The 57,671-nt window shown below is 72.3% G+C and carries 51 protein-coding genes and 1 riboswitch (2 of these 52 only partly in view); of the genes, 19 read left to right on the top strand and 32 right to left on the bottom strand.

Going from position 1 to position 57,671, the window contains the following annotated elements:
* On the bottom strand, positions 1–446 hold the beginning of the coding sequence (locus tag ABTY59_RS13170) for a TraR/DksA family transcriptional regulator (protein WP_352019009.1). 475 nt of this gene lie to the left of the window's left edge; 446 of the gene's 921 nt are visible here — the first part of the coding sequence; its start codon is at positions 444–446; the stop codon falls past the left edge of the window.
* 543 nt (positions 447–989) lie between these two features.
* Between ABTY59_RS13170 and ileS the strand changes: the two genes are divergently transcribed.
* On the top strand, positions 990–4,124 hold the full coding sequence (ileS, locus tag ABTY59_RS13165; RefSeq protein WP_352019008.1) for an isoleucine--tRNA ligase: 3,135 nt from the start codon (positions 990–992) through the stop codon (positions 4,122–4,124).
* A 465-nt stretch (positions 4,125–4,589) separates the two neighbouring features.
* Here the strand turns inward: ileS and ABTY59_RS13160 are convergent, their stop codons facing one another.
* The 16 genes from ABTY59_RS13160 to rsmH all read right to left on the bottom strand — a co-directional run bounded on the left by ABTY59_RS13160 (position 4,590) and on the right by rsmH (position 22,319).
* Entirely contained in the window at positions 4,590–5,696 is a 1,107-nt protein-coding gene (locus ABTY59_RS13160; RefSeq protein ID WP_352019007.1) for a DivIVA domain-containing protein, read from the bottom strand.
* Positions 5,697–5,763: 67 nt separating this feature from the next.
* The gene (locus ABTY59_RS13155) at positions 5,764–6,054 is read right to left on the bottom strand and encodes a YggT family protein (protein WP_017238790.1); all 291 of its coding nucleotides are present in this window, start codon (positions 6,052–6,054) and stop codon (positions 5,764–5,766) included.
* 80 nt (positions 6,055–6,134) lie between these two features.
* Positions 6,135–6,755, bottom strand: a complete 621-nt coding sequence (locus ABTY59_RS13150; protein ID WP_352019006.1) for a cell division protein SepF — start codon at positions 6,753–6,755, stop codon at positions 6,135–6,137.
* Positions 6,756–6,877: 122 nt separating this feature from the next.
* Complete coding sequence (locus ABTY59_RS13145) at positions 6,878–7,597, bottom strand: YggS family pyridoxal phosphate-dependent enzyme (RefSeq protein WP_352019005.1); 720 nt, start codon at positions 7,595–7,597, stop codon at positions 6,878–6,880.
* Positions 7,598–7,605: 8 nt separating this feature from the next.
* The gene (pgeF, locus tag ABTY59_RS13140; protein ID WP_352019004.1) at positions 7,606–8,334 is read right to left on the bottom strand and encodes a peptidoglycan editing factor PgeF; all 729 of its coding nucleotides are present in this window, start codon (positions 8,332–8,334) and stop codon (positions 7,606–7,608) included.
* Complete coding sequence (gene ftsZ / locus ABTY59_RS13135) at positions 8,331–9,545, bottom strand: cell division protein FtsZ (RefSeq protein ID WP_352019003.1); 1,215 nt, start codon at positions 9,543–9,545, stop codon at positions 8,331–8,333. The genes pgeF and ftsZ overlap by 4 nt, the downstream gene beginning before the upstream one ends.
* A gap of 278 nt (positions 9,546–9,823) precedes the next feature.
* Positions 9,824–10,501 carry a cell division protein FtsQ/DivIB gene (locus ABTY59_RS13130; RefSeq protein WP_403540197.1) on the bottom strand — a complete coding sequence of 226 codons (678 nt, stop codon included), beginning with the start codon at positions 10,499–10,501 and terminating at the stop codon, positions 9,824–9,826.
* 153 nt (positions 10,502–10,654) lie between these two features.
* Positions 10,655–11,749: an undecaprenyldiphospho-muramoylpentapeptide beta-N-acetylglucosaminyltransferase gene (gene murG / locus ABTY59_RS13125; RefSeq protein WP_352019001.1), complete on the bottom strand. Its 1,095-nt coding sequence runs from the start codon at positions 11,747–11,749 to the stop codon at positions 10,655–10,657.
* Between the two features lie 6 nt (positions 11,750–11,755).
* Entirely contained in the window at positions 11,756–13,096 is a 1,341-nt protein-coding gene (gene ftsW, locus ABTY59_RS13120) for a putative lipid II flippase FtsW (RefSeq protein ID WP_352019000.1), read from the bottom strand.
* Positions 13,097–13,151: 55 nt separating this feature from the next.
* A complete protein-coding gene (gene murD / locus ABTY59_RS13115; protein ID WP_352018999.1) occupies positions 13,152–14,591 on the bottom strand; it encodes a UDP-N-acetylmuramoyl-L-alanine--D-glutamate ligase in 1,440 nt (479 codons plus the stop codon).
* A complete protein-coding gene (gene mraY, locus ABTY59_RS13110) occupies positions 14,573–15,643 on the bottom strand; it encodes a phospho-N-acetylmuramoyl-pentapeptide-transferase (RefSeq protein ID WP_189802264.1) in 1,071 nt (356 codons plus the stop codon). The genes murD and mraY overlap by 19 nt, the downstream gene beginning before the upstream one ends.
* A complete protein-coding gene (locus tag ABTY59_RS13105; RefSeq protein WP_352018998.1) occupies positions 15,640–17,064 on the bottom strand; it encodes a UDP-N-acetylmuramoyl-tripeptide--D-alanyl-D-alanine ligase in 1,425 nt (474 codons plus the stop codon). The genes mraY and ABTY59_RS13105 overlap by 4 nt, the downstream gene beginning before the upstream one ends.
* Before the next feature lie 4 nt (positions 17,065–17,068).
* Positions 17,069–18,742 carry a UDP-N-acetylmuramoyl-L-alanyl-D-glutamate--2,6-diaminopimelate ligase gene (locus ABTY59_RS13100; protein ID WP_352018997.1) on the bottom strand — a complete coding sequence of 558 codons (1,674 nt, stop codon included), beginning with the start codon at positions 18,740–18,742 and terminating at the stop codon, positions 17,069–17,071.
* A gap of 16 nt (positions 18,743–18,758) precedes the next feature.
* Complete coding sequence (locus ABTY59_RS13095; RefSeq protein WP_352018996.1) at positions 18,759–20,741, bottom strand: peptidoglycan D,D-transpeptidase FtsI family protein; 1,983 nt, start codon at positions 20,739–20,741, stop codon at positions 18,759–18,761.
* Positions 20,742–20,748: 7 nt separating this feature from the next.
* Positions 20,749–21,366 carry a cell division protein FtsL gene (gene ftsL, locus ABTY59_RS13090; protein ID WP_403540207.1) on the bottom strand — a complete coding sequence of 206 codons (618 nt, stop codon included), beginning with the start codon at positions 21,364–21,366 and terminating at the stop codon, positions 20,749–20,751.
* Positions 21,363–22,319 carry a 16S rRNA (cytosine(1402)-N(4))-methyltransferase RsmH gene (rsmH, locus tag ABTY59_RS13085; RefSeq protein WP_352018995.1) on the bottom strand — a complete coding sequence of 319 codons (957 nt, stop codon included), beginning with the start codon at positions 22,317–22,319 and terminating at the stop codon, positions 21,363–21,365. Before rsmH ends, ftsL begins: the two co-directional genes overlap by 4 nt.
* Before the next feature lie 429 nt (positions 22,320–22,748).
* Between rsmH and ABTY59_RS13080 the strand changes: the two genes are divergently transcribed.
* From ABTY59_RS13080 to ABTY59_RS13070, 3 genes are read left to right on the top strand one after another with little or no spacing between them, the layout of a single operon-like run.
* Positions 22,749–23,768: an AAA family ATPase gene (locus ABTY59_RS13080; protein ID WP_352018994.1), complete on the top strand. Its 1,020-nt coding sequence runs from the start codon at positions 22,749–22,751 to the stop codon at positions 23,766–23,768.
* Complete coding sequence (locus ABTY59_RS13075) at positions 23,768–25,123, top strand: DUF58 domain-containing protein (RefSeq protein ID WP_352018993.1); 1,356 nt, start codon at positions 23,768–23,770, stop codon at positions 25,121–25,123. Before ABTY59_RS13080 ends, ABTY59_RS13075 begins: the two co-directional genes overlap by 1 nt.
* On the top strand, positions 25,120–27,501 hold the full coding sequence (locus ABTY59_RS13070; RefSeq protein ID WP_352018992.1) for a transglutaminase TgpA family protein: 2,382 nt from the start codon (positions 25,120–25,122) through the stop codon (positions 27,499–27,501). Before ABTY59_RS13075 ends, ABTY59_RS13070 begins: the two co-directional genes overlap by 4 nt.
* 226 nt (positions 27,502–27,727) lie before the next feature.
* Here the strand turns inward: ABTY59_RS13070 and ABTY59_RS13065 are convergent, their stop codons facing one another.
* The 3 genes from ABTY59_RS13065 to ABTY59_RS13055 form a co-directional block, all read right to left on the bottom strand.
* Complete coding sequence (locus tag ABTY59_RS13065) at positions 27,728–28,117, bottom strand: SCO2097 family morphological protein (RefSeq protein WP_351180624.1); 390 nt, start codon at positions 28,115–28,117, stop codon at positions 27,728–27,730.
* A gap of 269 nt (positions 28,118–28,386) precedes the next feature.
* Positions 28,387–29,175 (bottom strand): class I SAM-dependent methyltransferase, encoded by a 789-nt coding sequence (locus ABTY59_RS13060; protein WP_352018991.1) that lies wholly within the window; start codon positions 29,173–29,175, stop codon positions 28,387–28,389.
* Between the two features lie 67 nt (positions 29,176–29,242).
* Positions 29,243–29,761, bottom strand: a complete 519-nt coding sequence (locus ABTY59_RS13055; protein ID WP_352018990.1) for an SAV_6107 family HEPN domain-containing protein — start codon at positions 29,759–29,761, stop codon at positions 29,243–29,245.
* Positions 29,762–29,923: 162 nt separating this feature from the next.
* Between ABTY59_RS13055 and ABTY59_RS13050 the strand changes: the two genes are divergently transcribed.
* From ABTY59_RS13050 to ABTY59_RS13030, 5 genes are all read left to right on the top strand, one after another.
* A complete protein-coding gene (locus ABTY59_RS13050; RefSeq protein ID WP_352018989.1) occupies positions 29,924–30,850 on the top strand; it encodes an ATP-binding cassette domain-containing protein in 927 nt (308 codons plus the stop codon).
* Positions 30,822–32,921 (top strand): YhgE/Pip family protein, encoded by a 2,100-nt coding sequence (locus tag ABTY59_RS13045; protein WP_352018988.1) that lies wholly within the window; start codon positions 30,822–30,824, stop codon positions 32,919–32,921. The genes ABTY59_RS13050 and ABTY59_RS13045 overlap by 29 nt, the downstream gene beginning before the upstream one ends.
* A 19-nt stretch (positions 32,922–32,940) precedes the next feature.
* A complete protein-coding gene (locus ABTY59_RS13040; protein WP_352018987.1) occupies positions 32,941–33,549 on the top strand; it encodes a TetR/AcrR family transcriptional regulator in 609 nt (202 codons plus the stop codon).
* Positions 33,550–33,827: 278 nt separating this feature from the next.
* Positions 33,828–34,475, top strand: a complete 648-nt coding sequence (locus tag ABTY59_RS13035; protein WP_352018986.1) for a DUF4126 domain-containing protein — start codon at positions 33,828–33,830, stop codon at positions 34,473–34,475.
* Between the two features lie 54 nt (positions 34,476–34,529).
* Positions 34,530–35,939 (top strand): phytoene desaturase family protein, encoded by a 1,410-nt coding sequence (locus ABTY59_RS13030; protein WP_352018985.1) that lies wholly within the window; start codon positions 34,530–34,532, stop codon positions 35,937–35,939.
* 7 nt (positions 35,940–35,946) lie between these two features.
* On the opposite strand, the gene ABTY59_RS13025 is transcribed toward ABTY59_RS13030, so the two are convergent.
* The 5 genes from ABTY59_RS13025 to ABTY59_RS13005 all read right to left on the bottom strand — a co-directional run bounded on the left by ABTY59_RS13025 (position 35,947) and on the right by ABTY59_RS13005 (position 40,228).
* Positions 35,947–36,810 (bottom strand): hypothetical protein, encoded by an 864-nt coding sequence (locus ABTY59_RS13025; RefSeq protein WP_352018984.1) that lies wholly within the window; start codon positions 36,808–36,810, stop codon positions 35,947–35,949.
* Between the two features lie 54 nt (positions 36,811–36,864).
* Entirely contained in the window at positions 36,865–37,782 is a 918-nt protein-coding gene (metF, locus tag ABTY59_RS13020) for a methylenetetrahydrofolate reductase [NAD(P)H] (RefSeq protein WP_352018983.1), read from the bottom strand.
* Between the two features lie 96 nt (positions 37,783–37,878).
* Positions 37,879–38,532, bottom strand: coding sequence for a thiamine phosphate synthase (thiE, locus tag ABTY59_RS13015; protein ID WP_352018982.1), 654 nt, complete (start codon positions 38,530–38,532; stop codon positions 37,879–37,881).
* Between the two features lie 114 nt (positions 38,533–38,646).
* A complete protein-coding gene (locus ABTY59_RS13010) occupies positions 38,647–39,012 on the bottom strand; it encodes an Rv2175c family DNA-binding protein (RefSeq protein ID WP_352018981.1) in 366 nt (121 codons plus the stop codon).
* 43 nt (positions 39,013–39,055) lie between these two features.
* Complete coding sequence (locus ABTY59_RS13005) at positions 39,056–40,228, bottom strand: NAD(P)/FAD-dependent oxidoreductase (RefSeq protein WP_403540290.1); 1,173 nt, start codon at positions 40,226–40,228, stop codon at positions 39,056–39,058.
* A 133-nt stretch (positions 40,229–40,361) separates the two neighbouring features.
* Positions 40,362–40,475: riboswitch (TPP riboswitch) on the top strand.
* Between ABTY59_RS13005 and thiO the strand changes: the two genes are divergently transcribed.
* The 6 genes from thiO (at position 40,473) to ABTY59_RS12975 (ending at position 46,145) form a co-directional block, all read left to right on the top strand.
* A complete protein-coding gene (gene thiO, locus ABTY59_RS13000) occupies positions 40,473–41,627 on the top strand; it encodes a glycine oxidase ThiO (protein ID WP_352018979.1) in 1,155 nt (384 codons plus the stop codon). Its footprint overlaps the riboswitch before it by 3 nt.
* Positions 41,624–41,824, top strand: a complete 201-nt coding sequence (thiS, locus tag ABTY59_RS12995; protein ID WP_352018978.1) for a sulfur carrier protein ThiS — start codon at positions 41,624–41,626, stop codon at positions 41,822–41,824. Before thiO ends, thiS begins: the two co-directional genes overlap by 4 nt.
* Positions 41,825–41,829: 5 nt before the next feature.
* On the top strand, positions 41,830–42,624 hold the full coding sequence (locus ABTY59_RS12990; RefSeq protein ID WP_352018977.1) for a thiazole synthase: 795 nt from the start codon (positions 41,830–41,832) through the stop codon (positions 42,622–42,624).
* 149 nt (positions 42,625–42,773) lie between these two features.
* Positions 42,774–44,660, top strand: a complete 1,887-nt coding sequence (pknB, locus tag ABTY59_RS12985) for a Stk1 family PASTA domain-containing Ser/Thr kinase (protein ID WP_352018976.1) — start codon at positions 42,774–42,776, stop codon at positions 44,658–44,660.
* 6 nt (positions 44,661–44,666) lie between these two features.
* Positions 44,667–45,527, top strand: coding sequence for a deoxyribonuclease IV (locus ABTY59_RS12980; protein ID WP_352018975.1), 861 nt, complete (start codon positions 44,667–44,669; stop codon positions 45,525–45,527).
* 84 nt (positions 45,528–45,611) lie between these two features.
* A complete protein-coding gene (locus tag ABTY59_RS12975) occupies positions 45,612–46,145 on the top strand; it encodes a DUF4396 domain-containing protein (RefSeq protein WP_352018974.1) in 534 nt (177 codons plus the stop codon).
* 30 nt (positions 46,146–46,175) lie between these two features.
* Here the strand turns inward: ABTY59_RS12975 and ABTY59_RS12970 are convergent, their stop codons facing one another.
* Positions 46,176–46,832, bottom strand: coding sequence for a sulfite oxidase-like oxidoreductase (locus tag ABTY59_RS12970; protein ID WP_352018973.1), 657 nt, complete (start codon positions 46,830–46,832; stop codon positions 46,176–46,178).
* Positions 46,833–47,010: 178 nt separating this feature from the next.
* Here ABTY59_RS12970 and bfr point away from each other — a divergent pair, with 178 nt between their 5' ends.
* A complete protein-coding gene (gene bfr / locus ABTY59_RS12965) occupies positions 47,011–47,487 on the top strand; it encodes a bacterioferritin (RefSeq protein ID WP_030314454.1) in 477 nt (158 codons plus the stop codon).
* 16 nt (positions 47,488–47,503) lie between these two features.
* Here bfr and ABTY59_RS12960 read toward each other — a convergent pair whose 3' ends face one another.
* Both ABTY59_RS12960 and ABTY59_RS12955 read right to left on the bottom strand, forming a co-directional pair.
* Positions 47,504–47,752: a (2Fe-2S)-binding protein gene (locus tag ABTY59_RS12960; RefSeq protein WP_352018972.1), complete on the bottom strand. Its 249-nt coding sequence runs from the start codon at positions 47,750–47,752 to the stop codon at positions 47,504–47,506.
* Between the two features lie 122 nt (positions 47,753–47,874).
* A complete protein-coding gene (locus ABTY59_RS12955) occupies positions 47,875–49,227 on the bottom strand; it encodes a class II 3-deoxy-7-phosphoheptulonate synthase (RefSeq protein WP_403540243.1) in 1,353 nt (450 codons plus the stop codon).
* A 155-nt stretch (positions 49,228–49,382) separates the two neighbouring features.
* Between ABTY59_RS12955 and ABTY59_RS12950 the strand changes: the two genes are divergently transcribed.
* The 3 genes from ABTY59_RS12950 to ABTY59_RS12940 all read left to right on the top strand — a co-directional run bounded on the left by ABTY59_RS12950 (position 49,383) and on the right by ABTY59_RS12940 (position 54,318).
* On the top strand, positions 49,383–52,190 hold the full coding sequence (locus ABTY59_RS12950; protein WP_352018970.1) for an N-acetylmuramoyl-L-alanine amidase: 2,808 nt from the start codon (positions 49,383–49,385) through the stop codon (positions 52,188–52,190).
* Between the two features lie 92 nt (positions 52,191–52,282).
* Positions 52,283–52,342 (top strand): trp operon leader peptide, encoded by a 60-nt coding sequence (locus ABTY59_RS12945; protein ID WP_352019211.1) that lies wholly within the window; start codon positions 52,283–52,285, stop codon positions 52,340–52,342.
* Positions 52,343–52,449: 107 nt separating this feature from the next.
* A complete protein-coding gene (locus ABTY59_RS12940) occupies positions 52,450–54,318 on the top strand; it encodes an anthranilate synthase family protein (protein WP_352018969.1) in 1,869 nt (622 codons plus the stop codon).
* Here ABTY59_RS12940 and ABTY59_RS12935 read toward each other — a convergent pair.
* The 4 genes from ABTY59_RS12935 to ABTY59_RS12920 all read right to left on the bottom strand — a co-directional run.
* A complete protein-coding gene (locus ABTY59_RS12935; RefSeq protein ID WP_352018968.1) occupies positions 54,315–55,313 on the bottom strand; it encodes a 2-hydroxyacid dehydrogenase in 999 nt (332 codons plus the stop codon). The genes ABTY59_RS12940 and ABTY59_RS12935 overlap by 4 nt on opposite strands.
* Positions 55,314–55,384: 71 nt before the next feature.
* Positions 55,385–56,032 carry a response regulator gene (locus ABTY59_RS12930; protein ID WP_352019210.1) on the bottom strand — a complete coding sequence of 216 codons (648 nt, stop codon included), beginning with the start codon at positions 56,030–56,032 and terminating at the stop codon, positions 55,385–55,387.
* A 20-nt stretch (positions 56,033–56,052) separates the two neighbouring features.
* A complete protein-coding gene (gene macS / locus ABTY59_RS12925) occupies positions 56,053–57,264 on the bottom strand; it encodes a MacS family sensor histidine kinase (protein ID WP_352018967.1) in 1,212 nt (403 codons plus the stop codon).
* A 35-nt stretch (positions 57,265–57,299) separates the two neighbouring features.
* Positions 57,300–57,671 carry the final stretch of a lysophospholipid acyltransferase family protein gene (locus ABTY59_RS12920; protein ID WP_352018966.1) on the bottom strand. It continues 375 nt past the right edge of the window, so the window shows 372 of its 747 coding nt (coding positions 376–747); its start codon lies beyond the right edge, outside the window — the gene reads right to left on this strand; its stop codon occupies positions 57,300–57,302.

Raw genomic sequence — 57,671 nt, 5'->3', positions numbered from 1 at the left:
GCTCCTGTCTGCTTCTTCGCGGCGGGCGCCTTCCTGGCGGCCGCTTTCCTCGCCACGGCCTTCTTGGCGGGCGTCTTCGGGGTGGAGGCCGCGTCGGCGGAGGCCGCGGCCTCCTCGGCGGACGCCTTCTCGGCGGGCGCCTTCTTCGCGGCCGTCTTCGCGGCCGTCTTCCTCGCGGCCGCCTTCGTGGCCGGGGCCTTGTCCGTGACCGACTTCTTCCCGGCCGGGGCCTTCTCCGCGACCGCCTTCGCACCGGCCGGGACCTTCTTCGCGACCGACTTCCTCGCGACCGGCGTCTTCGCGGCGGACGTCTTCGCGTCCGACGTCCCGGCGACCGGCTTCCCGTCGACCGCCGAACCCTTTCCGGCCACGTCCTCGGCGACCCCGGTCGCACCGGCGGAGCCGGCGACCGAGGTCCTCTTCGCGGCGGTCTTCTTCGCCACCATGTCGCGGCCCCTTCACATTTTGTGATCTTGCTCGCGAATCGTGCTGGGACGATAAATCGGCCCAAGGCCCGCGGCAACGGGGCACGCCGCCGTTCCCACCCGCCCCCGCTCCCCGCGGGGCGGGCCTGCCTCCGTTGTGCCCAGGTCCCCGCCCGGTTATCCGTCCCGCCCCTCCCCCACATGGCCGCACGCGAAGTCGGGCACGGCCCGTGTGGCCATTCGGGTCAAGCGAAAACCGGTCTGCCGCCGCCCCCGGAGGCCCGTACACTGGCGGGAGCGAAAGGCTTGGATGGGGACGAGTAGCGTCGCAAGCAGCCATGAGCGACCCGGGGACGGTGAGAGCCCGGGGGCGAGCCCGATGTGAAGCATCACCCCGGAGCCGTCGGAAGAAAGCCGCACGACAGGGCGGTGACTAGAACCGGCGTCGCGACCCCAATGAGGGGGCTCAGGGCGTCCGTGCCCGGGGCCAAGGAGGGTGGTACCGCGGGAGCAGTGCTCTCGTCCCTCCGGACGGAACGAGGCACATCCGCCGGAGGAAGATCGATGTCTTCGCAGTACCGCCAGGTACCCGCCCAGGTAGACCTGTCCGCGCTCGAGCACGCCGTGCTCGACTTCTGGCGCGACAACAAGGTCTTCGCCAAGACCCTGGAGCAGTCCGAGGGCCGCCCCGAGTGGGTGTTCTACGAGGGCCCGCCGACCGCCAACGGCATGCCCGGCGCCCACCACATCGAGGCCCGCGTCTTCAAGGACGTGTTCCCCCGCTTCCGGACCATGCGCGGCTACCACGTCGCCCGCAAGGCCGGCTGGGACTGCCACGGCCTGCCGGTCGAGCTCGCCGTCGAGAAGGAGCTCGGCTTCTCCGGCAAGAAGGACATCGAGGCCTACGGCATCGCCGAGTTCAACGAGAAGTGCCGCGAGTCCGTGACCCGGCACACCGACGCCTTCGCGGAGCTCACGACCCGCATGGGCTACTGGGTCGACCTCGACGACGCGTACCGGACCATGGACCCCTCGTACATCGAGTCGGTCTGGTGGTCGCTCAAGCAGATCTTCGAGAAGGACCTGCTGGTCCAGGACCACCGCGTCGCCCCCTGGTGCCCCCGCTGCGGCACCGGCCTCTCCGACCACGAGCTGGCCCAGGGCTACGAGACGGTCGTCGACCCCTCCGTGTACGTGCGCTTCCCGCTCACGTCCGGCCCGCTCGCGGGCAAGGCGGCGCTCCTGGTCTGGACGACGACGCCCTGGACCCTGGTGTCCAACACGGCCGTCGCCGCGCACCCCGAGGTGACCTACGTGGTCGCCACGGACGGCGACGAGCGCGTCGTCGTCGCCCAGCCGCTGGTCGAGAAGGCCCTCGGCGAGGGCTGGGTCACCACGGGCGAGTCCTTCACGGGCGCGGAGATGGAGCGCTGGACCTACCAGCGCCCCTTCGAGCTGATCGACTTCCCCGGGCCGGCGCACTACGTCGTCAACGCCGAGTACGTCACGACCGAGGACGGCACGGGTCTGGTCCACCAGTCCCCCGCCTTCGGCGAGGACGACCTCAAGGTCTGCAAGGCGTACGGCCTGCCGGTCGTGAACCCGGTCCGCCCCGACGGCACCTTCGAGGAGGACGTCCCGCTGGTCGGCGGCGTCTTCTTCAAGAAGGCCGACGAGGCGCTCACCGCCGACCTGGACGCGCGCGGCCTGCTCTTCAAGCACATCGCGTACGAGCACAGCTACCCGCACTGCTGGCGCTGCCACACGGCCCTGCTCTACTACGCGCAGCCGTCCTGGTACATCCGCACGACCGCGGTCAAGGACCGGATGCTCGCGGAGAACGAGCGGACCAACTGGTTCCCCGAGTCGGTCAAGCACGGCCGCTTCGGCGACTGGCTGACGAACAACGTCGACTGGGCGCTCTCCCGGAACCGCTACTGGGGCACCCCGCTGCCGATCTGGCGCTGCGAGGACGACCACCTGACGTGCGTGGGCTCGCGCGCGGAGCTGACCGAGCTCACGGGCACCGACCAGTCGGAGCTCGACCCGCACCGCCCGTTCATCGACGCGGTCACCTTCCCGTGCCCGACCTGCGCCAAGACCGCCACCCGCGTGCCGGAGGTCATCGACGCCTGGTACGACTCGGGTTCGATGCCGTTCGCGCAGTACGGCTACCCGTACCGGAACAAGGAACTGTTCGAGTCCCGGTACCCGGCGCAGTTCATCAGCGAGGCCATCGACCAGACCCGCGGCTGGTTCTACACGCTGATGGCCGTCGGCACGCTGGTCTTCGACAAGTCGTCCTACGAGAACGTGGTCTGCCTGGGCCACATCCTCGCCGAGGACGGCCGCAAGATGTCCAAGCACCTGGGCAACATCCTCCAGCCGATCCCGCTGATGGACCAGCACGGCGCCGACGCCGTCCGCTGGTTCATGGCGGCCGGCGGCTCCCCGTGGGCGGCGCGCCGCGTCGGCCACGGCACCATCCAGGAGGTCGTGCGCAAGACCCTCCTCACGTACTGGAACACGGTCGCCTTCCAGGCGCTGTACGCCCGCACCTCCGGCTGGGCGCCGAGCGCCGCCGACCCGGCGCCGGCCGACCGCACGGTCCTCGACCGCTGGCTGCTGTCCGAGCTGAACACGCTGGTCGCCGAGACGACCGAGGCGATGGAGTCGTACGACACCCAGCGCACCGGCAAGCTGATCTCGGCCTTCGTCGACGACCTCTCCAACTGGTACGTGCGCCGCTCGCGCCGCCGCTTCTGGCAGGGCGACGCCTCCGCGCTGCGCACGCTCCACGACGTCATCGAGACGGTCACCCGGCTGATGGCCCCGCTGACCCCGTTCATCACCGAGCGGGTCTGGCAGGACCTCGTGGTGCCGGTGACGCCGGACGCCCCGGAGTCGGTCCACCTCGCCACCTGGCCGGAGGCGGACGCCGCGCTGATCGACGGCACCCTGTCCGAGCAGATGCTCCTGGTCCGCCGGCTCGTCGAGCTGGGCCGGGCGACGCGCGCCGAGTCGGGCGTGAAGACCCGCCAGCCGCTGTCCCGCGCCCTGGTCGCGGCGACGGGCTTCGCGGCCCTGTCGCCGGAGCTCCAGGCGCAGATCACGGAGGAGCTGAACGTTTCGTCGCTCGCCTCCCTGTCGGAGGTCGGCGGTTCGCTCGTCGACACCACCGCCAAGGCGAACTTCCGCGCGCTGGGCAAGCGCTTCGGCAAGGGCGTCCAGGACGTGGCGAAGGCGGTGGCCGCGGCCGACGCGGCGGCGCTCTCCCTGGCCCTCCGCTCCGGCGAGGCGACGCTCTCCGTGAACGGCGAGGCGGTCACCGTCACCCCGGAGGAGATCATCATCACGGAGACCCCCCGTGAAGGGTGGTCGGTCGCCTCCGACGCGGGCGCGACGGTCGCCCTGGACCTGGAGATCACCCCGGAGCTGCGGCGCGCGGGCCTGGCCCGTGACGCGATCCGGCTGATCCAGGAGGCCCGCAAGAACAGCGGTCTGGACGTCGCGGACCGCATCGCGCTGCGGTGGACCTCCGCGTCCCCGGAGACGGTGGAGGCGCTGACGGCGCACGCCGGGCTGATCGCGGACGAGGTCCTGGCGACGGACTACGCGCAGGGCGAGGCCGACGACGCGTACGGCACGCCGTTCGAGGACGAGGGCCTGACCCTCACGTTCCGCCTCCGCAAGGCGTAGCCCCCTTCGGAAGGGCCCGGCACCGGATCCCGGCGCCGGGCCCTTCCGCCGTTGCGCGCCCGCGCCCGCCGCCGTGTGGGCAATCGTCCCGCATGGGGGTCCCCCCTGGACGAAGTCCTGGGGGGAGGGACGGGTGGGCACACGGGACGGCGCCCTCTCGCGGCGCCTCCGCCTTCCGCGCCTTGACCCGTACCACAAGCGACGGTGCACACGGGTGCGGGTCCAGGATCGGCAGCCTCTGGCGCCGGCAGGGCGCCGTCCGTTGTGCCCACCCTCCCCCGAGCTCTCGGCTTCGCTCAAGCAGGGGGGACCCCCATCGCCCCGGCGGAACGCCTGCCCACAACGGGCGGAACGCGGGCCCGCACGGCGGGAGGCGGGGCACGCCGAAGGGCCGTTCCCCCGGAGGGGAACGGCCCTTCAAGACTGCCGACGGCTACGCGTTCAACACGCGTTGAACCCGCCGCGTCAGTTGTCGTCCTCGTCGATCAGGAAGCCCCGCATCGGCGCCGGCGCCTGCTGCATCGGCTGGGGTGCCTGCGGACGGACCGGAGCCATCGGCTGGGTCATCGCCGGGGACATCTGCTGCTGGCCGCCGTAGGACGGGGCACCGCCCATGGACGGCGCACCACCCATCGCGCCGTTGCCGCCGTAGGACGGCGCGCTCGCGCCCGCCGAGGCCATCGACGGGGCCGGCGGCAGCGAGGCCGTGGCCGGGGTGCGCGGCGGAGCCAGCGAGTCGTCCGCCTGGGTCTCCAGCTGACGCAGCTGGGACTCCAGGTAGGACTTCAGACGCGTGCGGTACTCGCGCTCGAAGCCGCGCAGGTCCTCGACCTTGCGCTCCAGCGTGGCGCGGGCGGACTCCAGGGAGCCCATCGCGACGCGGTGCTTCTCCTGCGCGTCCCGCTCCAGAGCGTCCGCCTTGGCGCGGGCGTCCCGCTCCAGGCCCTCGGCGCGGGAGCGCGCCTCGCCGACGATCTTGTTGGCCTCGGAGCGCGCCTCGGCGATCGCCTGGTCGGCGGTCTGCTGGGCGAGCGAGAGGACGCGCGCGGCGCTGTCGCCACCGGGGCCCTGCTGCGGCTGCTGCATCTGCGGCTGCATCTGCTGCTGCGGGTGACCCATGGGGCCGCCCTGCATCGGGCCGGGACCCATCGGGCCGCCCTGCATGGGGCCGCCCTGCATCGGGCCGGGGCCCATGGGCCCGCCCTGCATGGGGCCGCCCTGCATGGGGCCGGCGGGAAGCGCGGGGGCGCCGGACGGAAGCTGCGGCGGACCCATCTGCGGCTGCTGCTGCTGGGCCGGCGGTCCGGATATGGCGGCGGGCACGGGCGCGCCGGGACCGACGGGACGATCCTGCGGCTCCGGGGGCTTGCGCATGCCCTGCTGCTGGTTCTGCGCGGCGGCACGCGTCGCGGCGGCCAGCTTGGCGCGCAGGTCCTCGTTCTCGCGGAGCAGGCGGGTCAGTTCGGCTTCGACCTCGTCGAGGAAGGCATCGACCTCGTCCTCGTCATAGCCTTCTCGAAGGCGGACGGTCGTGAACTGCTTGTTCCGCACGTCCTCGGGGGTCAGCGGCATCTCTTCTTCACCTCTACGTAGTCGTCGGCAGTCGGCAAGACCGTATCGTCCACTCGTTCCTCCACCATCACCTCGCGAAGCTGCTCACGATGGAGATCAGGATGTAGACGATGATCATCAGAACGAAGAAGGACAGGTCGAGTGCCACGCCCCCGAGACGCAACGGCGGGATGAGTCGCCGCAGAAGCTTGAGCGGTGGATCGGTGACAGTGTAGGTGGCCTCAAGGACGACCACCATCGCCTTACCGGGTTGCCATGAACGGGCGAACTGGAAGACGTAGTCCATGACAAGCCGGACGATCAGGAGGACGAGGAAGCACATCAGCACGATGTAGACCACCTGTAGTGCGACGCCCATCCCGCGTTTCCCTCTCCCCTGGCTTTCGTGCTCTCGCTTGTCCGGCCGCTTCGCGACCGGTCCGTCCGGTTCTCGTGTTCTCAGCTCTGGTTGAAGAATCCGCCCTCTGCGATCCGGGCCTTGTCCTCCGCCGTGACATCGACGTTAGCAGGCGACAACAGGAACACCTTCTGCGTCACGCGCTCAATGCTGCCATGGAGCCCGAAGACGAGTCCGGCGGCAAAGTCGACAAGTCGCTTCGCATCCGTGTCGTCCATCTCCGTGAGGTTCATGATCACCGGGGTGCCCTCACGGAAGTGTTCCCCGATGGTACGGGCCTCGTTGTAGGTCCGCGGGTGCAGCGTGGTGATGCGGTACGGCTCCCGCTCGGACACGACCTTGGGCATGATCACCGGTGCGTTCTTCTCCAGGCTCGGACGTTCGGGTGTGATGGATGCCACGGGGGCAATTCGGGCCGGACGTCCGCTTTCGGCGAGTACCGGGACAGAATGGGCAAGGGGCTCCCGGGGCGCCGGGGGCTGCACCACTCGCACCGGCTCCTCGCGCTCCACCTGACGCGGGGGGGTGTGGCGCCGGTCGCGCTCGGGCTCCGGCTCCAGCTCGGGTTCGAAGTCGTCGTCGGGGTCGAAGCCCCGGCCGTCGTACCCATCGTCCTCCACGAGGCCGAGGTAGACCGCCATCTTGCGCATCGCGCCGGCCATTCTCTGAGTCCTCCGCTCTGTGGTGGATCGGCCTTGTCACCAAGTGCCGGCGATCCACGGGCCACCCCGCCGTTCTGCGGAATGACCATATTTTCTGCTGTGGTCCGACTTGCTTCGCGACGTTACCCGAGCTTCGGGCGGACACCGAGTACCGCCGTACCGACGCGTACGTGTGTCGCCCCGGCAGCGACGGCCTCCTCGAGGTCCGCACTCATCCCTGCTGACACCATGTTCGCAGCCGGACGGGTCGCGCGCAGGGCAGTCGACAAATCCATCAGCCGGTCGAAGGCGGCGCGTTGCCGTCCGGCGTACTCCCCGGCGAGCGGGGCGACCGTCATCAGGCCGGCGGTCCGCAGTCCGGGAGCGGCGTCCACCGCCGCGGCCAACTCCTCGATCCCGTCCGGCGCCACGCCGCCGCGCTCGCCCCGCTCGCCGGACTCCGCGTCGAGCGCGACCTGGATGAGGCAGCCGAGCTCGCGGCCCTCCTTCTCCGCGGCGGCCGACAGGGCGGAAACGAGCTTCAAGCGGTCGACAGACTGCACCACATCGGCATAACCCACCACGGATCTGACCTTGTTGGTCTGCAACTGGCCCACGAAGTGCCAGGTCAGATCGAGGTCGGCACAGGCGGCCGCCTTCGGGGCGGCGTCCTGGTCCCGGTTCTCGGCGACGTGCCGCACCCCGAGCTCGTGCAGGAGTCTGACGTCGCTCGCGGGATAGGTCTTGGTGACCACGATCAGGGTCACCTCCTCCCGCTCGCGCCCGGCGGCGGCGCACGCGGCGGCGATGCGCTCCTCCACCCGGGCCAGGTTCGCGGCGAGTTCCGACTTGCGGTCCGTCATGTCTCTTCTCAGTCCAACCAGACATATCCCGCGAGTCGCCCCGTGGTGCGATCGCGGCGGTACGAGTAGTGGTCGCGCGATTCCAGGGTGCAGACCCCGGCGTCCCCGACGTCCGTGACCCCGAGCCGCTCCAACTGTGCGCGCACTCCGGCGGCGACGTCGACGGCGGGGGTTCCCCAGGAGGTCTCGGCGTGGGCGGCCGGTTCGACGGCGGCGACCTCGGCGCGCATCGCCCCGGGCACCTCGTAGCACCGGCCGCAGACGGCGGGGCCGGTGCGGGCGACGATCCGGGCGGGGTCGGCGCCGAGCTTCACCATCGCCCCGACGGCGGCCGGGACGACCCCGGCGACCATGCCGGGCCGTCCCGCGTGGGCGGCCGAGACGACGCGGGCGACCGGGTCGGCGAGGAGGACGGGGACGCAGTCCGCGGTGAGGACGGCGAGGGCGAGTCCCGGCCGGGCGGTGACGACCGCGTCGACGGACGGGACCACCGCGTCACCCCAGGGGCCGTCGACCTCGGCGACGTCGGCCCCGTGGACCTGGTTCATCCAGACCACGTGCGCCGGGTCGAGCCCGAGGGCCCCGGCGGCCGAAGCCCTGTTGGCGAGGACGGCCGCGGGGTCGTCCCCGACCGCTCCGCCGAGGTTGAGCTCCTCGTACGGAACGGCGCTCACCCCGCCCCACCGGTCGGTGAAGGCGAAGTGGGCGCCGTTCGCGTCGAAGCGCTGCCCTATCACTTCAGGAAGTCCGGGACGTCCAGCTCCTCGGCCTGGCTGTCCGCGTACGGACGGGCCGGCGGGACGACCGGCGGTGCGGGCGTCAGCGGGGTCTCGTTGACGGCCGGGGCGGGCTCGACCGGGGCCGGGGCCTGCTCCTCGCGCGGGGCGACGGTGCCGAGGCCACCCAGCGGGCGGGGGGTCTCGGTGACGCGGGGGGCCGGGGCCGGCTCCTCGCGCTTGGCCGAGACCGAGCCGATGATGTTGTCCCGGCGGGCCGGCGGCTGACCGCCGTCGAAGCCGGCCGCGATGACGGTGACCCGGACCTCGTCGCCGAGGGCGTCGTCGATGACGGCACCGAAGATGATGTTGGCCTCGGGGTGGGCCGCCTCGCTGACCAGCTGCGCGGCCTCGTTGATCTCGAAGAGACCGAGGTCGCTGCCGCCGGAGATGGAGAGCAGCACGCCGCGGGCGCCGTCGATGGAGGCCTCCAGGAGCGGCGAGGAGATCGCCATCTCGGCCGCCGCGACCGCGCGGTCGTCGCCGCGGGCGGAGCCGATGCCCATGAGCGCCGAACCGGCCTCGGACATGACCGACTTGACGTCGGCGAAGTCGAGGTTGATCAGACCCGGGGTGGTGATGAGGTCGGTGATGCCCTGGACACCGCTCAGGAGGACCTGGTCGGCCGACTTGAAGGCGTCGAGCACGGAGACCTGGCGGTCCGAGATCGACAGCAGTCGGTCGTTCGGGATGACGATGAGGGTGTCAACCTCTTCGCGGAGCTCGGCGATGCCGTCCTCCGCCTGGTTGGCCCGACGGCGGCCCTCGAAGGTGAACGGCCGGGTGACCACACCGATCGTCAGGGCGCCGAGCGAGCGCGCGATGTTGGCGACGACGGGTGCGCCGCCGGTGCCGGTGCCGCCGCCTTCGCCGGCGGTGACGAAGACCATGTCGGCCCCCTTGAGGACCTCCTCGATCTCCTCACGGTGGTCCTCTGCCGCCTTGCGACCGACGGCCGGGTTGGCCCCGGCCCCGAGGCCGCGGGTGAGTTCACGGCCGACGTCGAGCTTGACGTCGGCGTCGCTCATCAACAGCGCTTGCGCGTCGGTGTTGATCGCGATGAACTCGACGCCCTTGAGACCGACCTCGATCATTCGGTTGATGGCATTGACACCACCGCCGCCGACACCGATGACCTTGATGACTGCGAGGTAGTTCTGCGGTGCTGCCACGTCGAAGGCCTCTCGCCTCGAGTTACGTGTCGTCGCTGCGCGGTTGGTCGCGCCGCTCCGACGGATGCCGATTGGGACGGTCCGAAACGCCGACCCGAACCCTAACGTTGAAGTTTAGGGTTACCAGTGTCTCTGTTCGCTGGACTCTTCCGAACAGGACACTAAGTCGACAAGTGGCGCACGTTCAACGAACACGCCGAACCTCCCGTTTTTCTTTTCACCCTATGTGATCACCCGTAGCGCTGGCCAACCAGGGTGCTGGCCAGCGGAGATGCCCGTCAACTTCCCGACGAGGCGGGGGCCGTGGGGGCACTTACGTCGAAGTGCCCCGCTTTGGGAGTGGCCTTCATGAGGGCGGTCAGCACCCGGGCCTTGACGGGGCCGTGCTCACCGCTGCCCCAGAAGACCGTTCGGCCCCTGGTCAGCTCCAGAGTGACGGAGTCGTACGAGGTGATGCGCACGACACGAGTGTCCCGGGCGATTTCCTCCGGGAGTTCACCCCTGACGCGCACCGCCTCCCGGAGCAGCCGGTCCGCGCCGAAGCGGCGGAGGCTCGGCGAGGAGGCGCTGTCGAGGACGAGCCGGGGGACGCCGCGGGGGGCGGTGTCGACCGTGGCGAACCGCAGCCCCGTGGAGTCCACTTCGATGAACTTTCCGCCCTTTTCGACGAGGAGAACGGGCTTCCGTTCCGTCACTTTCAGCCCGATTCCGTGCGGCCATGACCGCACGACGTCGACGGACTCGATCCGCGGCAGCCGCTGCCGCAGCCGGGCCTCGATCGCGTCGATGTCGACGGTGACGAGCGGGGCGCCCATCGGGACGGCGGCGACGGCCTCGACCTCGGTCCGGGTCAGGACCTGGGTGCCGGAAGTCTTCACACGTTCCACACGGAACCAGGTCGAGCCGTAGAGCGCCCAGACCCCGCCGGCCACGAGCACGACGAGAAGGATCGCCACGAGGAGGAGCCGGGGCGCCGGTACCCGGAACCGACGGTTCCGGGTACCGGCGCCGGACGACCGCTCCGACGACCCCTTCGGCTTTCTGGTACCGCTCTTCTCCGCGGTCGTCGGTCCGGCTGCCACCCGGCGCCTCCTGCCTTCAGTCCCCCGCTACGCCTGCCGGCGGGCGGCGATCGCCTCGTACACCATGCCGACGAGAAGGTCGTCGGCGTCCCGGCGGCCGAACTCGGCGGCGGAGCGGGACATCTCGTACAACCGGTGCGGATCGGCCAGTACGGGCAGGACGTTGCCCTGCACCCACTGCGGCGTCAGCTCCGCGTCGTCGACGAGGAGTCCGCCTCCGGCCTTGACCACCGGCTGGGCGTTGAGCCGCTGTTCGCCGTTGCCGATGGGCAGCGGGACGTACGCGGCGGGCAGCCCGACGGCGGACAGCTCGGCGACGGTCATCGCGCCCGCGCGGCAGAGCATCATGTCCGCCGCGGCGTACGCGAGGTCCATCCGGTCCACGTACGGTACCGGCACATAGGGCGGCATACCCGGCATGTTGTCGACACGCGGCATCTCGTTCTTCGGGCCGACCGCGTGCAGGATCTGGATGCCCGAGCGCTGGAGGACCGGGGCGATCTGCTGGACCACCTCGTTGAGCCGCCGGGCGCCCTGGGAGCCGCCCGAGACGAGCAGCGTCGGCAGGTTCGGGTCCAGGCCGAAGGCGGCGCGCGCCTCGGGCCGCACCCGCGCCCGGTCGAGGGTCGCGATCGTGTGCCGCAGCGGGATGCCGATGTAACGGGCGTTGCGGAGCTTGCTGTCCGGGGTGGCGACGGCGACCCCGGCCGCGTACCGCGAACCGATCTTGTTGGCCAGGCCGGGCCGCGCGTTGGCCTCGTGGACCACGATGGGCACCCCGAGGCGCTTGGCCGCCAGATAGCCGGGCAGGGCCACGTAGCCGCCGAAGCCGACCACGCAGTCCGCCTTGGTGCGCTCCAGGACCTGCTCGGCCGCCTTGATCGTGCCGCGCAGCCGCCCGGGGACGGTGATCAGCTCGGGGGTGGGCTTGCGGGGCAGCGGCACGGCGGGGATGAGCGCCAACTCGTAGCCCCGCTCGGGCACGAGACGGGTCTCCAGACCCTTCTCCGTGCCGAGCGCCGTGATCCCCACGCTGGGGTCCTGCCTGCGCAGGGCGTCCGCGAGGGCGAGCGCGGGCTCGATGTGGCCGGCGGTCCCCCCACCGGCGAGTACGACATGCACCGAAATTCACCGCTCTCCGGACGGGCGCTTCTTGACGCGCCGTCGCATCGACTTCCATCTCTTCCCGACCCGCTTGCCCCAACCGGGGCGGCGCATGGCCAGGGCCGCTTTCGCGGCGGGTTCCTGTCGCGCGAAGGCGATGAGGAGCCCGACGGCGAACATGGTCGGCAGCAGGGCCGACCCTCCGTAGGAGAACAGCGGGAGCGGGACACCGGCGATCGGCAGCAGACCGAGCACCGCACCGATGTTGATCACGGCCTGAGCCGTGATCCAGGTGGTCACACCTCCCGCGGCGAACCTCACGAAGGGGTCCTCCGTGCCTCCGGCCACGCGGATACCCGCATAGCCTAGAGCCGCGAACAGGGCGAGTACCGACAGCGTCCCCGCGAGACCCAGTTCCTCACCGGTGACCGCGAAGATGAAGTCGGTGTGCGCCTCGGGCAGTTGGCCCCATTTCTCGACGCTCGCACCGAGTCCGGAACCGAACCATCCGCCCGAGGCCAGAGCATAGATTCCGTGCGCGGCCTGCAGACAGGGGGCTCCCTCGCCGCCGGGGTCGGTCGCGCCGATGCAGTCGAAGCGCTTCATCCGGTTCGCGCTGGTCTTGATCAGCAGCACGCCGATCGCACCGGCCACCGCGAGCACCCCGACGAAGAGCCGGGTGGGCGCGCCGGCCGTCCACAGCAGGCCGAAGAGGATGGCCGCGAGGATGATCGAGGTGCCCATGTCCCCGCCGAGCATGATCAGTCCGAGCAGCATGAAGGCACCCGGGACCAGCGGCACCAGCATGTGCTTCCACTGGGTCAGCAGGCGCATGTCCTGTTTGCGGGCGAGCAGGTCGGCCCCCCACAGGATGAGCGCCAGCTTGCCGAACTCGCTGGGCTGGAGCTGGAAGGGACCGCCGAGGGAGATCCAGTTCTGGTTGCCGTTGACCGCGTGCCCTATCCCGGGGATCTGCACGAGGACCATCAGGAAGACCGCGCCGACCAGGATCGGGTAGGCGAGCGCCCGGTGCAGCTTGATCGGCATCCGGGAGGCGACCAGGAGCAGTCCGGTGCCGATCAGCGCGGCGATGAACTGCTTCCGGAAGAAGTAGGAGGGCACCAGGTCGTAGCGGAGCGCCGTGATCATCGAGGCGGAGTAGACCATCACCAGGCCGAGCGTGGTGATGAGCAGCCCCGCGCCGATGATCACGTAGTACGCCGTGAGGGGCCGGTCCCAGGCCTTGCGGACGCGCTCGAACGCCCCCCGCACGCCTCCCCCGCGCACCCGCCGCGGGGTCGCGGAGGCCCGCCCTCCACCGCGTGCGGCGGAAGGCCGGCGCGTCCCGGCGATCTTGCTCGGCATGGTCGCTGTCCCCTCCAGTCGTGCCCGGTCCTGCCGGACCCTCCCGCTGGTCGGGTCAGGCGTCCCCGGTGGCGGCGAGGGCGCGGACGGCGTCCGCGAAGGCCTCGCCCCGCTTGTTGTAGTTGGTGAACATGTCCATCGAGGCGCAGGCCGGGGCGAGCAGGACCGTGTCCCCCGGGCGGGCGAGCCGGGCCGCCTCGCGGACCGCCTCGGACATCGCCCCAGTGTCGGTCCGGTCGAGGTCCACCACCGGTACCTCCGGGGCGTGTCGCGCCAGGGCTTCGCGGATCAGGGCGCGGTCGGCGCCGATCAGGACGGCTCCGCGCAGCCGCTTCGCGGACCGCTGGACGAGCTCGTCGAAGGTCGCACCCTTGGCGAGGCCGCCGGCGATCCAGACGATCGGGTCGTAGGCGGCCAACGAGGCCTCGGCGGCGTGGGTGTTGGTGGCCTTGGAGTCGTCGACGTACGTGACTCCCTGGACCTCCTCGACCAGTTCGATGCGGTGCGGGTCGGGCCTGAAGGCCTTGAGGCCGTCCCGCACGGCCTTGGCCTCGACACCGAAGGCGCGCGCGAGGGCGGCCGCGGCGAGGGCGTTGGCGATGTTGTGCGGGGCCGGGGGCTGGACGTCGGAGACCTCGGCCAGCTCCTGGGCGTTCTTCTGCCGGTTCTCGACGAAGGCCCGGTCGACGAGGATGCCCTCGACGACGCCGAGCTGGGAGGGGCCGGGGGTGCCGAGGGTGAAGCCGATGGCCCGGCAGCCCTCTTCCACGTCGGCCTCGCGCACCAGGTCCTCGGTGACCTTGTCGGCCACGTTGTAGACGCAGGCGACCTGGTTGCCCTCGTAGATCCGGCCCTTGTCGGCGGCGTACGCCTCCATGGAGCCGTGCCAGTCGAGGTGGTCGGGCGCCAGGTTGAGCACGGCGGCCGAGTGGGCGCGGACGGACGGCGCCCAGTGCAGCTGGTAGCTGGAGAGCTCGACGGCGAGCACGTCGTACGTCTCCTCGCCGAGGACGGCGTCGAGGAGCGAGACGCCGATGTTCCCGACGGCGGCGGTCCGCAGACCGGCCGCCTCCAGGATGGAGGCGAGCATCCGCACGGTCGTGGTCTTGCCGTTGGTGCCGGTGACGGCGAGCCAGGGGGCGGCGTCCGGGCCGCGGAGCCGCCAGGCCAGCTCGACGTCGCCCCAGACCTCCACGCCCGCCTCCGCGGCGGCCGTGAAGAGGGGCTTGTCGGGGCGCCAGCCGGGGGTGGTGACGATCAGCTCGGTGCCGGCCGGCAGCGTCGCCCCGTCGCCGAGGCGCACGGTGATGCCCTGCGCCTCCAGCTCGGCGGCCTGGGCCCGGGAGCGCTCGTCGTCGCCGTCGTTGACGACGGTCACGAGCGCGCCGCGGGCGTGCAGGACGCGGGCGGCCGGGATCCCGGAGACCCCGAGCCCCGCGACGGTGACCTTCTTGCCGTTCCAGTCGAGCTGTTCTGTCACTTTTCCGATGCCCATCCCGCGTAGAAGAGGCCCAGGCCCACGATCACGCACATGCCCTGGATGATCCAGAACCGGACGACGACCAGGACCTCGGACCACCCCTTGAGTTCGAAGTGGTGCTGGAGGGGTGCCATCCGGAAGACGCGCTTGCCGGTCATCTTGAACGAACCGACCTGGATGACCACGGACATCGTGATCAGGACGAACAGGCCGCCGAGCAGCGCCAGCAGGAGCTCCGTACGGGAGCAGATGGCGAGACCGGCGAGGGCGCCGCCGAGGGCGAGCGAGCCGGTGTCACCCATGAAGATCTTGGCGGGCGAGGTGTTCCACCAGAGGAAGCCGAAGCAAGCGCCCATGAGCGCGGAGGCCACGACCGCGAGGTCGAGCGGATCGCGGACCTCGAAACAGGCGTTGGGGTTGGTCAGCGTCACCGCGTTGGCACAGGACTCCTGGAACTGCCAGAGCCCGATGAAGGTGTACGCGCCGAAGACCATCACCGAGGCGCCGGTGGCCAGGCCGTCCAGACCGTCCGTCAGGTTCACGCCGTTGGACATGGCCAGGATCATGAAGAGCGCCCAGACCACGAAGAGCACCGGGCCGATGGCCCAGCCGAAGTCCGTGATGAAGGAGAGCTTCGTGGAGGCGGGGGTGAGCCCGCGCAGGTCCGCGAACTGCAGCGAGAGCACGGCGAAGGCGATGCCGACGATCAGCTGCCCGGCCATCTTCGCCTTGGCGCGCAGACCGAGCGACCGCTGCTTGACGATCTTGATGTAGTCGTCGAGGAAGCCCACCAGGCCCATGCCGGCCATCAAGAACAGCACCAGGACGCCCGAGTACGTCGGGTCCTCGCCGGTGATGACCTTGGCCAGCGCGTACGCGATGAGCGTGGCCAGGATGAAGGAGATGCCGCCCATGGTGGGCGTGCCCTTCTTCCCGGCGTGACCGCGCGGGCCGTCGTCACGGATGAACTGCCCGTACCCCTTGCGGGCAAGGAGCTTGATCAGCAGCGGCGTGCCGATCAGGGTCAGGAAGAGCCCGATGGCCCCCGCGAAGAGGATCTGCCTCATCGGCCGGTGACCTCGCCCTCGGTGTCGAGGAGCGCCAGCGCGACCTTTTCGAGACCGACCGACCTGGAAGCCTTCACAAGGACGACGTCCCCCGGGCGCAGCTCACTGCGCAACAGGTCGACAGCCGCCTGCGCGTCGGACACGTGCACCGACTCCTCACCCCACGAACCCTCGTTATATGCGCCCAGTTGCAGCCAGGAAGCTTCCCTCTCCCCGACCGCCACGAGCTTGCTGACGTTGAGCCGGACGGCGAGCCGTCCGACCGCGTCGTGCTCGACGAGCGATGCGTCACCGAGCTCGGCCATCTTGCCGAGCACCGCCCACGTACGAGCCCCTCGGGCCTGTGCGGCCCTGCCCATGGCCGCGAGCGCGCGCAGGGCGGCTCGCATGGACTCGGGGTTCGCGTTGTAGGCGTCGTTGACGATCGTCACGCCGTCCGGACGCTCGGTGACCTCCATGCGCCAGCGCGACAGGGTGCCCGCCTCGGAGAGCGCGGTGGCGATCTCCTCGACTGGCATGCCCAGCTCGTGCGCGACGGCGGCCGCTGCGAGCGCGTTCGACACGTGGTGCTCACCGTACAGGCGCAAGGTCACGTCACTGCACCCGGTGGGTGTGTGAAGCAGGAAAGAAGGCTGTCCGGTCGCTGTGAGGCGTACGTTCTCGGCCCGTACGGCCGCTTCGTCCGCTTCGCCGAACAGGGTCACGCGGGCCTTGGTGCGGCTCGCCATCGCACGGACGAGCGGGTCGTCGGCGTTGAGGACCGCGACGCCGCCCTCCTCGGCGGACGGCAGGGCCTCGACGAGTTCGCCCTTCGCCTGGGCGATCTGCTCCCGGCCGCCGAACTCGCCGATGTGGGCGGTGCCCACGTTGAGGACGAGGCCGATACGGGGCGGGGTGAGGCCCGTGAGGTAGCGGATGTGTCCGATGCCGCGGGCGCCCATCTCCAGGACCAGGTGCCGGGTCTCGTCGCTCGCGCGGAGCGCCGTGAGCGGCAGGCCGATCTCGTTGTTGAGCGAGCCGGGCGTCCACACCGTGGGCGCGTGCCGGTCGAGGACCTGGGCGATCAGGTCCTTGGTGGAGGTCTTTCCGGCCGAGCCGGTGAGGGCGACGACATCGGTGCCGAGCCGCTCCACGACCGCGCGGGCGAGGGCCCCGAGCGCGGCCTGGACGTCGTCGACGACGAGGGCGGGGACGCCGACGGGGCGGGCGGCGAGCACGGCCACCGCTCCCGCCTGGACGGCGCGCTCCGCGTAGTCGTGTCCGTCGACGTGCTCACCGGCGAAGGCCGCGAAGAGGCTGCCGGCCCGCACCTCGCGGGAGTCGATGACGACGGGCCCGGTGATCCGGGCGGCCGGATCCGGTATGTCGTGCGCCTGCCCGCCGACGATTTCGGCGATCTCGGCGAGGGAGAGGGCGATCACTGCTTCATCCCTGACTGTTCTCGTGACGGTGTGCGTCCTGCTGGCTCTGCTGGCTGAGAATCGCCTCGCGCAGGACCTGACGGTCGTCGAAGGGGCGTACGACCCCGGCGATCTCCTGGCCCTGCTCGTGGCCCTTGCCGGCGACCAGGACGGTGTCGCCGGGCCGCGCGCGGGCGATCGCGGCGGCGATCGCGGCCGCCCGGTCGGGTTCGACCAGGACGTCGCCGCGCTCCCCCGCCGGCACCTCCGCGGCACCGGCGAGCATGGCACTGAGGATCACCAGGGGGTCCTCGGAGCGGGGGTTGTCGGAGGTCAGGACCGCGGTGTCGGCGAGCCGGGCGGCGGCGGCGCCCATCGGGCCGCGCTTGGTGGTGTCCCGGTCGCCGCCGCAGCCGATGACCACGTGCAGCCTGCCCTCGGTGACCTCGCGCAGGGAGCGCAGGACCGACTCGACGGCGTCCGTCTTGTGGGCGTAGTCGACGACCGCGAGGTACGGCTGGCCGGCGTCGACCCGCTCCAGGCGGCCCGGGACGCCGGGCACGGCGGCGACGCCCTCGGCGGCGGCCTTCGGGTCGAGGCCGGCGGCGGCGAGGGTGGCGATCGCGGCGAGGGTGTTGGCGACGTTGAACGGGCCGGGCAGCGGGGCGGTGGCGGAGATCCGGGCGCCCTCGGGGCCGATGGCCGTGAACGTGGAGTCGTGGGAGCCGAGCACGAGGTCCTCGGCGCGCCAGTCGGCCTCGGGGCGGCCCTCGGCGGAGAAGGTGACGACCGGCACGGTCGCCTCCGCGGCGAGCCTGCGGCCGTAGGCGTCGTCGAGGTTGACCACGCCCAGGCGGCTGCGCTGGGGCGTGAAGAGCCCGGCCTTGGCCTGGAAGTAGTCCTCCATGTCGGAGTGGAACTCCATGTGCTCCGGGCTGAGGTTGTTGAAGACGGCGACGTCGAAGACGCAGCCGTCGACCCGGCCGAGCACGAGGGCGTGGCTGGAGACCTCCATGGCGACGGCCTCGACGCCCCGCTCGCGCATGACGGCGAAGAGCGCCTGGAGGTCGGTGGCCTCGGGGGTGGTGCGCTCGGACTTGATGCGTTCGTCGCCGATCCGCATCTCGACGGTGCCGACGAGGCCGGTCCTGCGTCCGGAGCCGCGCAGGCCGCCCTCCACCAGGTACGCGGTGGTGGTCTTGCCGGAGGTGCCGGTGATGCCGATCTGGAGGAGGTCCTCGCCGGGGCGGCCGTAGATCCTGGCGGCGAGTTCGCCCATCCGGCCGCGCGGGTTCTCCACGACCAGGACCGGGAGGCCGGTCGCGGCGGCGCGCTCGGCGCCCGTCGGGTCGGTGAGGATCGCGGCGGCGCCGAGTCCGGCGGCCTGGGCGACGAAGTCGGCGCCGTGGGTGCGGGCGCCGGGCAGGGCCGCGTACAGGTCTCCGGGGCGCACGGCTCGCGAGTCGTGCGTGATGCCCGAGATCTCGGCGGCCCGGGGGATGTCGGTCCCGAGCTGCGCGGCCAGGTCGCCCAGGGGTGTCGGGCGGGCCTGCTCCGGCCGGGGTGGGGCGTTTCGGTACTGATCAGCGTGTGGCACGGCGGTGAGCGTACCGGGCGCACCCTGTGCGGGGCCAAAAGAGCCCGGGGCCTCGCCGGAGTTCGATTTCCGGTTCCCGGAATGTGGGGTGATCGTTGTCACTGGTGCTCCCGGAGTGTCACGGGGTGGGTTCGAAGGTGACCGGCAGTCGGGCGGGTGCGCTGCCCGTGGGCGCGACGTGGAGGGTCTTGAGGGCGAACTCCATGACCTTCTTGTAGATGGGTCCGCAGATCTGGCCGCCGAAGTAGCTGCCCTTGGTGGGGTTCTGGATGGCGCAGTAGACGGTGATCTGCGGGTCGTCGGCGGGGGCGAAGCCGGCGAAGGAGGCGGTGTACCCCTTGTAGACGCCGAGCTCGGGGTCGACGCGGTTGGCGGTGCCGGTCTTGCCCGCGACGCGGTAGCCGGGGATGGCGGCCTTGTTGCCCGTGCCCTCCCGGTCCTTGACGACGGACTCCAGCATCCGGGCGAGGGTCGTGGCCGTCTTCTCGCTGATCACCCGGGACTCCTTGGGTGCGGCGGTCGCGGTGAAGCGCCCGTCGGGCCCCTTGGTGCCGCGCACGAGGGTCGGTTCGATCCGTACGCCTCCGTTGGCGATGGTCGAGTACACGGAGGCGGCCTGCATGGCGCTGACGGAGAGGCCCTGGCCGAAGGGGATCGTGTACTGCTGCGAGGTGGACCAGTCCTGGGGTCTGGCGAGGATGCCGGGGGTCTCGCCGGGGAAGTTCAGCCCGGTGGGGCTGCCGATGCCGAACTTGCGCAGATAGGCGTGGAGGACCCGGTTGGCCTCGGCCTGGGTCTCGCCGAGCCGGCCGGTGGCGAGGATGGTGCCGATGTTGCTGGACTTGGCGAGGACGCCGTTGAGGGTCAGGTACCAGGTGATGTGGTCGATGTCGTCCTGGAAGAGCCGGTCGCCGCGGTGGAGCCGGTTCGGGACCGTGACGTGGGTGTCGGGGGCCGCCTTGCCCTCCTCCAGGACGGCGGCCATGGACATGACCTTGCTGGTGGAGCCGGGCTCGTAGGCGTCCTGGAGGGCCGCGTTGCCCATGGCGGCGGCGTTGGCGGCGGAGAGGTCGTTGGGATCGAAGCCGGGGGCGTTGGCCATGGCGAGGACCTCGCCGGTCCTCGTGTTCTGCACGACGACGTAGCCGCGGTCGGCCTTGGACTTCTTCACCTGCTCGGTGATGGCCTGCTGGGCGGCCCACTGGATGTCCCGGTCGATGGTCAGCTCGATGTCGGAGCCGGGGACGGCGGGGGTGCCCTGGGAGCCCGCGGTGGGCACCTGGCGGCCGCCGGACTGGGTGAAGCGGATCTTGCCGTCCTTGCCGGCGAGCTCCGGGTCGAGCATGGACTCCACGCCGCCGGCGCCGCGGCCCTCGGCGTTGACGTAGCCGAGTATCCCGGCGGCCAGCTCGCCGTTCGGGTACACGCGCTTGGTGCTGGGCTCGCTGAGGATGCCGCCGAGGAGGTTGATCCCGTTGCCGCCGACGGCCTGGGCCTTCTGCCCGTAGACCCGCTTGAGGTCCTTGATCTGGTTCCAGACCTGCGGGGTCTGCTTGCGGGCGAGCAGGGTGTAGCGGGACTTGGGGGTGCGGAGCTTCTTCGCCAGCTCGGCGGGCTCCTTGCCGAGGATCGGGGCGAGGAGCGCGGCCGCCTGCTCGGGGGCGTCGGCGACCTTCGACTCCTCGCGGGTGAAGAGCTTGGGGTCGGCGGTGATGTCGTACGCGTCGACGCTGGACGCGAGCGCGATGCCGTTGCGGTCGGTGATCTCGCCCCGCTCGGCGGAGAGCGTGTACTCCTGGAAGCGGTACTTGTCGGCCTTGGCCGCGTACGCGCTGGCGTCGACCGCCTGGACCTGGAGCAGCCGGACCACGAAGACCAGCATGACGAGGGTCAGGCCGAGGGAGATCAGGCGCAGCCGCGGCCGGGGGCTGCCGAGCCGGATGGTGCGGGGCTGCCGGGCCGGGGGCCGCTTCCCCGCCGGGCGGGGCGCCGGGCGGGACGGGCGGGCTCCGGACGTACGGGCTCCGGCCGAGGCGGGTCGGGGTCGCGCGGGCCGCGCGGGCCCGGGGACACGACGGCGCGGGGGCTCCTTGGAGGGCACTGCTCGGTCACCTGCCGGTCTGTGAGGGGTCCCGGACGTCCGACACCGGCGCCGACTGCGCCTGGCCGATGCCGGTGGGGCCCGGACTGGTGGGGGCTGAGCCGGTCGGGCCGGCGCCGGTGAGCGGGGCGTCGGGCGTGCCTGCGGGTTTCGTCGACGAGCTGGTCCGCGTGGCCCCGCTCCCGGGGGTACCGGTGTGCTGCGGCGGCTTCGGGGTGCCCGCCGGCTTCGGTTGGGGCCTCGGGGGCGGCTTCGGGGCGACCGCGACCGAGGGCTCGCCCAGGACCTTGCCGTCCGGGCCGAGGAAGGCGGGGCTGCCGCCCGGGACCAGGCCGAGTTCACGGGCCCGCCGCTCCAGGGCGTCGGGGGCCGCGTAGTCGTCGACGTCCCGCTGGAGCGCCTGCTCCTCGTCGGTGAGTTCGGTGGTCTTGTCCTTGAGCTCGTTCAGTTTGAAGGAGCCCTGGTTGAGCGCCGAGTTCAGCAGGAGCAGGGTGATGAGCCCGCCGCCGAGCAGGACGACGACGAGCAGGACGAAGGGGGTGCGGGCGGCCGAGCTGGGCCCCGACGGCATGAGCCGTCCGAGCCGCGCGGCCCGCCCTTTGAGGGGCCCCTTCGCCGTGCTCACAGGACGTCTTCCCGGATGCGCTCGACGCCCCGGAGCCGGGCGGGGGCGGCGCGCCGGTTCTCGGCGACCTCCTCCTCGGTGGGCAGTTCGGCGCCCCGGGTGAGCAGCTTGAGCCGGGGCTGGTACTTCTCGGGGACCACCGGGAGCCCGGGCGGGGCGGTGGTCGCCGCGCCGGCCGCGAAGACGCCCTTGACGATCCGGTCCTCCAGGGACTGGTACGAGAGGACGACGACCCGGCCGCCGACGGCGAGGGCCTTCACGGCCGCCGGGATGGCGTTCTCGACGCTGTCGAGTTCGCGGTTGACCTCGATGCGCAGGGCCTGGAAGGTGCGCTTGGCCGGGTTGCCGCCGGTGCGCTTGGCGGCCTGCGGCAGGGCGTCGCGGATGAGCTCGACGAGCCGGGCGCTGTTGGTGAAGGGCTCCTTGTCGCGCTCGCGCACGATCGCGGAGACGATCCGCTTGGCCTGCTTCTCCTCGCCGTACGCGCGCAGGATCCGGACCAGCTCGCCCGGCGGGTAGGTGTTGAGGACCTCGGCCGCGCTGATGCCGGTCGTCTGGTCCATGCGCATGTCGAGCGGGGCGTCCTGCGCGTAGGCGAAGCCGCGGTCGGCCTCGTCCAGCTGCATGGAGGAGACGCCCAGGTCGAAGAGGACGCCGTCCACCCGGGGGATGCCGAGCCGGTCGAGGACCTCGGTCAGCTCGTCGTACACGGCGTGGACGAGGGTGGCCCGGTCCCCGTACGGGGCGAGCCGCTCGCCGGAGAGCCGCAGGGCCTCCTTGTCGCGGTCGAGGGCGACGAGCCGCGCCTCGGGGAACCGCTGGAGCAGGGCCTCGCTGTGGCCGCCGAGGCCCAGGGTGCAGTCGACGACGACCGCTCCGGGGTGCTGCAGGGCGGGGGCCAACATGTCCAGGCACCGCTGGAGCATCACCGGGACGTGTCGGTCGTTGCTCAAAGCGCCCTCTCAGATCCGGCGCGGAGGCACGTACCGCGGGAGGAGGCCGAGCCGTAGGTACCGCCGCACACACGGGGGAGAAACCGCGGAAATATCGCTCGTTGTCTCCGTGAACTCCGCGTCACTTTAGTCCACGGGACCCGCCGGTCAATCAACCGACTGGCGCGCCGCGTGACCCGGAGAGCGTCACCTGTGGTTCAGCTCACAACACGGCTCGTCGAGGTCCTTCGTCCCTCCTCGCGGTGGGCCGGAAAGAGGCGAGGCCCTTGCCGTCGGAACCGTGCCGGCGGGCCCGCTGCGCGAGATCGACCCGGCACAATCCGTCAAACCCAGGCATTTCCCCCGCACTTGTCCGCGCGCAAGTGACAGGCCCGGCCGTGGTGACAACAATGCTCGGACGACAGTTCCGAAAGGCCGAGGAGGGCCGGGGTGACGACCTATGACGATCGAGCGAGCCTCGCTGATCTGACCACCACTGTGGACCGCGTCCGCAGATCGGTGGAGAGTGTGATCGAGGGCAAGCCCGAGGTCGTACGGCTTTCGCTGACCGTGCTGCTCGCCGAGGGGCACCTCCTCATCGAGGATGTCCCCGGCGTCGGCAAGACCATGCTGGCCAAGACACTGGCCCGGTCCATCGACTGCTCGGTGCGCCGCATCCAGTTCACTCCCGACCTGCTGCCCTCGGACGTCACCGGCGTGTCGATCTTCGATCAGCAGCGCCGGGAGTTCGAGTTCAAGCCGGGCGCGATCTTCGCCCAGATCGTGATCGGCGACGAGATCAACCGCGCCTCGCCGAAGACCCAGTCCGCGCTCCTGGAGTCCATGGAGGAGCGCCAGGTCACGGTCGACGGCCAGACGTACGAGCTGCCCAGCCCGTTCATGGTCGTGGCCACCCAGAACCCGGTCGAGATGGAGGGCACCTACCCGCTGCCCGAGGCCCAGCGCGACCGCTTCATGGCCCGGGTCTCCATGGGCTACCCGAGCGCCGAGGCCGAGCTCCAGATGCTCGACGTGCACGGCGCGGTCTCCCCGCTGGACGACCTCCAGCCGGCCGCCCACGCCCACGACATCCTCAAGCTGATCGACGCGGTGCGCGGGGTCCACATCGCCGACGCCGTCCGGCGCTACGCCGTCGACATCGTCGCCGCCACCCGCACCCACCCCGACCTGCGGCTGGGCGCCTCCCCCCGGGCCACCCTGCACCTGGTGCGGGCCGCCAGGGCCTCGGCGGCGCTCAGCGGCCGCGAGTACGTCCTGCCCGACGACCTCCAGGCCCTCGCCGCCCCGGTCCTCGCCCACCGCCTGCTGCCGACGGCGCAGGCCCAGCTGAACCGCCGCACCGCCGAGCAGGTCGTCCAGGACATCCTGCAGCGCACCCCCGTCCCGGCCACGGCCCCGCCCGCCGGACCGCTCTACGGCCAGCAGCAGCCCGGCGCCCGGCGGCTGTGATGAGTGGCGCCGCCGTGCCGGACGGACAGCGGGGCGACGAGGACGACCGCGGCGGGCTGCGGGCCGCCTTCGGCGGGCTCACCACCCGCGGCCGCTCCTTCCTCGCCGCGGGGGTGGCGGCCGCCGCCTGCGCGTACGTCCTCGGCCAGGCCGACCTGCTGCGCGTCGGGCTGCTGCTCGCCGCGCTCCCGCTGATCTGCGTCCTCGTGCTGCACCGGACCCGCTACCGGGTCGCCGCCTCCCGCCGGCTCACCCCCCAGCGGGTGGAGACCGGCACCGAGGCACGGGTCCAGCTGCGGATGGAGAACGTCTCCAAGCTGCCCACCGGCCTCCTGATGCTCCAGGACCACGTGCCGTACATGCTGGGCCCCCGCCCCCGCTTCGTCCTCGACCGGGTCGAGGCCGGCGGTCGGCGCGAGGTGTCCTACCGGGTCCGCTCCGACCTGCGCGGCCGCTTCCCGCTGGGCCCCCTCCAGCTGCGGCTCAACGACCCCTTCGGGATGTGCGAGCTGACCCGCTCCTTCAGCGCGTACGACAACCTCACCGTCGTGCCCAGGACCGAGGCGCTCCCGCCGGTGAAGCTCTTCGGCGAGGCCTCGGGATACGGCGACGGGCAGTCGCGCTCCCTGGCGCTCGCCGGCGACGACGACGTCATCCCGCGCACCTACCGCCACGGCGACGACCTGCGCCGGGTCCACTGGCGCTCCACCGCCCGCTACGGCGAGCTGATGGTCCGTCGCGAGGAACTGCCCCAGCGGGCCCGCTGCACCGTCCTCCTCGACACCCGCCGGATCGCCTTCCAGGGCGGCGGCCCCGACTCCGCCTTCGAATGGGCGGTCTCCGGTGCCGCCTCCGCGCTCGTCCACATGCTGGAGCGCGGCTACGCGGTCCGGCTGCTCACCGACACCGGCAGCGCGATCCCCGGCGAGGGCGCCGAGGGCTTCGCCGGCTCGGCCCAGGACTCGGCCGAGGCGGCCGGTCTGATGATGGACACCCTCGCGGTCGTCGACCACTCCGAGGGCGCCGGGCTCTCCCGTGCCTCCGACGTCCTGCGCGGCGGCGGCGACGGACTGCTCGTCGCCTTCCTCGGCGACCTCGACGAGGAGCAGGCGGCCCTCACCGCACGGATGCGCGGCCGGAACGGCGCGGCGATCGCCTTCGTCCTGGACTCCGGCACCTGGCTCACCGGCGGCGCGGTCAGCGGAGCCGTCGAGGACCGCGTGCGACAGCTGCGCGAGGCCGGCTGGACGGCCCTCGCCGTCCCGCCCGGCGCCTCGCTCGCCGACCTGTGGCAGCAGGCGGCCGGACTCCGCACGGAGACCGCCGCCGCCGACACCTACGGAGGATGGTCATGAGCGGCCGCGCACGGCTGACGCTCGCTTCCTGGGGCGCCACCCTGATGGCCGCCGGGGCGCTGCTCCCGCTGGTGAAGCCGGCGACCTGGATCTTCACGGCCGCCTTCGTCCTCGCCCTGGTGAGCGGGGCGGGCACGCTGGCCCGGCGGGTGCCGCTGGCCCGGCCGCTGACGCTCCTCGCCCAGACCGTCACCGCGCTGCTCGCGCTGACCCTGTTCTTCGCCCGCGAGCAGGCCTTCCTGTGGCTCGTCCCTGGCCCCGAGGCGTTCACGCACGCCGTCGAGCTGTTCCGGGCGGGCGCCGAGGACGTCGGCCGGTACGCGATCCCCGCGCCCGACACCGCGGGCATCCGGCTCATGCTGGTCGGCGGCGTCGTCGCGATCGGGCTCCTGGTGGACGCCCTCGCGGTCACCTTCCGCAAGGCCGCCCCGGCCGGCCTGCCGCTGCTCGCCCTGTACTCGGTGGCCGCCGGACTCTCCGGGGGCGGAGCGGGCTGGCTCTGGTTCCTCCTCGCGGCCTCCGGCTATCTGCTGCTGCTCCTCGCCGAGGGCCGTGACCGGCTCGCCCAGTGGGGGCGGGTCTTCGGCGGTGCCCAGCGCTCCGGCCGGCCCGGGTCCACCGTCGCGGGCGGCGGCCCCGCCTTCGCGCCCGCCCGCACCGGCCGCCGGATCGGCGCCGTCGCCATGGGCGTCGCGCTCGTGGTGCCGTTCGCGCTGCCGGGCTTCTCCGGCGGGCTCTTCGGCGGGAACGGCGAGGGCGGCGGGGGCGCGGGCAAGGGCGGCACGATCTCCGCCGTGAACCCGCTGGTCTCCCTCCAGAACAACCTGCGCCAGCCGGAGGACCGGGAGGTCCTGCGCTACCGGACCAACGCCCGCGGCACCGACATGTACCTGCGGCTCGTCGCGCTCGACCAGTTCGACGGCACCTCGTGGAAGTCCTCGGTCCGCCCGATCGAGGACGTGCCCAAGCAGCTGCCCTGGCCGGACGGCCTCTCCCAGAGCGTCCAGATCACCGAGGTGACCAGCAACTTCGTCGCCTCCGAGGCGTACGAGCAGAAGTGGCTGCCCATGCCGTACCCGGCCGGCCGGGTCGACATCGACGGACGCTGGCGGTACGAGCCGGCGGGCCGGATGCTCGTCGGCGACGACAAGCAGACCACCAAGGGCGCCCGCTACACGGTCGCCAGTCTGGACGTGCGGCCCACGGCCGAGCAGCTGGCCGGCGCCGGACCCGCCCCGGAGAAGCTGCGCCGCGAGTACACCAAGGTGCCCCCGTCGCTGCCGGCCGACGTACGGGCCACGGCCCTGAGCGTCACCAAGGGCGCGGGGAGCGACTACGAGCGTGCGGTGAAGCTCCAGGACTGGTTCGCCCGGGACGGCGGCTTCCGCTACGACGTCGAGGTCGAGTCCGGCACCGGCGTGCAGGCGATCTCCCGCTTCCTGAAGGACAAGGAGGGCTTCTGCGTCCACTTCTCCTTCTCCATGGCGGCGATGGCCCGCTCCCTCGGCATCCCCGCCCGGGTGGCCGTGGGCTTCATGCCCGGCAAGACGCAGACCGACGGATCGGTCTCCGTCGGCATCCGGGACGCGCACGCCTGGCCCGAGCTGTACTTCGAGGGCGCCGGGTGGACGCGGTTCGAGCCGACCCCCTCGCGGGGCTCCATCCCCTCGTACGCCGAGGACACCACCCCCTCGGGCACGGCCACCGGGCCCGCGCAGCCGCAGCAGAGCGCCTCGGCGCAGCCCGCTCCCGTGCCCAGCGCCTCGGAGAGCTGCACCCCGCAGATGAAGAAGCTCGGCGACTGCGGCCCGGACGCCGCGGTGGCCGGTGCCTCGTCCGACGGCTCGGGCCCCGACCTGGGGACGGTGCTCCTGGTGGCGCTCGCGGTGCTGCTCGTCGTCGCCCTGCCCCTCCTGCCGCTGCTCTGGCGGACACGGGTACGGGCCGCGCGGCTCGGCTCGGGCGCCGGCGCGCTCGCGGTCTGGCAGGAGATCAACGACACGGCCTGGGACCACGGGGTCGAGCCGGACGAGTCGCTCACGCCGAGGAGGTCGGCGGCGCGGATCATCCGCCTGGGCGAGCTGGGCGGCGATGCCGCCGACGCGGTGCACCGGGTGGCGCGGGCGGTGGAGGAGGTGCTGTACGCGCCCCGGCCGCAGCCGGCCACGGGGCTGGCCGAGGAGGCGGGGCGGGTCCGTGCCGGGTTCCACGCGGCCGCCGACCGGCGCACCCGTCTCCGCGCGCTCCTGGCACCACGCTCGGCGGCGCGGCTCCGCTGGACGTGGTCGGCCCGCTGGTCGTCGACGACGACGGCCTGGTCGGACCGCCGCCGGGCGCTGACGGCGCGTCTCCGCCGTCCTGCGGGAGAGGCGGGCTGACGCCCCCCGCTCCCGTTGCGGGCCGTCGTCCCCGCCCCCGTGGTGGCCACCCCGTTCCTCCCCCCGGGCGAGCGGGGTGGGCACGGCGGGGCGGGGCACCGCCCCGCCGCTGCACGGGCGCGCCGCCCACCCGGCCGCGTCAGGGACGCCGCGAGCCCCGCAGGGCCGACGTGGGCGCTGCGGGGCTCGTAGGTTTCGGGGGCGCGGGGCTACCGCTCAGGGGCCGTCAGTGGCCGCCACCCTGCTGCTCGTCGCGGCGGCGCTGCCACCGCGCTTCGATCCGGTCCATCATGGAGCGTCGCTGCCGAGCAGGGCGGCCCGCGGCCGCCCGCTGTTCACCCGGCTTCGGCGCCTTGCGCCATCCGGTGACCGCCAGGACCGCGCAGCCCAGCATGACGAGGAACCCCACCACGCTGATCCAGATCTGCTGTGCGACCATTCCGGCCATGAGGAGCGCGATACCCACCAGGAAGCCGGCGACTGCCTGGTAAACCCGTCGCCGGGTGTACGTACGCAGTCCGCTTCCCTCGAGCGCTGTCGCGAACTTGGGATCTTCGGCGTACAGCGCTCGCTCCATCTGCTCGAGCATTCGCTGCTCGTGCTCCGAGAGCGGCACGGAGTCCTCCTAGTCGTCGGTCGCGGGGGCGACCGGTTTGCGGCCCTTTCAGGATAGGCAGGGATTCGCCCCCGTGAAACCCGCCTCAATGCCGATAGCCAATCCGGGCCGCCATGCGGATCGGTTGCTGAGGCGTTGATTCCCCAGCCCTCTCTCCGTCATGCCGGATGGTGTCCCCCGATCATACGGGGCGGAGCCCCGGATCGGGCGGGCTGTGGCGTACTCGATGGGCGCCCCGGCTCGTACCGCCGGACGGACGGTCGTCCTGCTCAGGCCCGCTTCTCGCCGAGAACGTGCAGCTGGGTGGCGATGGCGTGGAAGGACGAGAGCTCGGCGGCGGCGGCCTCCAGCTTCAGCAGGGCCTCGGCGGCGCCGGGCTCGGTGTCGACGAGGACGCCGGGGACCAGGTCGGCGAAGACCCGCACTCCGTGCACCGAGCCGACCGCGAGTCCGGCCCCGTCGGCCAGCTCGGTGAGCTGCTCGGCGGTGAAGCGCCGGGGCACGGGGTCGCCGGCGCCCCAGCGGCCGGCCGGGTCGTCGAGGGCGTGCCGGGCCTCGGTGAAGTGACCGGCGAGCGCGCGGGCCAGGACGGCGCCGCCGACCCCGGCGGCGAGCACGCTGAGGCTGCCGCCGGCGCGGAGGGCCGCGGCGGCGTTCCGCACGCCTTCGGCGGGGTCGTCGACGTACTCCAGGACGCCGTGGCAGAGCACGGTGTCGTACTCCTCGCGTCCGACGACCTCGAAGAGGCCGCGGATGTCGCCCTGGACACCGGTGACGAGCTCGGCGACGCCGGCCTCGGCGGCCCGGCGCTCCAGCGCGAAGAGCGCGTTGGGGCTGGGGTCGACGACGGTGACCCGGTGGCCGAGGCGGGCCACCGGCACCGCGAAGTTGCCGGAGCCGCCGCCCGTGTCGAGGACGTCGAGGCTGTCCTTCCCGGTGGCCTCGACCCGGCGGTCCAGGGCGTCTTTGAGGACGTCCCAGACGACGGCGGTACGCAGGGAGGCGCGCGACGGGCGCGACGACGCCTCGCGGCCGAAGACAGGGGAAGGGTCCGGCACGGCTGTTGACTCCTCGGTGACGGGTACGGACGCTCCCCACCCTATGGCCTCGCCCCCTCCTTTCGGATCATCCTCCGGACTCGTCGGCCCCGGGCTGCCGGGGCAGCGCCGGCGGGAGCGCGAGCAGCCTCTCGACCAGGCGCAGGAAGTGCGCGGCGTCCCTGAGCAGGTCGTCGGCCTCGCGCCGGGTGGCGGCGCCGCTGATGCCGGCTTCGGCGCGGGCCCTGCGGGCGGCGCCGGCGGCGAAGAGGGCGCTCCACTCGGTCAGCTCGGGGGCGAGGTCGGGGAGGAGCTCCCAGGCGCTCCTTATCCGCTGCCGGTGCCGGGGCCGCGGGTCGGGCCTGCCCCGGGCGGCGAGCACGGCGGCCGCGGCGCGCAGGGCGGCGAGGTGGGCGGTGGCGTACCGCTCGTGGGGGCGGTCGAGGACGGCGGCCTCGGCGAGTCCGGCGCGGGACTTGGCGAGCAGGTCGAGGGCGGCGGGCGGGGCCGCGGAGCGGCGCGGGACGGGGTGGATGTCGGTCCCGGGTCCGGTCTCCCCGGGGGTGGGACGGCGGCGGGGCGTGGCTGCTGCGGGTGGGCCGGCCATGACGAGCCTCCTGTCGTCGCGTGACGGCGCTGTGGCCGTATGTGTTCATCGTGCCGCGCCCCACTGACAATCGCGCTGACCTGGGGTTTTGCTGGAAAGCCAACCCCTTGGTAACTTTTGAACTGACTGGTCAGTTCAAAAAGGGGAATGGGGGGTGAGTCCGTGGGCGCGGAAACCGAGGAGCAGCCGCACGGCGCCACCGTCGTCGCGGACGGCTTCGGACTGAAGGGCCCGCGCGGCTGGGCCTTCCGGGAGGTCTCCTTCCGGGCCGGGCCCGGCGCACTGGTGGCCATCGAGGGCCCTTCGGGCTCGGGCCGCACCTGTCTGCTGCTCGCGCTCACCGGCCGGATGAAGGCCAAGGAGGGCCACGCCGAGGTCGGCGGGCTCCACCTGCCCCGCAAGATGGCCGCCGTGCGCCGGATCAGCGCCCTCGGCCAGGTCCCCGGCGTCAGCGAGCTCGACCCGGCCTTCACGGTCGCCGAGCACCTGCGCGAGCGGGCCCTGCTCCAGCGCCGCTTCGACGGCTCCGTGCGGACGCTCCTGCGGCGCCCCGCCGAGCGCGCGGCCACCGCGCGGGCCCGGATCGAGGAGGCCGTCGCGGCGGCGGGCCTCGACCTCGACGCCCTGCCGAAGGGCGAGCGGACCTCCGTACGGGACCTGGAGCGCCTGGAGGCGCTGCGGCTCTCGATCGCCCTCGCCCTGATCGGCCGCCCGCGGCTGCTCGCCGTGGACGACACGGACCTGAAGCTCTCGGACGCCGACCGCGCCGGGGCCTGGGCGCTGCTGCGCTCCCTGGCCGCCTCCGGGACGACGGTCCTCGCCGTCTGCAGCGAGGCCCCCGAGGACGCCCTGCGCGTCACGACGGTCTCCGGCGGGAGCACGGCGGACGACACCGACGCCGTCGAATCCGACGCCGACACGGACACCGACACCGACGCCGACGCCGACACCGACACCGACACCGACACCGACGGCACCACCGAAGCCGACGCGGCCGAAGTCGGCGACACCGCCGTCACCACCGAAACCACCGACGCCACGACCGAGGAGGGGGCGGCCGATGCGCTCGCCGAAACTGGCCGCGCTTGAGCTGAAGCGCTTCGGCAGGGGAAAGCTGCCGCGCGCCGCGCTCGTCGCGATCCTGCTGCTGCCCCTGCTGTACGGCGCCCTGTACCTGTACTCGTTCTGGGACCCGTACAGCAGGCTCGACAAGATCCCCGTCGCCCTCGTCAACGAGGACCGGGGCGCCACCGCCGGCGGCAAGCAGATCAACGCCGGTGACGACATCACCGAGGGGCTCCTGGAGAGCGACACCTTCGAGTGGCACCGGGTGAGCGACGCCGAGGCACGCGCGGGCGTGGAGGACGGGACGTACTACCTGTCCCTGACCATGCCGGGCGACTTCAGCACCCGCATCGCCTCCAGCTCCGGCGACTCCCCGGAGACCGGCGCGCTCCGGGTGCGGACGAACGACGCCAACAACTACATCGTCGGCCAGATCTCCCGCACGGTCTTCTCCGAGGTGCGCACCGCGGCCTCCACGAAGTCCTCGCGCACCTTCCTCGACAAGATCTTCATCTCCTTCTCCGACATCCACGACGCCACCGCGAAGGCCGCCAAGGGCGCGGCCGACCTGAAGCAGGGCGTGGACAAGGCGAAGAAGGGTTCCAAGAGCCTCTCGGACGGCCTCACGGACGCCAAGGCCGGCAGCGGTGACCTGGCCGCCGGCCTCAAGAAGCTCGACAAGGGCGCCAAGGACCTGGAGAACGGCTCCCGCAAGGTCGCGAACGGCACCCGGACCCTCGCCGACAAGGTGAACGGCACCGCGGACAAGGTCCGGCCGTACCTGGCGAACAACGGCAAGTCGATCCGCGACACCGCCCGGCTCGTCTCCGACTCGGCCACGGCCGTCCGCCACAACCTGGACGACCTGGTGGAGAACGCGCCCAAGGTCCGCACCGCCGCGCACAAGGCCGACGACGGTCTCGCCCGGCTCCACCGCGAGATCTGCGTGGACGCGCCGCCCACCCTTCCCCCGCTCGACCCGCGGGTCTGCCCGAAGCTCAAGGAGGCCACGGTCACCGCGGGCGACGTGGCGACGATCGCCGACGACGTGCACGAGCTGACCAAGGGCCAGACCGACGACCTGAAGACGCTGGACGCGCGCCTGGCCAAGCTCGTGAAGCAGGCCGACGAGCTGGCCGTCCGCGCCCCGCACCTCGACGAGGACGTCGAGGGCGCCATCAGGAAGATCAACGAGCTCGACGCGGGCGCGCAGAAGGTGGCGAGCGGCGCGGACCGGCTGCACACCGGCATCACCCAGGCGAAGTCCGGCTCGGTCAGCCTCGACACGGGTGTCGGGAAGCTCAAGAAGGGCGCGGGCGACCTGGACGGCGGCCTGTTCAGGCTGGCCGACGGCTCGGGCACCCTCGCCACCGGTCTGAAGGACGGGGTCGACCAGATCCCCGACTACGACGCCCAGGACCGCGACCGGCGCACGGAGGTCATGGCCGACCCGGTGAAGCTGGCCTCCCAGTCCCTGCACAAGGCCCCGAACTACGGCACCGGCTTCGCCCCGTACTTCATCCCGCTCTCCCTCTGGGTCGGCGCGATGGTCGCGTACATGATCATCCAGCCGTTGAACCGGCGTGCCCTCGCGGCGGGCGGTTCCGCCTGGCGGATCGCGCTGGCGGGCTGGCTCCCGGTGGCGGCGATCGGCGTCCTCCAGGTCGCGGCCCTGATGTCGGTGCTGCACTGGGGCCTCGGCCTCCAGATGGCCCGCGCCGCCGGCACCATCGGCTTCCTCGCCCTGGTCACCTGCTGCTTCGCCGCGATCATCCAGTGGCTCAACGCCCGCTTCGGCGCGGCGGGCCGGATCCTGGTGCTCGCGTTCCTGATGCTCCAGCTGACCTCGGCGGGCGGCACCTACCCCGTCCAGACCAGCCCGGCCTTCTTCAACGCCGTCCACCCCTTCCTGCCGATGAGCTACGTGGTCGAGGCGCTGCGCCGGCTGATCACGGGCGGCGGGACCGGACCGGTCTGGCAGGCCTGCGCGGTCCTGGCGGCGTTCACCGTCGGCGCCCTGGCCCTGACCGCCGTCTCGGCCCGCAAGAAGCAGGTGTGGACGCTCGACCGGCTCCACCCCGAACTGTCCCTCTGAACCTGTGAGAATCGACGCCATGGACAGCAGCAGCACCCGACGCCAGGCCACCCGCACGAAGCTCTACGAGGCGGCCGTCACCCTCATCGCGGAGCAGGGCTTCTCCGCGACGACGGTGGACGAGATCGCCGAGCGGGCCGGCGTGGCCAAGGGCACGGTCTACTACAACTTCAAGAGCAAGACCGAGCTCTTCGAGGAGCTGCTGCGCCACGGCGTGGCGCTGCTCACCGCCTCCCTCCGGTCGGCGGCCGAGGAGACCGCCGACCGCGGCGGAAGCCGGATAGACGCACTGGACGCGATGATCCGGGCGGGCCTCGTCTTCATCGACCGCTACCCGGCCTTCACGCAGCTGTACGTGGCCGAGCTCTGGCGCACCAACCGGGCCTGGAACTCCACGCTCCTGGTGGTGCGTCAGGAGGCCGTGGCGGTGGTCGAGGGGGTCCTGCGGGAGGGCGTCGCGGCGGGCGAGCTGAGCGAGGAGATCGACGTCCAGCTGACTGCGGCGGCGCTGGTCGGGATGGTGCTGGTGGCGGCGCTCGACTGGCAGGCCTTCCAGAGCGAGCGCTCGCTGGACGACGTGCACGCGGCGCTCTCCCGCCTGCTGCACGGCCGCGTCGGCGGCCGCTGACCCCACGGAGAGGCCCGTGCCCCGGCTGCCGGGGCACGGCATGCGAAGAGCCGGTGCGGTGAGGCTCGATCCCCCCGAGCCTCGCCGCACCGGCGTCTTTCCTCGTACCCCCGTGCCGGCAGGTGCGCGGCCCCGTTCCGCAGCCCCGTGCCGGCGGTACCGGAGCCGCGCCCCTTCCGTGACTCCACTCTCTCCTCCGGGCACGTCCGGCCCCATCCGCGCACCTACTCATCTCGACCCCTAGGTACGGATACTCAGTCCTGGCTACGATCGCGGGCGTGTCCGTACTCCCCCTCGTGTTCACCAGCGGCTGGGCGAGCGGGATCAACGCGTACGCGGTGGTCCTGCTGTTCGGCGTCTTCGGCGCGACCGGGCTCACCGACGAGGTGCCCGAGTCCCTGCAGCGCACCGACGTCCTCGTCGTGGCGGGCGTGCTGTTCCTGTGCGAGGCGGTGGCGGACAAGATTCCGTACGTCGACTCGATATGGGACTCCGTCCACACCGTGATCCGGCCGGTCGCGGGGGCCGTGGTCGGCGCCCTGCTGGCCGGGCAGAACGGCTCGCTGCCCGAGCTCGCGGCGGGCGCGGTCGGCGGTTCGACGGCCTTGCTCAGCCACTTCGTCAAGGCCGGGACGAGGATGGCGGTCAACACCTCGCCGGAACCGTTCTCGAACATCGCGCTGAGCCTCGCGGAGGACCTCGGGGTCGCGGCGATCGTCACCTTCGCCGTCTTCCATCCGGTGGCGGCGTCGGTCGTCGCGGGCGTCCTGCTCCTGGCGGGCCTGGCGATACTGGTCTTCCTGGCCAAGCAGATCCGCCGCGGCTGGCGCCGCTGGTCCCAGCGGCGGGAGGAGAGACGGCTCGCCGCGCTCGGGGCGCGCCCCCGCGCCCAGGCCCCGCCGGACGACGGCTCGGACCACTTCTGACCCTGCCCGGCCTGCCCTCCGCCGGTGTCGGAGGCGCCGGATAGGCTCGCCGGCATGGCACGGATTGTGGTGATCGGCGCGGGACTCGGCGCCATGGCGGCGGCGGCCCGGCTGGCGGTCGCCGGGCACACGGTGACGGTGTACGAGCGGACGTCGACGTACGGCGGGGCGGTCGGCCGCTTCGAGCGGGACGGCTTCGCCTTCGACACCGGACCGGGGCTGCTGCACCTGCCCGCCGTCTACCGGGACCTGTTCGTGAAGACGGGCAAGGAGCCCCTGGAGGAGTGCGTCGCGCTGACGCAGGTCGATCCGGCGGCCCGTCACGTCTTCGCCGACGGCGTCCGCGTCGACCTGCCGAACGCCTCGCGGGCCGGCACGGTCGCCGCCCTGGACGCGGCGCTCGGCGCGGGCGCGGGCGAGCGCTGGGGCGAGTTCCTGACCCGGGCCCGCGAGGCCTGGGACCGGACGCGGCGCCCGCTCCTGGAGGAGCCGCAGCCGGCCGACCCGGCGCCGCTGGCCCGTGAGCCGTACCCGGCGCTCAAGGCGGGCCTGCTGCGCCGCCCGACGACGACGCTCGCCCAGGTGGGGGCGCGGGAGCTGCGCGACGAGCGGCTCGCGGCCCTCCTCGACGCGTACGCGTGGTCGTACGGCTTCGACCCGGCGACCGCCCCCGCCTCGGCCGCCGTCCTGCCGTACATGGAGCAGACCTTCGGCAGCTGGTACGTGGGCGGGGGCCTGCGGGCGCTCGCGGACGCGGTGTACGAGCGCTGCCGGAAGCGGCGCGTGGAGTTCGTGTTCGACGCGCCGGTCGAGGACGTCCTGGAGAAGGACGGCCGGGCGGCCGGTGTCCTGCTGGCCGGCGGGGCGACCGCGGAGGCCGACCACGTGGTGTCCGGGGCCCCGGTGCCCGCGCTCCCCCTCGGCCGGGACGTGCCGCGCCACCAGGCGACCGGCACGGGCCGGGTGACGGTCTGTCTGGCGCTGCGCGGCGCCCGGGAGGCGGACGCGGTCCACCGGACCGTGGTGCACGCGGAGGGCGGGCGGCCCACGGCGACCGTGCTGCGGCCGGACGACCCGGCGCTGCGCCCGGACGGGGACCACGAGTCGGTGACGGTCACGGCGACCGTCCGCACCTCACCGGAGCCGGACGCGGAGTCCTTCGCCGACCGGATGGTCGAGGCGGCGGGGCGCGCGGTCCCCGGGCTCGCGGAGCGCGTGCTGTGGCGGCACGTCCGCACCCCGGAGGACGTCCGGCGGGACACGGGCGCCGCCGAGGTGCCGGGCCCTGCGCTCGCGGGGGCCGGCGGACTGCTCCTGCCGGCCGCCAACCGCTCCCCGCTGCCGGGCCTGTACCTCGCGGGCGGCTGGTCGCACCCGGGCGGCGGGCTCGCGCACGCGGGCATGTCGGGCGCACTGGTCGCCGGACTCATCGTGGAGGGCGCGGACTTCCGCGGCTCCCGGTAGTCGCGGTCTAGTAGCGGTACTGGTCGTCCGGGTGCGGCTGTTCGTAGCCGTACGGAGCCTGCTGCGGGGCCTGCTCGGTGTCGCGCTGCTGCGGGACCCAGACGCCGCCGGGCGGGGTGTCGTAGGTGTACGAGGGGGCGTACGGGTCGCCGTAGTAGGAGCCGTACTGCTGGCCGTCGGTGCCCGGCCCGATGTACGGGTCGGAGTACGCGGCGTACTGCTGCTGCCCGGCTCCGGTGCCGTAGTCGTAGGCCGGCTGCTGCTGGTAGCCGGACTGCTCGTAGGCCGGCTGCTCGTACCCGGGCTGCTCGTAGGCCGGCTGCTCGTACCCGGGCTGCTGGTACGCGGAGGCATAGGGGTCGTACCCCGTGTCGTACCCGGCTCCGGCGCTCTGGCCGCCGGTGTCGTAGACGCCGTACTGGCCGGTGTCCTCGGGCATCGGCTGGGGCTCGTAGACCGCGGTCGTCTCGGCGGCGGCCTCCGGGGGCCCGTCGTGACCGGTCCCGTCCTCGGTGCCGTACCCGCCGCCGACCGTGTCGTACGAGAGCTCGGTGACCTCCAGGGTCGGTCCGGTCTCGGCCGGCGGGGAGGCCTTGCGGCGGCGGCTGGCGCCGGGGTTGCCGCCGATCGCCCAGCCGGTGGAGAAGCCGCGGCGGAAGGAGAGCGTCACATAGGTCTGGCCGACGGCGAAGGCGACGGCTCCGGCGACGATGACGAGGACCGAGGGCAGCAGGACGCCCAGGACGACGCCGAGGAAGCCGCCGAAGGCGAGCAGGCGCCAGCGCAGCCGTGCCTTGTACTGGAGGAGCACCTCCCCCAGCAGCCACAGCGCGACCACGCCGAACGCGATGTAGAGGACCGTCCACCCCATGCCCCGCCGCCCCTCTCCACGGTCACCGCCGCGGGTCGGGGCGGGTACGACCGGTCACGACTGCTGGTGCAGTCCGAGATTCTCGTAGATCTCGAGCGTCGCGGTGGAGCTGTTGAGCGTGATGAAGTGCAGTCCGGGGACACCCTCGGAGAGCAGACGCGCGCAGAACTCCGTCGCGAACTCGATACCGATGGAGCGTACAGCGGCGGGATCGTCCTTGACGGCGAGGATGCGCTCTTTCACATCCGCCGGGAAGGCGGCGTTGCTCAGCTGGGGCAGCCGGTCGAGCGTCTTCACGTTCACGACGGGCATGACCTCGGGGATGATCGGGGTCTCGCAGCCCGCCTTCTGCACGCTGTCGCGGAGCCGCAGGTAGTTCTCCGGGTCGAAGAACATCTGGGTGATCGCGTAGTCGGCGCCCGCGCGGCACTTGTCCACGAAGTGCCGGATGTCCGTGTCCCAGTCGGTGGAGCGGGGGTGCATCTCCGGGAAGGCGGCGACGCCGACGCAGAAGTCTCCCGACTCCTTGATCAGCCGGACGAGGTCGGCGGCGTACGTCACGCCTTCCGGGTGCTCGATCCACTCGCCCAGCGGGTCGCCCGCCGGGTCGCCGCGCAGCGCGAGCATGTTGCGGATGCCGGCGTCGGCGTACTGGCCGAGGACGTTGCGCAGCTCGGCGACCGAGTGGTCGACGGCCGTCAGGTGGGCGACCGGGGTGAGCGTGGTGTCGGAGGCGATCTTCTGGGTGGCCTTGACGGTGCCGCCGCGGGTGGAGCCGCCGGCGCCGTAGGTCACGGAGACGAAGCTGGGGCCGACCGCCTCGACGCGGCGCATGGCGTTCCAGAGGACCTGCTCGCCCTTCTCGGTCCGGGGCGCGTAGAACTCGAAGGAGTACGACGTGTCACCGGCAGCGAGGATCTCGCGCACCGTGCGTGCACGGTCCGAGCGGACGGAAGCGGTACCAAGGGCCATACCGGCAGGTTAGACGCGGTCCGGGGAGCCGCGTAGACGGCGTCCGAGTGGTGGACACCTTTTCGGACAGCCGTGCCGGCGCCCCGGGCAGCGGCCTCAGGCCCCGGCGCGCTCGCGGACCCGCTTGGCCAGGGCGGCCGTCGCGGCGGCCGGGTCCGCGGCCTCGGTGATGGCGCGGACGACGACGATCCGCCGGGCGCCGGCGTCCAGGACCTGGTCGAGGTTGGTCTCGTCGATGCCCCCGATGGCGAACCACGGCCGGTCCTGGTTCAGGCCCGCCGCGTACCGCACGAGGTCGAGCCCCGGGGCGTACCGTCCGGGCTTGGTGGGGGTCGGCCAGCAGGGGCCGGTGCAGAAGTAGTCGACGCCCGGCTCTGCGGCGGCCGCGGCGGCCTCGGCCTCGGCGTGGCAGGAGCGGCCGATCAGCACCTCGTCGCCGAGGATCGCGCGGGCGGCGGGCACGGGCAGGTCGCCCTGGCCCAGGTGGAGGACGTCGGAGCCGATGGCGTGGGTGACGTCGGCCCGGTCGTTCACCGCGAGGAGCCTGCCGTGCCGGCGGGCGGCCTCGGCGAAGACCGCGAGGTGCTCCAGCTCCTCACCGGCCTCCATGCCCTTGTCGCGGAGCTGCACGATGTCCACGCCGGAGGAGAGCACGGCGTCGAGGAACTCCGGCAGGTCGCCCTGGCGCTTCCGGGCGTCGGTGCACAGGTAGAGCCGGGCGTCGGCGAGCCGCTCACGAGGCGTGGACATGGTGGGTTCCCCCCGTTCGTGCGCCGGTGGCGCGGCGCCCGGCCCGTGGGGGGCGGGCGCCGCGACACCCGCGGGTGGTGTCTTCGGTGCGGTGTGCGCGTCAGCGCGCGGGCGTCAGAGGGCGAGCGCCTGGGCGCGGCGCTTCACCTCCGTGCCACGATTCTCGTTGAGCGCCTGCGCGGGCGTGCCCGGCAGGCTCTCGTCCGGAGTGAAGAGCCACTCCAGCATCTCCTCGTTGGTGAAGCCGTCGTCCCGCAGCACCGTCAGGAGTCCGACGAGGCCCTTGACGATCCTGTCGCCCTGGATGAAGGCGGCGGGGATCTGCAGGGCGTTGTTCTCGCCGCGGCGCACGGCGATGAGCTGACCTTCCTTGATCAGCTGCCGCACGCGCACCACGTCGATATCGAGCATCTCCGCGATGTCGGGCACGTAGAGCCAGGCGGGGACGAGCGCATCGATCTTTACGTCAATCTCGGTCACGGGACAAGCCTGCCATCCCGGACTGACAGCCGGTAGTCGGGCCCTACCGGACTGCCGCCTTCAGGGGGACGGACGGGTCGGCGGCGCGCTCCGGGTCGACGGGGACGGCGGCCTCGATGAGCTTGCGGCCCTGGGCCAGGTCGCGGGGGCGGCCGACCGCGAGGAGCGCCACCGGCACCCCGGCGCGCAGCCAGAGCACGGACCAGGCCTCGTCGGCCGGGTCGCCGCGCCACAGGAGCGCGTCGGCGGCCGCGTGGTGTCCCGCGTACTGGACGAAGCGGCCGAACTGCTCCGACCAGAAGTACGGCACGGGGTCGTAGGGCGCGTCGGCGGCCCCGGTGATCGCCGCGGCGACCGCGCGGGGGCCCTGGAGCGCGTTGTCCCAGTGGTGGACGAGGAGGCGCTCCCCGTAGCGGGCGGAGGGGAAGGAGGCGCAGTCGCCGACGGCGTACACGTCGGGCAGGGAGGTGCGCAGCCGGTCATCGGCGGTGACGGCGCCGCTCGGGTCGAGGGCGATGCCGGAGCCGTCGAGCCAGCGCGTGGCGGGGCGGGCGCCGATGCCGACGACGACGGCGTCGGCGGCCAGTTCGCGGCCGTCGGCGAGGACGACGCGGCCGGGCGCGCCGGCTTCGACGGTGTGCACGCGCGCGTGGGTGAGGAGTTCGGCGCCGTTCGCCCCGTACCACTCGGCCATGGGGGCGGTGACCTCGGCGGGCAGGGCGGCGGCGAGGGGGCGGTCGGCGGCCTCGACGACGGTGACGGCGCAGCCCGCCTCGCGCGCGGCGGTGGCGAACTCGGCGCCGATCCAGCCGGCGCCGACGACCACGACGGAGTGACGGCGTTCCAGGACGGGCCCGAGGCGCACGGCGTCGTCGAGGGTGCGCAGCAGATGGACCCCGGGGACGCCCTCGGTGCCGGGCAGGGTGACGGGGTGGGCTCCGGTGGCGACGACCAGGACGTCGTACGCGACGGGTCCCGCCTCCGTGTCGATCTCGTGGTCGGCGGCGCGCAGCCCGGTGACGTCGAGGCCGAGGCGGAGCTCGATGCCGAGGTCCTCGAAGTCGATCTCGAAGGCGGAGTCCTCGGCCTTGCCGAGCAGGATCGCCTTGGAGAGCGGCGGCCGGTCGTAGGGCTGGTGGGGTTCGGCCCCGATGAGGGTCACGGGGCCGTCGAAGCCCTGCTCGCGCAGGGCGACGGCGGTCTGGACGCCCGCCATTCCGGCGCCGACGATCACGACGTGCTGCTGGGCCTGCTTCTGCTCGCTCACCCGACCACCTTACGCATCTGACGAACCGTCAGGAAGGGTGGGGTCTGTGGCCCCCCGCGGACGCGGGCTAGTCTGGCGGGCGTAAAGCACTCGCGGGAGCCCGGACGCACCGGGCTGAGAGGGAGGCTGGGACGGCCTCCGACCGTACGAACCTGATCCGGGTCATGCCGGCGAAGGGAGGGGCTGGACGCCCATGCGTTCTTCCGATGTCCTCGTGGTCGGGGGCGGCATCATCGGCCTGGTCACGGCCTGGCGGGCCGCGCAGCGCGGACTGCGCACCGCCGTCGTCGACCCGGACCCGGGCGGCGGGGCCGCGCGGGTCGCGGCCGGCATGCTCGCCGCCGTCACCGAACTCCACTACGGCGAGGAGACCCTGCTCGGGCTCAACCTCGCCTCCGCGGCCCGCTACCCCGCGTTCGTCGCCGAACTCGAAGAGGCCTGCGGCCACGACGTCGGCTACCGGGCCTGCGGCACCCTCGCCGTCGCCCTCGACGCCGACGACCGCGCCCACCTGCGCGAACTGCACGCCCTGCAGACCCGCTGCGGGCTCGTCTCGGAGTGGCTCAGCGGCCGCGACTGCCGCCGCCTCGAACCGATGCTGGCCCCCGGCGTCCGCGGCGGACTGCGGGTCGACGGCGACCACCAGGTCGACCCGCGCCGGCTGGCCGCCGCACTGCTGCGCGCCTGCGAACGGGCCGGGGTCGTCTTCCACCGCGCGCTCGCGGAGCGGCTCACGGTCACGGGCGACCGGGCCCGCGGAGCCCTCCTCGGCGACGGCGAGGAGCTGACGGCCGAGCAGGTCGTGCTCGCCGCGGGCAGCCTCAGCGGTCGGCTCGCGGGCGTGCCCGAGGAGGTGCTGCCCCGGGTCCGCCCCGTGAAGGGCCAGGTCCTGCGCCTGCGGGTGCCCGCCCCGTACGCCCCCTTCCTGTCCCGCACCGTCCGGGCCGTCGTCCGTGGCAGCCACGTCTACCTGGTGCCCCGCGAGAACGGCGAGCTCGTCGTCGGCGCCACGAGCGAGGAGCTGGGCTGGGACACCACGGTGACGGCGGGCGGGGTGTACGAGCTGCTCCGCGACGCCCACGAGCTCGTCCCCGGCATCACCGAGCTGCCGCTCACCGAGACCCTGGCGGGTCTCCGCCCCGGCTCCCCGGACAACGCGCCGCTGCTCGGCCCCACCACCCTGCCCGGCCTCCACCTGGCCACCGGCCACTACCGCAACGGGGTGCTGCTCACCCCCGTCACCGGCGACGTCATGGCGGAGGTGCTCACCACGGGCACCCTCCCCGACGCGGCGCGCCCCTTCACCCCCCGCCGTTTCTCCCCTGTACGTCAGGAGCAGCCCGCATGAACGTGTCCGTGAACGGAGAGACCCGCGAGCTCTCCGGCCCCCTCTCCCTGGACGCCCTCGTGGCGACCCTGACCTCGGCCCGCTCCGGGGTCGCCGCCGCGCTCAACGAGACGGTCGTGCCGCGCGGCGAGTGGACCACGACGCTGCTCGGCGAGGGCGACCGCGTGGAAGTCCTCACGGCCGTGCAGGGAGGCTGAGCGCGATGTCCGACGACGTCTTCACCCTCGGCGGCACGGAGCTCTCCTCCCGCCTCATCATGGGCACCGGCGGCGCCCCCAGCCTCGACGTCCTGGAACGCTCCCTCCTCGCCAGCGGTACGGAGCTGACCACGGTCGCCATGCGGCGCCTGGACCCGACCGTCCAGGGCTCGGTCCTCTCCGTCCTGGAACGCCTCGGCATCCGGGTCCTGCCGAACACGGCGGGCTGCTACACGGCGGGCGAGGCCGTGCTCACGGCGCGGCTGGCCAGGGAGGCGCTCGGCACGTCCTGGGTCAAGCTGGAGGTCGTCGCCGACGAGCGGACCCTCCTCCCGGACGGCGAGGAGCTGCTCGCCGCCGCCGAGACCCTCGTCGACGACGGCTTCACCGTCCTCCCCTACACCAACGACGACCCGGTCCTCGCCCGGAAGCTGGAGGACGTGGGCTGCGCGGCGATCATGCCGCTCGGCTCCCCCATCGGCTCCGGGCTCGGCATCCGCAACCCGCACAACTTCCAGCTCATCGTGGAACGCGCCGGCGTCCCCGTGATCCTCGACGCCGGCGCGGGAACCGCCTCGGACGCGGCGCTCGCGATGGAGCTGGGGTGCGCGGCGGTGATGCTGGCCTCGGCGGTGACCCGGGCGCAGGAGCCGGTGCTGATGGCCTCGGCGATGCGGCACGCGGTGGAGGCGGGGCGGCTGGCGCACCGGGCGGGCCGGATCCCGCGCCGGCACTTCGCCGAAGCGTCGTCCCCGACGACGGGCCACGCCCACCTGGACCCGGAACGCCCGGCCTTCTGACCCCGCCCCGTCGTGGGCGGGCGCCCGCGGAACGGGACGCCTGCCCACACGGGGGGGGCACCGCCCACGACGGCGAGGCTCGTCACAGGTGGGCTGCAGTCGGGGCCGAGCGCGCGAGGGTCCCGCGCCGCCCTCGTAGACTCGTCGCCGTGGACACGACCCTTCAGGACCCCCTCGTCGGGCGGCTGCTCGACGGCCGCTACCGCGTCGACGCGCGCATCGCCGTCGGCGGGATGGCCACGGTCTACCGGGCCGTCGACACCCGCCTCGACCGCGTCCTCGCGCTCAAGGTGATGCACCCGGACCTCGCCACCGACGCCGCCTTCGTCGAGCGGTTCATCCGCGAGGCGAAGTCCGTCGCGCGGCTCGCGCACCCCAACGTCGTGGGCGTCTTCGACCAGGGCGCCGAGGGCGCGTACGTCTACCTGGCGATGGAGTACGTCGCCGGCTGCACGCTCCGTGACGTGCTGCGCGAGCGCGGCGCCCTCTCGCCCCGTGCCGCGCTCGACATCCTGGAGCCGGTGCTCGCCGCGCTCGGCGCCGCGCACCGGGCCGGGTTCGTGCACCGGGACATGAAGCCGGAGAACGTCCTGATAGGGGACGACGGCCGGGTGAAGGTCGCGGACTTCGGTCTCGTACGGGCCGTGGGCTCGGCGACCGCCACCACCGGCGCGGTCCTCGGCACGGTCTCGTACCTGGCGCCGGAGCAGATCGAGCACGGCACCGCCGACACCCGCGCCGACGTGTACGCCTGCGGTGTCGTCCTCTACGAGATGCTGACCGGCGGCAAACCGCACTCCGGCGACACCCCCGCCCAGGTCCTCTACCAGCACCTGAACACCGACGTGCCCGCCCCCTCGGCCGCCGTCCCCGGGCTCGCCCCGGGTCTCGACGACCTGGTCGCGGCGGCCACGGCCCGCAGGCCCGAGCTCCGCCCCGACGACGCGGTCGCCCTGCTCGCCCTGCTCCGCGAGGCCCGCGCCGGGCTCGGCGACGAGCAGCTGGACGCGGCGCCCCCGCTGGCGCGGTCCGAGGCGCGGGACACCGCCGAGGACCGGACGAGCGTGATCGCCCGTCCCGCCCCGCCGGCCGCCGAGCACACCAACCGGCTGCCCGCCCCGGAGGCGCCCGCCGCCGCCCGCAGGCTTCCGCCGCGCGGTCCGCTGCTCGTCGTCGCCGCCGTCCTCCTCGCCCTCGGCCTGGGCGCCGGCGTCTGGTACATCAACTCCGGCCAGTTCACCCGCGTCCCCGCCGTCCTCGGCCAGACCGAGGCCGCGGCGACGCAGCGCCTCGGCGACGCCGGCCTCGACGTCGGCACCACGCGGCGGGCCTTCAGCGACGTCTACGAGCGCGGCACGGTCATGGCCGTCGACCCGGCCCCCGGCGAGCGCGTCCGGGGCGACGGCCCGGTCACCCTCACCCTCTCCCGCGGCCCGGAGATCGTGAAGGTGCCGAACCTCAGGAACAAGCCGCTCGCGGAGGCCAGGCGCACCCTGGGACAGGAGGGCCTGTCGCCCGGGGTGATCACCTACGCCTTCAGCGACACCGTCGCGCAGGGCGCCGTGATCAGCACCGACCCCGAGCCCGGCACCGAGCGCAGCCCCGACTCCGCCGTCGCCCTCGTGGTCAGCAAGGGCTCGCCCGTCGACGTCCCCGACGTCAGCGGCGAGACCGTCGCCGACGCCACGGCCCTCCTCCAGGAGGAGGGACTCACGGTCAAGGTCGCCCCGGAGCGGATCAACTCCCCGGAGGAGGCCGGCACCGTCGCGGCCCAGTCCCTCGCCGGGGGCAGCCGGGCCGCCGAGGGCGACGCCATCACCCTCACGGTCTCCAAGGGCCCGAAGCAGGTCGAGGTCCCCGACGTGACGGGCGAGTCGTCCGCGGACGCCCGGACGGCCCTGGAGGACGCGGGCTTCGAGGTGGAGGTCAAGAAGTCCTTCCCGTACCTCGGCGACACGGTCGCGAGCCAGTCCGTGGAGGGCGGCGGGACCGCGCCCGAGGGCTCCACCATCACCATCACGATCAAGGGACTCTAGAGACTCATGCGCAACCCCGTCGGCGGCCATGTCCCCGTGGCCGGTGGCCTCGCCACGACCGGCCTCGGCTACGCCCGCGAGCTGGGCGCCGAGACCGTGCAGGTCTTCGTCGCCAATCCGCGCGGCTGGGCGACCCCGGCCGGCAACCCGGTCCAGGACGAGCGGTTCCGGGCCGAGTGCGAGGCCGCGTCGATCTCGGCCTGGGTACACGCCCCGTATCTGATCAACTTCGGCTCGCACACCGAGGCCACCGTGGAGAAGTCGGTGGAGTCGCTGCGGCACTCGCTGCGCCGGGGCCGGGAGATCGGCGCGAAGGGCGTGGTGGTGCACACCGGCTCGGCGACCGGTGGCCGGCCGCGCGAGACGGCCCTGGCTCAGGTGCGGGAGCGGATGCTGCCGCTCCTCGACGAGCTGACGCACGAGGACGATCCGTATCTGCTCCTGGAGTCGACGGCGGGCCAGGGCTTCTCGCTCTGCTCGCGGACCTGGGACTTCGGCCCGTACTTCGACGCCCTCGACCGGCACCCGAAGCTCGGCGTCTGCCTCGACACCTGCCACATCTTCGCGGCCGGTCACGACCTGGCGGGCCCGCACGGGGCGGCGCAGACCCTGGACCTGCTGGTGGAGACGGTCGGCGAGGGGCGGCTGAAGCTGATCCACGCCAACGACTCCAAGGACGTCGTCGGCGCCCACAAGGACCGGCACGCGAACATCGGAGCAGGTCACATCGGCGAGGACGCGTTCGCGGCGCTGCTGCGACACCCCGCCACCGAGAACGTTCCGCTGATCATCGAGACCCCGGGCGGCAAGGAGGGGCACGTCGCCGACATCGAGCTCCTGAAGAAGCTCCGCGAGCGCCGAGGGTGATCATCTCCGCTTGAGGAATACCCTAGGGGGGTATACCGTTCCTGTCGACGACAAGAACGGTCATTCGGGGTTGGGGGCACTCCCATGCAGCACGACGCACACGCGCACCACGAACACCACGAGCACCACGAGGACCACACCGGTCACGAGGGCCACGCCGGGCACCACCACGCCCCCGGTGCGGTCTCCTGGTCCATGGCCGCCAAGGCCACGCTGCACTGCCTCACCGGCTGCGCCATCGGCGAGGTCCTCGGCATGATCATCGGCACCGCGCTCGGCTGGGGCAACGTGCCGACGATGATCCTCGCGATCGTCCTGGCCTTCTTCTTCGGCTACGCGCTGACCCTGCGCGGCATCCTGTCCGCCGGCGTCGACTTCACGACGGCCTTCAAGGTCGCCCTCGCCGCCGACACCCTGTCCATCGCGGTCATGGAGCTGATCGACAACGGCGTCATCGCCCTGTGGCCCGGCGCCATGGACGCGCACCTCGACGACCCGCTCTTCTGGATCGTGCTGGCCATCTCGCTGGGCGTCGCGTTCGTACTGACCACCCCGGTCAACAAGTGGATGATCGGCCGCGGCAAGGGCCACGCGGTGGTCCACCAGTACCACCACTGACCGGTCGGGCCGAGGAGGCGGTCAGGAGCCCTACAGCTCCGGGCCGTCTCCCGGCTCCTCCTGGTACGAGTAGCGCTGCTCCGACCACGGGTCACCGAGGTTGTGGTAGCCGCGCTCCTCCCAGAAGCCCCGGCGGTCGGCCGCCATGTACTCCACGCCCCGGACCCACTTGGGCCCCTTCCAGGCGTACAGGTGCGGGACGACGAGCCGCAGCGGGAAGCCGTGCTCGGCCGTGAGAAGCTCCCCGTCCTTGTGGGTGGCGAAGATCGTGCGGTCCGAGGCGAAGTCGTCGAGCCGCATGTTGGCGCTGTAGCCGTACTCGGCCCAGACCATCACATGGGTCACCTGGGGCGCGGGCGGAGCGAGCTCCAGGACCGTGCGGGCGGGGACACCACCCCATTCGGCCCCGAGCATGCTGAACTTCGTGACGCAGTGCAGATCGGCCACGACCGTGGAGAACGGGAGGGCCGAGAACTCCTCGTGGTTCCAGCACCGCTTGTCGCCGTCGGCCGTCGCCCCGAAGACGCGGAACTCCCAGCGGTCGGGCTTGAACTTGGGGACGGGCCCGTAATGGGTGACCGGCCAGCCGCGCTGGAGCCGCTGTCCCGGCGGCAGATCCGGCGGAAGGTCCGGCGAACGATCCGGCTGACCCGCTTCCCGGTGTACTCCGCTCTCCGGCTGACCCATGCCATCCATGGTGACAGACGGCGAGGGGTGGTCATGACCAGGCGACCACCCGGGCGGCTCGATTCGGGCAACTCCCACTAAGCCTGCACTTACTGGACGCCCCCCATTCGGGGTGCGAGGATGCGGCCATACCGCCTAGTGACGGCGCGGACACACACCGTGGAAGGATCCTGAAGCGATGCAGGGCGACCCCGAGGTCCTCGAGTTCCTCAACGAGCAGCTGACCGGTGAGCTGACGGCCATCAACCAGTACTGGCTGCATTACCGCATCCAGGACAACAAGGGGTGGACGAAGCTCGCCAAGTACACCCGCGAAGAGTCCATCGACGAGATGAAGCACGCGGACAAGCTGACCGAGCGCATCCTCATGCTCGACGGCCTGCCCAACTACCAGCGGCTCTTCCACGTGCGGGTCGGCCAGACGCTCACCGAGATGTTCCAGGCGGACCGCCAGGTCGAGGTGGAGGCGATCGACCGCCTGAAGCGCGGGATCGAGGTCATGCGCGCCAAGGGGGACATCACGTCCGCCAACCTCTTCGAGGAGATCCTCGCGGACGAGGAGCACCACATCGACTACCTGGACACCCAGCTGGAGCTGATCGAGTCCCTGGGCGAGGCGCTGTACATCTCGACGCTGATCGAGCAGCCCAGCTAGGGCGCGCCCGGAGGGGTCAGGCGGCTTCCCGCAGTTCCGCGACCGTCTCCGTCGTCAGGGCGGGCATGCCCTGGTCCACGAGCTCGCGTCGCGGGCAGTTGCCACGCCCGAGAATGGCCTGAATGCGACGGACGCAGGAACCGCAGTCCGTGCCGGCCTTACAGGCGGAGGCTATCTGGCGGGGCGTGCACGCACCCGCGTCCGCGTGCTCCTTGACCTGCTTCTCCGTGACACCGAAGCATGAGCAGACGTACACGCGGTTCACCTCCTGCCGGGATCCATAAGGCTAACCTAACCTTACCCGGCAGCCCGGAGCCCCAAAAGCCCCGGATACGACGATGGGGCACGGATCACAGCGATCCGTGCCCCATCTCCGTAGGAACCTACTTACTGATCGCGGTACATCTCCGCCACCAGGAACGCCAGGTCGAGCGACTGGCTGCGGTTGAGCCGCGGGTCGCAGGCCGTCTCGTAGCGCTGGTGCAGGTCGTCGACGAAGATCTCGTCGCCGCCGCCCACGCACTCGGTGACGTCGTCACCGGTGAGCTCGACGTGGATGCCGCCCGGGTGGGTGCCCAGCTCCTTGTGGACCTCGAAGAAGCCCTTGACCTCGTCGAGCACGTCGTCGAAGCGGCGGGTCTTGTGTCCGGAGGCGGCCTCGAAGGTGTTGCCGTGCATCGGGTCGGTGACCCAGGCGACGACGGCACCGGAGGCGGTGACCTTCTCGACCAGCTCGGGGAGCTTGTCGCGGACCTTGTCGGCGCCCATGCGGACGATGAAGGTCAGCCGGCCCGGCTCGCGGTCCGGGTCGAGGCGGTCGACGTAGGTGAGCGCCTCGTCGACCGTGGTGGTCGGGCCCAGCTTGATGCCGATCGGGTTCGCGATCTGCGAGCAGAACTCGATGTGGGCGTGGTCGAGCTGGCGGGTGCGCTCACCGATCCAGACCATGTGGCCGGAGGTGTCGTACAGCTTGCCGGTGCGCGAGTCCGTACGCGTCAGGGCGCCCTCGTAGTCGAGCAGCAGCGCCTCGTGGGAGGCATAGAACTCGACGGCCTTGAACTCGGCCGGGTCGGTGCCGCAGGCCTTCATGAAGTTCAGGGCGTTGTCGATCTCGCGGGCGAGCGCCTCGTAGCGCTGGCCCGAGGGGGACGACTTCACGAAGTCCTGGTTCCAGGCGTGCACCTGGCGCAGGTCGGCGTAGCCACCGGTGGTGAAGGCGCGGACCAGGTTGAGCGTGGAGGCGGAGGCGTTGTACATCCGCTTCAGCCGCTCGGGGTCCGGGATGCGGGCCTTCTCGTTGAAGTCGAAGCCGTTGACCGAGTCGCCGCGGTAGGTCGGCAGGGTCACGCCGTCGCGGGTCTCGGTGCCCTTGGAGCGGGGCTTCGAGTACTGGCCGGCGATGCGGCCGACCTTCACGACGGGCACGGAGGCCGCGTAGGTGAGGACGGCGCTCATCTGGAGCAGCGTCTTGAGCTTGGCCCTGATGTGGTCGGCGGACACGGCGTCGAAGGCCTCGGCGCAGTCGCCGCCCTGGAGCAGGAACGCCTCGCCACGGGCGACGGCTCCCATCCGGGCGCGCAGCTGGTCGCACTCGCCGGCGAAGACGAGCGGAGGATACGACTCGAGGTCCGCGATCACATCGCGCAGAGCCTCGGCATCGGGGTACTCGGGCTGCTGCGCCGCGGGCAGGTCTCGCCAGGTCGCCTTGGCGACGGCGTGGGAATCAGCGTTCACGGTCACATGCACAACATTACGGGGTTCTTCGTCCGGTCCTGTCCCTCTGCCCAGTGGCTGAGACGCGCGCCCGAAATGTCCCCCGTCGATCTTCACGCTATCGAGTGGTGTTACCCTCTGGCCCGTTTAACAAGAGCAAAGTCGAACTCACAGGGGTGGGCGTGACCCAGAGGCACCGCAGGGATCGTAAGAAGAAACGACTCTTGTACGGCGCGGCGGCGGCTGTCGTCGCCACCGCCACCATCAGCACCATCGCGATCGCCTCGCCGGGCCTCCTCGGCGCGGCGGGCGACAGCAAGCCCGGGGGTGACCCTTCCCTCCAGACGCAGTTCGCAAACGCGGCGCGCGAGTTCGACGTACCGCAGAGCGTGCTGATGGCGGTGTCGTACCGGCAGACGCGGTGGGAGTCGCACGACGGGCAGCCCAGCACCACGGGCGCGTACAACGTCATGGGCCTGACCAAGGTCGACCCGGAGGACGTCGAGCAGGACACGGACGAGCAGCTGCTCGACCTGATGAACCGCAGCGGCGACCCCCGCATCGAGAAGAAGTTCGACAAGAAGAAGGCGCTGGCCTCTCTCCCCGAGAAGAAGGTCGACACCTCCAGCCCCACGCTGCACACCCTGGACAAGGCCGCCGAGCTGATCGACGGCTCGACCGACGCCGTCCAGAAGGACAGCGAGGCATCGATCCGGGCCGGCGCGGCCCTGCTCGCCGAGTACCAGAAGCAGGCCGGCGCGGAGCTGTCCGACGACCCGGGCGCCTGGTACCCGGCCGTCGCGCGCTACAGCCAGTCCCCGGACCGCAAGGGCGCCGACCTCTTCGCCAAGCGCGTCTTCGACTCCATCAGGACGGGCGAGCAGGAGGTCACCGCCGACGGCGAGCAGGTCGTCCTGCCCGCCGACCCCTCGGTGGAGCCGGTCAAGCCGTCGAACGTCCCGCTGGCCGCGAGCCAGGCCGCGACGAGCGCGACCCCGGCGGTCGAGTGCCCGACCGGAGCGACCGCTCCCGTCTGCACCTTCATCCCGGCTGCCTACTCGCAGAACGACGGCAACTACAACATCGCGAGCCGTCCCGCGAACGGCTTCGACGTGCGCCAGATCGTCATCCACGACATCGAGGGCTCGCACGACGGCGCGGTGGCGGTCTTCCAGAACCCCCTGAGCTACGCGAGCGCCCACTACATCGTCCGCGCCGACGGCCGCGTGACGCAGATGGTGGAGACCAAGAACGAGGCGTACCACGCCGGCAACAAGACCCTCAACATGCACTCGATCGGCATCGAGCACGAGGGCTACGCCATCAAGGGCGACGCCGGCTGGTACACCGAGCCGGAGTACGAGTCCTCCGCCGCGCTCGTGAAGTACCTGGCCGCGAAGTTCTCCCTCCCGCTGGACCGCGAGCACATCATCGGCCACGACGACGTGCCGAGCATCCTGGACGGCACGAGGCAGGACCACTGGGACCCGGGCCCGTTCTGGGACTGGAACCACTTCATGACCCTGGTGGGCGCACCCACCGGTGCCGGCGGCGCGGGCGGCCCGCTCCAGGCCGGACAGCTCGTCCGGATCGTCCCGCCGTTCACCTCGGCCAACCAGCAGTCGATGAAGTACACGGACCAGGGCGTCACCAAGACGACGGTCCCGCTGCCGGTGAACTTCGGCTACCTCTACTCGGAGCCGGTGGCCGACCAGACGAAGGCGCTGAGCGACCCGTACGTCCAGGCGAACTGGCAGGAGGGCGCCAACTGGACGAACAAGGTCACGGCGGGCAGCACCCACGTCGTCGCCGAGTCGCGGACCGACTGGACGGCCGTCTGGTACGGCGGCAAGAAGGCCTGGTTCCACAACCCCGGCGGCCAGTACACGGCTCCCGTGGGCGTGAAGAAGGCGATCACCGCCAAGGACGGTGTCTCCTCGATCCCGATCTACGGCCGCACCTACCCCGAGGACGCCGCCTACGCGGGCACCGGCGTCCCCGTCCAGAGCAACAACAGCGCGTCGCTGACGAAGTACAGCCTCCCGGCCGGGCAGCTGTACGCGAAGGCCGGCGACCCCGTGCCGGGCGACTACTACTACAGCGCCTACAACACCGACGGCACGCGGGTGGTGGGCACGACCAACATCTTCGTCCCGATCCGCTTCAACCACCGCATCGCGTGGGTGAAGGCGAGCGACGTCAAGGAGGTCGACACCAAGGCGGCCGTCTCCGCGACCAACCGCTACAACCTGATCGCCCGGGACACCTCCGGTGTCCTCTGGCAGTACCAGGGCAGCGGCAGCTCGTCCCTCCTCAGCCGGTACCGGGTCGGGCCCGGCTGGCAGATCTACAACGTCGTCACCCCGCTGACCGCCCTCCGTGCCGACGGCACCGGTGACGCCGTGGCCCGCGACACCTCCGGTGTGCTCTGGTACTACCAGGGCAGCGGCAACCCCTCGGCGCCGTTCAAGGGCCGCCTGAAGGTCGGGCCCGGCTGGCAGATCTACGACCAGGTGGTCGGCGTCCGTGACCTGACCGGCGACGGCAAGGCGGACGTCCTCGCCCGCGAGAAGTCCGGCGTCCTGTGGCTGTACAAGGGCACCGGCACCCCGACGGCCCCGCTCACCGCGCGCGTGAAGATCGGCACCGGCTGGCAGGCGTACAACATGCTCGTCAGCACGGGTGACCTGACCGGGGACGGCAAGCCGGACCTGATCGCCCGCGACGCCGCCGGCACGGTCTGGCTGTACAACGGCACCGGCAGCGCCACCGCCCCGTACGCCACCCGCGCCAAGGTCGGCACCGGCTGGCAGATCTACAACAGCATCGTCGGCCCGAGCGACCTCACCGGCGACGGCAAGGTCGACTTCGTCGCCCGCGACGCCGCCGGCGTGCTGTGGCTGTACAAGGGCACGGGCAGCGCCGCCGCCCCGTACGCCACGCGCACCCAGATCGGCCCGGGCTGGCAGATCTACAACCTGATCTTCTGATCGGGAGACCGTCCGGCCCCCGGGGTCCGGTCCGCACCGTCCAGGGTGCGGACCGGGCCCCGTTCCCGTGCCGGCTGCGTTACAGTGCACGCATGTCGTACGCCTCGCAGATCCAGAACTGGTGGTGGACCGCTCATCCGGCGGCCCACTGATCGCGCGTACACCGACAGACACGCGAAGGCCGCCCGAGGGGCGGCCTTTCTCGTACCCGGGGCCGTTCCTCCTCTCCGTACTCCTCCCGGAAGGAACGACACGCCCCATGGACCTCTCCCGCCTCCTCGACGACTCCTGCCCTCCCTTCGCCCTGCTGCGCCGGCGCACCCCCGGCCGTGACCGCGACACCGTCGAGGTCCTGATCGGCCGGGTCCACGAGGCCGAGCGGCTCGCGGAGCTGCCCGTGGGCCCGCTGCCGACGCTCGCCCTGGTGCCGTTCCGGCAGATCCGGGAGCGCGGCTTCGACGTGCGGGACGACGGCACCCCGCTCTCCGTGCTCGTCGCCGACGAGGTCCACGAGCTGCCGCTCGACGAGGCCCTCGCCGCGCTGCCCGCCCATGAGGTACGGGTGGAGGGCGGCGGGTTCGACGTCTCGGACGAGGCCTACGCGGAGACCGTGCGCCGGGTCGTCGACGAGGAGATCGGCTCCGGCGAGGGCGCCAACTTCGTCATCCGGCGCACCTACACCGGCGGGATCCCGGGCTTCGGACGCGCCGACGCGCTCGCCCTGTTCCGGCGGCTGCTCGCCGGCGAGCGGGGCGCGTACTGGACGTTCGTCGTGCACACCGGGGACCGGACGCTCGTCGGCGCGAGCCCCGAGGTGCACGTGCGGATGTCCGGGGGCACGGTCGTGATGAACCCGATCAGCGGCACGTTCCGCTACCCGGCCGGGGCCGCTCCGACCGCCGACGACCTGCTCGGCTTCCTCGCCGACCGCAAGGAGACCGAGGAGCTGTCCATGGTGGTGGACGAGGAGCTGAAGATGATGTGCACGGTCGGCGACATGGGCGGGGTGGTGGTCGGGCCGCGGCTGAAGGAGATGGCCCATCTCGCGCACACCGAGTACGAGCTGCGCGGCCGGTCCTCGCTGGACGTGCGGGAGGTGCTGCGGGAGACGATGTTCGCCGCGACCGTGACCGGCTCTCCGGTGCAGAACGCCTGCCGGGTGATCGAGCGTCACGAGACCGGCGGGCGCGGCTACTACGCGGGAGCCCTCGCCCTGCTCGGCACGGACACGAGCGGGGCGCAGACCCTGGACTCGCCCATCCTGATCCGTACCGCCGACATCGCGGCCGACGGAGCGCTCCGGGTGCCGGTCGGGGCGACCCTGGTGCGGCACTCGGACCCGGCGGGCGAGGTCGCCGAGACCCACGCGAAGGCCGCGGGTGTGCTGACGGCGCTCGGGGTGCGGGAGGGCCGGCCGCGCGAGGTGTCCCCGGTGGGGCCGCGGCTCGCCGACGACCCCCGGGTGCGGGCCGCCCTGGACGCGCGCCGCGCGGACCTCGCGCCGTTCTGGCTGAAGATGCAGGTCCGTTCGGCAGAGCTGTCGGGGCACGCGCTGGTGGTGGACGCCGAGGACACCTTCACGGCGATGCTGGCGCACGTCCTGCGCTCCTCGGGCCTTGAGGTGTCGGTGCTCCGCTACGACGAGCCGGGGCTCCGGGAGCTGGTGCTCGCCCACGAGGGGCCGGTCGTCCTCGGCCCGGGCCCGGGGAACCCCTCGGACGCGGCCGACCCGAAGATGCGGTTCCTGCGCGGTCTGACGGCGGAGCTCGTGCGGGACCACCGCCACGGGCTCCTGGGCGTCTGCCTCGGGCACGAGCTGATCGCGGCCGAGCTGGGCCTGGACATCGTCCGCAAGCGGACCCCGTTCCAGGGTGCGCAGCTGCGGATCGACCTCTTCGGGCAGGAGCAGACGGTCGGCTTCTACAACAGCTTCACCGCCCGCTGCGACGACCGGACGGCGACGGAGCTGGCGCTGCACCGCATCGAGGTGAGCCGGGACGCGGAGACCGGTGAGGTGCACGCCCTGCGCGGACCGGGCTTCGCGGGGGTGCAGTTCCACCCGGAGTCGGTGCTCACGAGGGACGGGGCCGCCCTGACGGCCTCCCTGCTCGCGGGCGTGCTGGTCTAGGAAGCCCTGGGCACGAGGACGTTCTCGCTGCGCCGCCCGGCGGTGTAGTCGAGGACGTTCCTGACGGTGGTGTCGATGATCTGGCCGACGGCATCGGCCGTGTAGTACGCCTGGTGGGAGGTGACCACCACGTTCGGGAAGGTGACCAGGCGGGCCAGGGTGTCGTCCTCGACGGCCTCCAGGGACTTGTCGAGGAAGAAGAGCCCGGCCTCCGCCTCGTACACGTCGAGGCCGACGCCGGTGAAGCGGCCGGCGCGGAGCTCGGTGACGAGCGCCTCGGTGTCGATGAGCCCGCCGCGGCTGGAGTTCACCAGGATGGCGTCGTCCTTCATGGCCTTGAGGGCGGTGGCGTCGACGAGGTGGTGGGTCGCCTCCATGAGCGGCACGTGGAGGCTGAGCAGGTCGGCTTCGGCGAAGAGCCGCTCCTTGTCGACGTACGTCATGCCGAGGGCGACGCAGGCGGGGTTCTCGGCGACGTCCCAGCCGAGGAGGCGCATGCCGAAGCCGTGGGCGATCCGGGTGAACGCCTCGCCGATCTTTCCGGTGCCGAGGACGCCGACGGTACGGCCCCGCAGGTCACGGCCCATCAGTCCGTCGAGCCGGAAGTCGAAGTCGCGGGTGCGGTTGGAGGCGCGGACGATCCGGCGGTTGACGGCCGTGGCGAGGGTCCAGGCGAACTCGGCGACGGAGTACGGCGAGTAGGAGGAGACCCGGGCGACGGTGAGGCCGAGTCGCTCGGCGACGTCGAGGTCGATGTTGTTGAAGCCGGTGGAGCGCTGGGCGATCATCCGGGTCCCGCCGGCGGCGAGGGTCTGCAGGACGCGGTGGTTCAGGTCGGCGTTGACGCTGGTGGAGACGATCTCGTAGCCGGCGGCGATGGGGGCGGTGTCCTCGCCGAGGAAGACGCCCAGGCAGCGGACGTCGTGGTGACCCTCGAAGGCCTTCTCGATGAGGGGCTTCTCATCCGCCTGCACACCGAATGCCAGGATTTCCACGGTTTTCCCCTCAGGCGTCACGATGAGCCGCATACGCGCGAATATACGGCCCCTCGTGGCGCCCGGCCGCCTCAGGCGTCGTCGAGTCCCCGCTCGATGGCGTACCGGACGAGCTCGACCCGGTTGTGCAGCTGGAGCTTGCCCAGGGTGTTCTGGACGTGGTTCTGCACCGTGCGGTGCGAGATGACGAGGCGCTCGGCGATCTGCTTGTAGCTCAGGCCCTTCGCGACGAGCCGCAGGACCTCGGTCTCGCGGTCGGTCAGCTGCGGGGCCTTCGGCTCGTCGGTGCCGGCCGGCGGGGCGGGCTCGGAGGCGAGGCGGCGGTACTCGCCGAGGACCAGGCCGGCCAGGCCGGGGGTGAAGACGGGGTCTCCGGCGGCCGTCCGCCGCACCGCGTCGATCAGCTCCGCCGTACTGGCCGACTTGAGGAGGTAGCCGGTGGCGCCGGACTTGACCGCCTCCAGGACGTCGGCGTGCTCGCCGCTCGCCGACAGGACGAGGACCCGCAGCTCGGGGCGGCCGCCCACGAGCTCCTTGCAGACCTGGACGCCGGGCTTGACCGGCAGGTTCAGGTCCAGGACGAGGACGTCGGGGCCGGCCGCGGCCGCGCGGCGGACGGCCTGCTCGCCGTCGCCCGCCGTGGCGACGACGTCGAAGCCCGCCTCGGCGAGGTCGCGGGCGACCGCGTCCCGCCACATCGGGTGGTCGTCGACGACCATCACCTTGATCGGCTGCTCGCTCACTTCTTCCCTGCCTTCCCCCGTGGGACCTTCAACTCGACTTCCGTGCCCTGCCCCGGGACCGAGATCAGCTCGGCCTCACCGCCCAGATCCCGCAGTCTCCCCCGGATGGACAGGGCGACGCCCATCCGGCCCTCGCCCCAGGCCTGTTCGAGACGGCCCTCGGGGATGCCGGGGCCGTCGTCCCTGACGGTGACGATCACCTCGTCCGGCCAGTCCTCGATCAGGATCCACGCGTGCGCGTCCTCACCGGCGTGCACCCGGACGTTGTCCAGGGCGGCACCGACGGCGGTGGCCAGCTCACGGGCCGCGGGCGGCGGGAGCAGCACCGGGGCGCCGGGCTCGGAGAGGGTGACCCTGGCCCCGGCGCGCGGGGCGAGCAGCACCCGGAGGTCGACGGGGGTGTCCCCGTCGGTCTCGTCCTCCACCTCGACGACCCGGACGAAGGCGCCCTCGGACTCGTCCTCGGAGACGAGGCTGGGCCGGGTCAGCCCGCCCGCGACGAGGGTGCGCAGGGCCACCTCCTGCTCCCCCGCCATCCGGCCGAGCTCGGCGGCCTCGCCGCCGAGCGCCGTGCCCCGCCGCTGCACCATCGCGAGGACCTGGAGGACGCTGTCGTGGATGTCCCGGGCGAGCCGCTCCCGCTCCCGGGTCGCGGCCTCGATCTCCAGGGCGCGGGCCAGGGTGCGCTCGGAGGCGCGGGCGACCTCGACGACGTACCCGATGGCGATGGAGGCGACCCAGACGAGGAGCACGTTGTGGAAGGTGTCCCGGCCGGGATGCCCGCGCTCGATGATGTTGGCGACGGCGACGAGCGAGGAGGCGACACCGGCCCACCGCCAGCCGCCCTTGATCGCGTACGCGAGGACGGACCCGGCGGTCCATATCGACGGCAGGGTGGGCCCGTCGACGGACTGGGCGTGCGCGTCGGCGAGCGGGGTGAGGAGGATGCCGACGAGGGCGATCGTGAGGTCGGCGCCGAGGAAGCGCTTGGTGCAGCCGGCCGCGTTCGCCACCTTCGGGAGGGTGGCGAGGGTCCAGCAGCACAGCACGGCCAGGTAGACGACGGCGATCCACGGCCGCTCGTACCGGTCGCGGCCGAAGGCGAAGATCAGGACGGCGTAGACCATCGTCAGGACGCGGTAGCCGGTCAGCGCCCGCCACAGCGGCTGCTCGACCGACATGCGCACGACACGCTCGCGCTTGGCCATCTCCCCCACCCCCGGAAAACCCCCTCGCGGGGGACTTACGCGCCGGACTCTTCCCGAGCGGCGATCTCGGCCTTGACGGCCGCCTTGGCCGCCTTCTCCGCGTCCGCGATCTGCCGCTTGGCGGCGGTCGCGTAGATGTCGACGTACTCCTGGCCGGACAGCTTCATGATCTCGTACATGACCTCGTCGGTCACCGAGCGGAGGATGAAGCGGTCCCCCTCCATGCCCTGGTAGCGGGTGAAGTCCAGCGGCTTGCCGATCCGGATCCCCGGACGCATCAGCTTGGGGAGCACCTTGCCGGGCGGCTGGATCTTCTCCGTGTCGATCATGGCGACCGGGATCACGGGCGCGCCGGTGGCCAGGGCCACCCGGGCCAGACCGCCGGGCTTGCCCCGGTAGAGGCGGCC

It is taken from the genome of Streptomyces sp. NPDC096079 (genome assembly GCF_040303145.1).
Taxonomy (GTDB): Bacteria; Actinomycetota; Actinomycetes; order Streptomycetales; family Streptomycetaceae; genus Streptomyces.
The sequence above is the reverse complement of the archived record's forward strand: the minus strand, read 5'-3'. Positions and strand labels throughout refer to the sequence as shown.

Coding starts and splice junctions, on each gene's coding strand:
- ileS (WP_352019008.1), top strand. CDS start 990: ATGTCTTCGCAGTACCGCCAGGTACCCGCCCAGGTAGACCTGTCCGCG.
- ABTY59_RS13160 (WP_352019007.1), bottom strand. CDS start 5,696: ATGCCGCTGACCCCCGAGGACGTGCGGAACAAGCAGTTCACGACCGTC.
- ABTY59_RS13155 (WP_017238790.1), bottom strand. CDS start 6,054: ATGGGCGTCGCACTACAGGTGGTCTACATCGTGCTGATGTGCTTCCTC.
- ABTY59_RS13150 (WP_352019006.1), bottom strand. CDS start 6,755: ATGGCCGGCGCGATGCGCAAGATGGCGGTCTACCTCGGCCTCGTGGAG.
- ABTY59_RS13145 (WP_352019005.1), bottom strand. CDS start 7,597: ATGACGGACCGCAAGTCGGAACTCGCCGCGAACCTGGCCCGGGTGGAG.
- ftsW (WP_352019000.1), bottom strand. CDS start 13,096: ATGCCGAGCAAGATCGCCGGGACGCGCCGGCCTTCCGCCGCACGCGGT.
- murD (WP_352018999.1), bottom strand. CDS start 14,591: ATGGGCATCGGAAAAGTGACAGAACAGCTCGACTGGAACGGCAAGAAG.
- mraY (WP_189802264.1), bottom strand. CDS start 15,643: ATGAGGCAGATCCTCTTCGCGGGGGCCATCGGGCTCTTCCTGACCCTG.
- ABTY59_RS13075 (WP_352018993.1), top strand. CDS start 23,768: ATGAGTGGCGCCGCCGTGCCGGACGGACAGCGGGGCGACGAGGACGAC.
- ABTY59_RS13070 (WP_352018992.1), top strand. CDS start 25,120: ATGAGCGGCCGCGCACGGCTGACGCTCGCTTCCTGGGGCGCCACCCTG.
- ABTY59_RS13055 (WP_352018990.1), bottom strand. CDS start 29,761: ATGGCCGGCCCACCCGCAGCAGCCACGCCCCGCCGCCGTCCCACCCCC.
- ABTY59_RS13045 (WP_352018988.1), top strand. CDS start 30,822: ATGCGCTCGCCGAAACTGGCCGCGCTTGAGCTGAAGCGCTTCGGCAGG.
- ABTY59_RS13040 (WP_352018987.1), top strand. CDS start 32,941: ATGGACAGCAGCAGCACCCGACGCCAGGCCACCCGCACGAAGCTCTAC.
- ABTY59_RS13030 (WP_352018985.1), top strand. CDS start 34,530: ATGGCACGGATTGTGGTGATCGGCGCGGGACTCGGCGCCATGGCGGCG.
- ABTY59_RS13025 (WP_352018984.1), bottom strand. CDS start 36,810: ATGGGGTGGACGGTCCTCTACATCGCGTTCGGCGTGGTCGCGCTGTGG.
- metF (WP_352018983.1), bottom strand. CDS start 37,782: ATGGCCCTTGGTACCGCTTCCGTCCGCTCGGACCGTGCACGCACGGTG.
- thiE (WP_352018982.1), bottom strand. CDS start 38,532: ATGTCCACGCCTCGTGAGCGGCTCGCCGACGCCCGGCTCTACCTGTGC.
- ABTY59_RS13005 (WP_403540290.1), bottom strand. CDS start 40,228: ATGGCGGGCGTCCAGACCGCCGTCGCCCTGCGCGAGCAGGGCTTCGAC.
- thiO (WP_352018979.1), top strand. CDS start 40,473: ATGCGTTCTTCCGATGTCCTCGTGGTCGGGGGCGGCATCATCGGCCTG.
- thiS (WP_352018978.1), top strand. CDS start 41,624: ATGAACGTGTCCGTGAACGGAGAGACCCGCGAGCTCTCCGGCCCCCTC.
- ABTY59_RS12990 (WP_352018977.1), top strand. CDS start 41,830: ATGTCCGACGACGTCTTCACCCTCGGCGGCACGGAGCTCTCCTCCCGC.
- ABTY59_RS12980 (WP_352018975.1), top strand. CDS start 44,667: ATGCGCAACCCCGTCGGCGGCCATGTCCCCGTGGCCGGTGGCCTCGCC.
- ABTY59_RS12975 (WP_352018974.1), top strand. CDS start 45,612: ATGCAGCACGACGCACACGCGCACCACGAACACCACGAGCACCACGAG.
- ABTY59_RS12970 (WP_352018973.1), bottom strand. CDS start 46,832: ATGGGTCAGCCGGAGAGCGGAGTACACCGGGAAGCGGGTCAGCCGGAT.
- bfr (WP_030314454.1), top strand. CDS start 47,011: ATGCAGGGCGACCCCGAGGTCCTCGAGTTCCTCAACGAGCAGCTGACC.
- ABTY59_RS12940 (WP_352018969.1), top strand. CDS start 52,450: ATGGACCTCTCCCGCCTCCTCGACGACTCCTGCCCTCCCTTCGCCCTG.
- ABTY59_RS12930 (WP_352019210.1), bottom strand. CDS start 56,032: ATGGTCGTCGACGACCACCCGATGTGGCGGGACGCGGTCGCCCGCGAC.
- macS (WP_352018967.1), bottom strand. CDS start 57,264: ATGGCCAAGCGCGAGCGTGTCGTGCGCATGTCGGTCGAGCAGCCGCTG.